Genomic DNA, 53,629 nt, shown 5'->3' with positions numbered 1-53,629 from the left:
GAGGGCTGGCTCGAGCCCGGCGAGATGCTCCCCGAGGGCCCCTTCGGCGACCACACCGGCTTCTACACCCCGCAGGAGCCCTTCCCCGCACTGAAGATCGACTGCGTGACGATGCGTCGCCGCCCGATCCTCCAGTCCATCGTCGTCGGCCGCCCGCCCACGGAGGACGGCCCGCTGGGCAAGTTCACCGAGCGCTTCTTCCTGCCGCTGCTCAAGATCATCATCCCGGACATCGTCGACTACGACCTGCCCGAGGCCGGCGGCTTCCACAACTGCGTGATCGTCTCGATCGACAAGAAGTACCCCAAGCACGCCCAGAAGACGATGCACGCCATCTGGGGCGCGCACATGATGTCGCTGACCAAGCTGATCATCGTGGTCGACTCCGACTGCGACGTGCACGACTACCAGGAAGTCGCCTGGCGGGCCTTCGGCAACGTCGACTACAGCCGCGACCTGACGGTCGTCGAAGGGCCGGTCGACCACCTCGACCACGCCTCGTACCAGCAGTTCTGGGGCGGCAAGGCGGGCATCGACGCCACGCGCAAGCTCCCGGAGGAGGGGTACACCCGGGACGGGGGCTGGCCGGAGATGGTGTCCTCGGACCCGGCCACGGCTGAGCTGGTGTCGCGTCGTTGGAAGGAATACGGGCTCTGATGAGTACGGCTGCTGTTGAGACCCCCGGGCGTACGAAAGCCTTCCTGCGCCTGGTGATGATCGAGCACTCGGTCTTCGCCCTGCCCTTCGCCTACATCGCGGCGCTGACGGCGATGTTCATGGCCGACAAGCGGGTGCACTGGGGCGAGTTGTTCATCGTCACCGTGTGCATGGTCGGGCTGCGCACCTTCGCCATGGCCGCCAACCGGATCATCGACCGTGAGCTCGACGCCCGGAACCCGAGGACGGCGGGGCGCGAACTCGTCACGGGCGCGGTCTCGTTGAAGACCGCGTACGTCGGCTCGGCGGTCGCGCTGGTGGTGTTCCTCGGCGCGGCGGCGATGCTCAACCCGCTGTGCCTGGTGCTCGCGCCGGTCGCGGTCGTGCCGATGGTCGTCTACCCGTACGGGAAGCGGTTCACCAACTTCCCGCAGGCGATCCTCGGGCTCGCGCAGTCGATAGGGCCGGTGGGCGCCTGGCTCGCGGTGACGGGCAGTTGGTCCTGGGACGCGGTCGTGCTGGGCGCGGCGGTCGGCATCTGGATCGGCGGCTTCGACCTGATCTACGCCTGCCAGGACGTCGAGTCCGACCGGGAACACGGCGTGCTGTCGGTGCCCGCGCGGTTCGGGGTGCCGGCGGCGATCTGGGGCGCGCGGGTCTGCCACGTCCTTACCACGCTGCTGTTGGGCTGGTTCGCGGTGCTGACCCACGCCGGGGTGGCATTCTGGCTCGGGCTGGCGGTCGTGGCGGGCGCATTCTGCTACGAGCACACCATCGTCAGGCCGAACGACCTTTCGAAGCTCAACCGGGCGTTCTTCCAGACGAACAGTTTTGTCGGGGTCTCGCTGTTCTTCTTCGCTTTGGTGGACCTGGTCGTTCGCGGCCTCGGAATCTGAGGTTTACAGCGTCACAGTTTGTAGCGACTTGCTGGCCGACAGTGCTTATCGTCGATCCCAACAACGGTTTCGTTGAAGGGAACTGGGCTCATGGCGAAGGTCTTCGACCCGACGGAAGCGGCGCGCAAGTACTACGGCGAGGAGTTGAGGCGGCTCCGCGAAGCGGCGGGGCTGACCCAGGAGGGGCTGGGCAAGCTGGTGTTCTGCACCGGCGCCTACATCTGCCAGATGGAGGCGGCGGTGCGGAAGCCGCAGAAGGACATGTCGGGGTACCTGGACAAGGCGCTCGACACGGATGGGCACTTCCAGCGGCTGTACGAGATGGTGCGTAAGTCGTCGCTGTACGAGGACTACTTCATCGATGTCGTCGAACTCCAGTCGATGGCGACGACGATCAGTGAGTTCTCGCCGCTCCTGGTGCCGGGGCTCCTGCAAACGGCGGACTACGCCCGTGCCTTGTTCGAGTCGTCCAAGCCGCTTCACAGTTCGGCGGAGATCGAGCAGTCGGTGGCCCTTCGAGTGGGTCGGTCCGAACTGCTCGACAGGACGAAGGCCCCGCAGTACTGGGCGGTCCTGGACGAGGCGGTCGTTCGTCGGCCGGTCGGAGGGGCGAAGGTGATGTGCCGCCAGCTGCGGCATCTGGCCAAGCTGATCCGTGACCGAAAGGTGATCATCCAGATTGTGCCGTTCATGGAGGGGGCGCATGCCTTGATGAACGGGTCGATCTGCCTCATGACGTTCGACGGCGCGCCGCCGACCGCCTACATCGAAGGCCCGAACACGGGTGCCCTGGTGGATGAACCGGCGCTGGTTGCGAAGTGCTCGCTGGACTACGATCTCGTCAGGGCCGCCGCGCTGTCGCCGGAGGCGACCCTGGCCCTGGTCGAATCGGCGGCGGAGGATTACGCGAATGCACCGAGAGCAGTGGCGTAAGAGCAGCTACAGCAGTGGCAACAACGACAACTGCATTGAGGTCGACGACCTTTGCCTCGGCTCGGTGCGTGACTCGAAGGACCCTGAGGGGCCGCGTCTTCGCTTCACTCCCGACGCCTGGCAGTCGTTCGTCACGGCCGTTGCCGGGGGAGAGTTCCCGGGTGTCTGAGCAGTGGCGTAAGAGTACCTACAGCGGCGGCAGCGACAACAACAACTGTGTTGAGGTCGACGACGCTCGGCCCGGCTCGGTCCGCGACTCCAAGGACCCCGAGGGGCCGCGTCTTCGCTTCTCTCCCGACGCCTGGCAGTCCTTCGTCACCGCCGTCCGCGACGGCGAGTTCGGTACCGCCTGACGATGCCTTACCCCGACTGGCGAAACGACCGGATCGGCACCGCGCTGCGCGGTGAGAACCCGACCGTCCTGCGGCGGCTGTCCGCCGGCTTCGCCGTCATCGGCGACGTTCAGTTCCTGCCCGGCTATTCGGTCCTCCTGACCGAACAGCCGGGCGCCGAACGTCTCACCGACCTTCCGCGCCCGCGCCGCCTCGCGTACCTCGCCGACCTCGACCGGCTCGCCGAGGCCGTCGAACTCGCCTGCCGGGCCGCCGACCCCGCGTTCCGCCGGGTCAACATCGAGATCCTGGGCAACAAGGACCCGTTCCTCCACGCCCACATCTGGCCCCGCTACGCCTGGGAGCCCACCCACCTCGTCCAGCGCCCCGTCTGGGACCACCCCCGCGAGAACTGGTCCGACCCCCACCACGCCCTCGGCCCCGCCCACGACCCACTCCGCGCCGCCATCACCGCCGAACTCGACGCCCTGGCCGCAGCCACATGAACTAGATGTACATCTGCTACATTTATGTCATGAGTGAACCTGTCGTTGAATCCATGGCCGAGGTGCGAAGCCACCTTGCGGACGTCATTGACCGGGCTCGTAGGGACGAGACTCCGACGATCATCACGCGGCGAGGCCGGCAGGAGGCCGTCGTGATCGACATCGAGGAGTACCGGCGCCTCAGTCGACTCGCCGATGAGGCCGAGGATGCCTGGCTCAGCAGTCTTGCCAAGGAAGCCGAGGCCGAAGGCCGTGAGGGCTCCGTCTCGCTCGAAGAGATGGCCGCGATTCTGCGCGCTCACCAGGGGTGACGAGTGGGCCACGTCACTCGCTTCACGCCTCATGGTCAGCGGGATCTGCTGAAGGTGCCCCGCACGGAAGCGCTGCGGATCATGTACCGCCTCACAGAGTTCCAGCGTGCGCTGGACAACGATGACACGACGCCGTTCGACATCAAGCCACTCCAGGGTCATCCGGGCCACTGGCGACTCAGGGTTGGTGACTATCGCGTGGTGTACACGATTGAGGACGGGCAGCTGGTCGTCTGGGTGGTCGCCGTGGGCAACCGCCGCGAGATCTACCGCAGGTACTGATGGGCGTGAAGCCATCACCGCCGAACTCGACGCCCTGGCATAGCCTTTACCACCTCTCCCACCTCAAGGAGTTGTGATGCAGGTAGCCGTGGTCACCTTCGACGGGTTCAACGAGCTCGACAGCTTCGTCGCCTCCGCCATCATCAACCGCTGCCGCAAGGACGGCCTGGAAGCCTTCATCACGACGCCCACCCCGGTCGTCACCTCGATGAACGGCGTCGAGGTGACCGGGCAGCGCACCCTCGACTTCCTCCCCGAAGCCGACGTCGTGCTGATCGGCAGCGGGGTGAAGACCCGCGACGTGGTCGCCGACGACCACCTGATCTCCCGACTGCCGCTCGACCCCTCGCGTCAGCTGGTCGGAGCGCAGTGCTCGGGCGCCCTGGTACTCGCCCGCCTCGGACTGCTGGACGACATGCCCGCCTGCACGGACATGACGAGCCGCCCTTTTGTCGAAGCACGCGGCGTCACCGTCCTGGACGCGCCGTTCCACGCCGAGGGCAACATCGCCACGGCGGGCGGCTGCCTCGCCTCCCAGTACCTCGCCGCCTGGGTCATCACCCGAACCGTCGGCGAGGAGGCCGCCCGCAGCGCCCTCGACTACGTCGCCCCGGTCGGCGAGAAGGAAGCCACCGTCGCACGCGCCCTGCACGCCATCCGCGCAGCCGCCGCCATCAGCTGACATCGAAGGCGACGTTCACGGAGCCGTCCCAGTCCGGCGCCTCCGTGAACGTGAGGCTCCCGTCCCCCGCCTCGACGACCCGCACCACGATCCCGCCGCGCTCCTCACCGGGAAACGCCAGCGCGAAGTGCGGATCCATCGCCATCAGAAACTCCCACCCCTCGCGCTGGCCCGCATCAAGCGCATCGACATGCCGCCCCACAGCCCCCCACTGCCCACCCGCGTCGACAGTGACATCGATCTCGATGTCGTACGCCCCGAGGCACGTCAAACGATTGGCCCACCACTCGAGCCGAGCCCGCCCCACGAACCGATCCATGATCCCAACTCTGCCCGAGAGCGGTGCGGCCCCCGACACCAACCCAACCTCACGGGCCAACACGGCACCTGCGGGCCGGTTCGAGCCGCCACCACCGGCCCGGACATTCGCCCACCCCACCCGCGCAGGAAGTCGGCCCGGCCGACTTCCTGTGCAGGTTAGGGCAGTGGAGTTTCGGGGTCCTCGGGGCGGGCCTTGCGCCACGGTGTTCCGTCGAGGTCGATGACCGGGCCGGGTTCGCCGTCGGCGGGCACCAGCCGCAGGCCGACCCACTCGCCTGCGGCGGGTTCGGGGGCGCCCAGCGCGGTGAGCACCGACCGGTCCCCGAGGTGGCCGGCGGCCACCAGGATGCCTTCGCGGCGGAGCACGGGCAGAGCCTCGCGCAGGCGCCGCAGGGGATCCGGTGTGCGGCACACGGTGGCCAGGTCGCCCCGGGTCAGCCGCTTGCCCTGCGCGCGCCGGAACAGTTCGGTCAGGCGCTGAGCCCCGGTGCGCTGCCCGAGGACGGCCTCCCGGTCGTCTTCGGAGAGTTGCCGCAGGACCCCGGTGCGGAGGTTCCCGTCCAGCCGGATCCAGCGGATCGCCTCGCGGCCCTGGCGGGTGAGCGCGGACCTGCCGCCCCGGTTGACTGATTGCCTCAGGTACTCGGGCCGGACCCGGACGACGCCGTAGCTGTACTTTCCAGTGCGCTCGTTCGCTTGGGCGACGACACAGAGCTCCCCCACGAGCTCGGGCCAGAAGGCCCAGGTGCCGCCGAGTGTCCACCTCAGGTCGAACTCGATCCCGTTCAGGGCGAGGTCGAGGTGTGCGGTGCCCTCCGTCAGCCCGAACTCCCCTTGCATCAGCCGCTCGACGGTCGAGCTGAAGACCAGCTTCTCGGCCGCACTCAACTGGGCCAGCTCGTAGCGGCCGGTCCGGCCGCCGTCCAGCAGGTACTCGCCGGCGCTCTCGATCACTCCGGCCATTCGTGCGCCCGTCGGGTCCCGTCGGGTCAGTTCCCGGACCAGTTCTTCGAGTTCCGGGTCTTCGGCGTTCGGAGTCTCGAAGGCGGGCTCGGCGCCGTCCGCCTCGTCGGGTGCCGAGGTCTCCGGTTCCTGGTCCCAGGCGGATGCGGTCACCCAGTCGCGCAGCCACGCGGTTTCGGCCCGGGCGGCCTGTGCCTCGGCCAGGGCCTCGTCACTGCTCGCGGAGATGTACTGGATCCGTTCGAGGATCTCGCCGAGCACGTCGTCCCCGGTCACCGCTCCGCCGTCGCCTCCCGGGGCCAGCGCGGCGAGCAACCGCCTGGTCGCAGCCACCTCGGCCGCCAGGTGCAGGTTCTCCTGCTGCTTCTTCTGCAGTTCCGTCCGCAGGCGCTTGATCTCGGCGTTCGCCTGGTCGCCCTTCGGTTCCGGGTCCGTCCCGCCTCGGCTGCCGGCCATCTCCTCGCGGGCGAGGGCGTAGAACTCCCGCACCCGCTCCCGGGCGGCCTGCCGGTCGCCCCGGGTCGCGTGAACGCAGACATCGGCCACCGCCTCCGCCAGGCGCGGCTTCGCGTGCAGGTTCGTCCCGCGCAGCAGCCGGTGCAGCGTCTGTTCCGCGGGCGGGTCCGCCGGCTCGTCGCGCATGGCCTCGACGAGCCGGACGCGGAGTTCCGCCACGTTCAGGCCGGCGCTGTCGCGCAGGTCGCGCAGGTGGTGGACGAGCAGGTCCATCGAGGGGCAGGCCCCGAGCGGGGGGGCCTGGCGGCGCCCGCTGCGAATCCGCTCCGATGCCACCAACCCTCCAAGATCTCTCAGCAGTACAAGCATTTTATCTGAGAGAACGTGGGAGAACGGCGAACCGCCCACCCCCTCGTGCAACGGTTGGGGCCGAGTCCTACGAAAGGTGCAGCATGACCCAACGCCGCACGCTGATCGACCTGGTGGCCTTCCTCGCCGTGCTGGCGACCGGGATCATCCTGGTCGCACTGGAGGCCCCGGGGACGACGGTCGTCATGGTGGCCGGCGCGCTCTCCACCCTCTACGCCGCGTGGACGGTGGGCAGCCGACGGCAGCACGATGCCGACAAGCCGGAACTACGCAAGTAGTGCCACTACTTGCGTAGTTTCCGCCTCAGCCCTGGGAAACGACGCGATCCCGGACGTACACCAGGCCCGGGCCGCCGAAGAAGGTGTCCTCGCGCAGCGGCCGGAAGCCGAGGCGGCGGGCGACGGCGACGGAGCCGGTGTTGGCGGCGCGGATGAGGGCGATGAGGCGCGGCAGGTCGAGTGACTCGTCGGCCCAGGCGAGGAGGGCCTGCGCCGCCTCGGTGGCGTAGCCGTGGCCCCAGTGCTCGGCGGCCAGGGTCCAGCCGGCCTCGGGCTCCCCGAACGGCTCGTACCAGGTGATCCCGCAGCGGCCCACCGCCTCGCCGGTCGCTCGCGACTCGACCGCGAACAGCCCGTACCCGCGCTGCGCCCAGGACTCCTCGATCGCGCGCAGCCGGGCGGTGGCGGTCTCGGCCGTGTAGTCGCCGACGAACTCGTTGACCCGCGCGTCGGCGTGCAGCCGTACCCACCAGTCCGTGTCGGCGACGGTCAGCGGCCGCAATCGCAGTCGCTCGGTGAGAAGTTGCACAGTGTCGTCCTGTCCTCGGTTCGATCTCGACAGCGGTAATACGATCACCGACATGATCACTCGTAGGGAAGACGGTTTCGAGATCGACACCGACCTCGACCGGATCGACATCGACCTCGTCCACCACTGGCTCTCCACCGACGCGTACTGGGCCCTCGGCCGCAGCCGGGAGACGGTCGACCGGGCCGCCCGGGCCTCGCTGAACTTCGGGGTGTACGCGCCGGACGGGCAGCAGGTCGGGTACGCGCGGGTGGTCACCGACTTCGCGACCTTCGCCTGGCTCTGCGACGTCTACGTCCACCCCGGGCAGCGCGGCAAGGGCCTCGGCACCTGGGTGGCCACGGCCGTGCGCGACCACCTCGCCCCGTACGAGCTGCGGCGCATCCTCCTCGTCACCCAGGACGCGCACGGCGTGTACGAGAAGGCGGGCTTCGCGCCGTACCCGACGCCGGAGCGGGTCATGGTCCTCTGAGCGGGAGGCGCGCGCCGACACGGGCGAGCGTTCGATTGCTGTGCGTGAACGATGCACAGATGATGTGACGCACCGTCAGAACGAACCGTGTACGGAAAGGGCTCTGCCCATGCCACCCTCCCTCACCCCCGCTGTCCTCGCCGAGCTCCGCCGGCCCCGGCCCTACCCGGCGGTGTCGATCCTGATGCCCACCCACCGCCGGGAGCCGGACAACGCGCAGGACCCGATCCGGCTGCGCAACCTGGTCGCCGAGGCGAAGGAGAGGCTCCAGGCGGACCCCGAGGTCTCCCGCGCCGACCGGATCGACGTGGTGGCGCAGCTCGACCGGGCGCTCACCGAGGTCGACCTCGTGCACTGCGAGGACGGCCTGGCGATCTTCGCCGCCCCCGGGGAGCACCAGGTGTGGACCTTCGACCGTCCGGCCCCCGCCCGGGTGGTGCTGTCCGACACCTTCCTCACCCGGAACCTGGTGGCCGCCCACACCGCCCAGCCCCCGTCCTGGGTGCTCGCGGTCGCCGCCGACCGGGTGGTGCTGTGGGGCGCCGACCGCGAGCGGGCCGTCGAGGACGACGACCACGGCTTCCCGCTGGAGCGCGTCTTCGACAACCCCGACCCCGAGCGGATGGAACGCACCGGCGGCACCCCCAGCACCTTCCGCGAGGAGGGCACCCGGACCTTCCTGCGCCAGGCCGACACCGAGATGGGCAAGGTCCTCGCCGCCGACCCCCGCCCGCTGTACGTCGTCGGCGAGGCCCCCGCGCTCGCCCTCCTGGACGCCGTCGGCACCATCGCCGAGAAGGCCACCGCCCAGATCCCGCACGGCGGCCTCGCCGGCGCCGACGTCGAAACCGTCCACCGGGTCGTCGCCCCCGCCGTCCGCGCCCGCGCGGAACAGCAGATCGCCGACACCCTCGCCCGCCTCGACAAGGCCCGGGGCCGCCACGAGTTCGCCGCCGGCCTGGACGAGGTCTGGCAGGCCGCGGGCGGCGGCCGGGTCGGCCTGCTCGCGGTCGAGGAGAACTACCGCCGCACCGTCCGCGACGACGGCGAACACCTCGTCGACGCGGAGGCCGACGAGCCGGGCGCGCGCGAGGACATCGTCGACGAGGTCATCGAGCGGGGCCTCGACACGCACGCGGAGATCGTCTTCGTCCCGGACGACACCCTCGCCGACTCCGGGCGGATCGCCGCCGTCCTGCGGTACTGACCTCCTCCGGTTCCGCCTGCCGGAGCACTGGCTCCGGCAGGCGGAACTCGGCGGCTGGGCTGGGGGTTTGGCGGCCTTTGGTGGTTTCGGGAGAATCGAGGCCACGAAGGGGAGGGCACATGTCCGGTAGCGACGAGGACGACCGGTGGATGGACCTGGCGGACGCGGTCGACCAGCTGAGACTGCAGATCGCCACAGCCCAGCGCCGCATGGAGGAGAACCCGGACCGGGGCGTCCGGTTCGAGATGGGGGAGATCACCCTCGAACTCGGCCTCGAACTCACCCGCACCAAAGGGGTGGACGGCGGGCTCAAGTGGAGCGTCGTCAGCCTCGGGGGCAAGAAGGAGAACGGGGCGAAGAGCACCCACAAGCTGACGGTGAAGCTCAACCCGCACAAGCCCGGCGGCGGCGCCATCGACATCAGCGACGAGGAGTAGGGGCCGGGGGCGTTGGAGTTCGATCGCCGGGTGCAGATCCGGACGGACGGGGGGAAGCGCTTCGGATCGGGGTACCTGGTCGCGCCGACGAGGGAAGCCGTCGACCCTAAGTCATTCCTGCTCGGATGGCCACGGCGTCGGCACCGAGCCCTCGCGAAGCGGCCGAAGCTCTAAAACCTCGCGCGGCAAAGGGAATTATCCGGTGGGCCGTGCCGTTCACCCGGAGCCCCCCAAGCCGCCGACCCTGGGAGCATCGTGCCCGAAACCATGCACGCCACCACCTCCACCCTCCTCCCCAACCTTCCGGCTCTGAGCGCGCAGGCCGAGCGACTCATCGAGCTGGGAGTGCACGAAGTGGCCGGGCTCTCCGCCGCCGAACTCCGGGCCTTCGCCGAGGCCAACGCCAGCGCCGAGGGTGCGCTGCTCGCCGTGCACCCTGACCGAGCCCCGGCCTCCGCCCTCGCTCCTCTCCTCAGCTCCGGTGGCAAGCCGGGCTTCGTCGTCGTCGACATGCCCGATGTCGACCTCTTCGCCCCCATCGACACGATCACCCTCCCTTCCACCCCCCTCTACCTCCTCACCGACGTCGACCGTGGCGACCACATGGCCAACTGGAGCCCCGACGAAGCGCTTCCCGCCCTCACCGCCGATTCCCGTACCCCGCTGCTGCTCACCGAGGGCATCCACTGGGCCCTGCAACAGCCTGCCGCCCTGGAGCGCAACCACTGCTACATGACCATCGGCTCCCGCCTCCGCAAGGCCAACGGCGCCCTGGACGCCCGAACCCCCGCGCTCTGGTTCAGCAACGGCACCGGCCGCGACGGTCGTGAGCGCCGTAACGCGCCGAAGGTCGGCTGGTGCTGGGCGGGCAACCGGCACACCTGGCTGAGCTTCGCCTCCGCGACCGACCGCCGGGGCCAGGCCGCCGCCGCCCTGTAGCGAGCCGTAGCCGAACGGGGCGTCAACTGCCCAAGCGCAGTTGACGCCCCGCCCCACCCGGTCAGACAAGGGCCGCGACGAGCAGCGCGAAGGCCGCGACGAGGACGGCGACGCGGCCGTAGTGGTACCGGTCCCAGCGGTCGCTCTGCTCCCGCCAGTCCGCAGGGCGGTTCTCGGGGGTCCAGGTCTTGCTGCGGTTGTTGATCGGGACGAGCAGCGCGACCGACATGACCACGCTGAGGACCAGCAGCCCGCCGGAGGCGACGGCCAGGCCCGTACCGACGTGGTCCCGTCCGGCGACGGCGCAGATCGCGACGAGGACGAGCGAGCCGATGTACCAGAACGGCATCACCGCGCCGAGCATCCGGCCGCCGTGGGCGCGGCCGAGCTGGTAGCTGTCGTCGGGCAGGGCGCGGAGGATCGGGTTGATGACGAAGGCGACGGCGAACTCCACCCCCACCAGCATGCCGACGACCACCGTGGTGAAGACCTCGAGTGCGTTGAGCATGGTGACCCCCTGGGTCGTATCTAGCGCTGCTAGCTGACGATGCAACGCTAGTACTACTGCCGCTCCCTTGTCTAGCGATGCTAGAATCGAATCATGTCGGTACAGGAACGCAAGGAGCGCGACCGGGCGGTTCGCGAGCGGCTCATCGTGGCCACGGCCCGCGAACTCGCCGAGCGGCAGGGCTGGGACGCGGTCACCACCCGCCGGCTCGCCGAGCGCATCGAGTACAGCCAGCCCGTCCTCTACAGCCACTTCCGGGGCAAGCGCGAGATCATCGGCGCCGTCGCCCTCGAAGGCGCGGCCGAGATGGCCCTGGCGCTGCGGGGCGCGTCGGCCGCGGCGGACGGCCCCCGCGGGCGGGTCGCCGCACTCGCCCGCGCCTACCTCGACTTCGCCGAGCGCAACCCGGCGGTCTACGACGCCATGTTCCAGCTCGACGGCGGACTGGCCTTCGCGCAGGAGGACACCCCGGAGCCGCTGAAGGACGCCTTCGCCGCGCTGCTGGAGAGCCTCGGCGAGGTCGCCGGGGAGGGTGTCCATCCGGGGCTGTTCACCGAGACGTTCTGGGCGGCCCTGCACGGACTGGCCACCCTGACCAGGGCGGGACGGCTTCCCCGGGAGGACGCCGAGCAGCGGGTGGAGCTGCTGGTGGACCGGCTCGCCGTGGTCAGTGCGCCTGGCCGCTGAGCGTGGGCGGCTGCCAGTCGTACGTCGGCGCCGAGCGGTTGAGCAGGAAGCGGGCCGGGAGGAGGCCCGCCAGGGCGAGGGCGGTGTCGCGGGCGAGGACGGCGGCGGGGGAGCGGAGGGCGACGAGGGCGCCGATGCGGTGGGACCCGGCGACGATGCCGGTGGTGCGGGGGAGGCGTGCGGCGGTGTAGGCGGCGAGGTCGCCGCCCTGGGTGAGGGTGGCGGCCAGGACGAGGGCGTCCTCGACGGCCTGGCAGGCGCCCTGGCCCTGGAAGGGGGCCATCGCGTGGGCGGCGTCGCCGAGGAGGGCGACGCGGCCCCGGTGGTGGGCGGGCAGCGGGTCGGTGAGGGCCCAGACGTCGTGGCGCAGGATCCGCGCCGGGTCGCCGGCGTGCAGCAGTTCGGGCAGCGGGGCGCACCAGTCGCCGTACAGGCGCAGCAGTTCGGCGTGCTCGTCGGCCGCTCGGGTTCCGGCGGGGGCGAGGGCGGCGCCGTAGACGTACACCCGGTCGCCGGCGAGCGGGACGATTCCGGCGAGGCGGCCGCGGCCCCAGATCTCGCCCGCCGCCGAGGGGCGCCTGCCGGGGGTGTCGATGACGGTGCGCCAGGTCGTGAAGCCGGAGTAGCGCGGTCCGGGGTGCTGGGGGAAGAGCGCGGCGCGGGTCGCGGAGCGGATGCCGTCGGCGGCGACGACCAGGTCGGCGGTGACCTCGCCCTCCTCGGTGCGGACGACGGCCGGGTGGCCCTCGTCACCCGGTGTGACGAGCGTGGCGGGGGAGCCCGTACGGACGGTTCCGGTGGGCAGCGCGTTGACGAGGGCGTCGATGACGTCGGCCCGAGCGACGGCGGCGATCGGGTCGCCGAAGTGCTTCTCGACGGCGGAGGTGTCGGTCCGGGCGAGCCAGCGGCCGGAGGGTCGGCGGACGCCGAGGGCGGGGTGGGGCGTGGCGAGGGCGCGCAGGCGGGCGCCCACGCCGAGGCGGTCGAGCGCGCGCAGGGCGTTGGGGGCGAGGGCGAGGCCGGCGCCGACGGGCTCGAGGGAGGCGGCGCGTTCGTGGACGGTCACCGGGATGCCCTGCCGGTGGAGGGCCAGGGCGGCGGTGAGGCCGCCGATTCCGCCGCCGATGACGATTGCGCGATCGATCTTCCCGTGACTCATGGGACGAGCTCCTCACTACACCTGTAGTTCCTGCTGTCGTCACGGTACTACACCTGTAGTTCCCTCTCGCCCCGACCCGTGGCACTACCGCAGTAGTGGCACTACTGCGGTAGTGCCACTACTTCCGTCGTGCTCCTGCCCGAGAAGCGAGTTGGGTTCGGCCCGGCGGACCGGCCATGATCGGACGCATGACACCGTCGCTCAAGGCCCCGCGCCAGACCCCGCGTCCGACCCTGATCGCCGACGCCGCCATCGCCCTGATCGCGGAACGCGGCCTGCGCGGGCTCACCCACCGCGCGGTGGACGAGTCGGTCGGCCTGCCCGCCGGTTCGACGTCCAACCGCGCCCGGACCAGGGTCGCGCTGCTCGAACTCGCCCTGACCCGGATCGCCGAGCTGGAGTCGGTCGGCTTCGGCGTGCCGACCATGGTCGAGGGTTCGCCTCGCGACCTGCTCACCCAGGGCGTGGCCGACGGCCTGCACCAGGCCATGAACGACGGACGCGCCCTCGCCGTCGCGCGCATCGAACTCGCCCTGGAGGCCGCCCGCCGGCCCGAACTGCGGGAGGTCTACGACCGGCTGGGCGCGCGCTTCCTCGACCTCGCGACCTTCCTCCTCACCCGCTGCGGCTCGCCCGAGCCCGAGGAGGACGCCCGCCGCCTGGTCCGCTGGTGCGACGGCATGGTCTTCAACGCGGTGGTCGGCAGCGGCCACAGCCACCCGCAGACCGCCGTCGAACTCCACGAGGAGGTGACCCGCTACCTGGACGCCCTGCTCGGCCCGGCTTCCTGAGGTCCGAATGTCCTACCGCCGGCGATGTCGAGATCCCGTCGGCGGCTCCGTCCTCCCGGGGAAGGGCGCTCCCGGGGGGTACCGGCGGGCGCCGCAGCGGAGTGCGGAGAGGACATGATCGCCATGCAGGAGCTCGTCCAGCGGACCATCGACCACCTGGTGGAGTCCGGCGCCGAGCTGGGCGTCCAGGTCGCGGTGTACCGGCACGGTGAGCTGGTGGCGGACGCGGTCGCGGGCGCCGCGGACCCGGAGGGCGGCCGTCCCGTCACCCCGGACGTCCCGTTCTTCAGTGCCTCCACGGGCAAGGGCGTGACGGCGACGGTGGTGCACGTCCTCGCGGAGCGCGGCGCCCTCGACTACGACACGCCGATCGCCGAGCTCTGGCCCGAGTTCGGCGCCCACGGCAAGGGCGGGGCGACGATCCGCCACGCGCTCACCCACTCCCTCGGCGTCCCGGCGGTGCCCTCCGACCTGACGGTGAAGGACCTCTCCGACTGGGACGGGATGTGCGTCCTGATCGCCGGTACCGAGCCCTGGTGGGAGCCCGGCACCAGGACGGGTTACCACGCGGTGACCTGGGGCTTCGTCATGGGCGAGATCGTCCGCCGGGCCACCGGCAAGCCGATCTCGCAGGTGCTGGAGGAGGAGGTCGCAACGCCGCTGGGCATCGCCGACGAGCTGTACTTCGGCGTCCCGGAGGCCGAACTCGGCCGCCTCGCCCGGCTGGAGGACGCGCCCGGTTCCGCCGAGATGCTGGCGGCGATGCCCGACCTGCCGCTGTTCAAGGCCACCCCGCCCGCCGTCACCCCCAGCGCCGGCTACGGCAACGACCCCCTGGTGCTCACCTCGGACATCCCCTCGGGCGGCACGATGTCCGCCCGTGCGGTGGCGCGGATGTACGCCGCGCTGCTGGGCGAGGTGGACGGCGTGCGGCTGATCTCGCCGGAGCGGCTGCGCGAGGTCACGGCCCTGGCCACGGCCGACGTCGACCAGATGATCGGCTTCCCCGCCCCGCGCGCCCTCGGCTACAACCTCGGCCGCCCGGGCGCCGACCCGCAGCAGACGCTGAGCGTCTTCGGCGTGCCCGGCATGGGCGGCAGCGCGGCCTACGCCGACACCGCGACCGGCTTCTCCTTCGCCGTGACGAAGAACCGTTTCTTCCCCGGCCCGTCCGCCGCCGTCGACCGGATCAGCGAACTGGTCGCGGAGGCCGCCGCGAACTGAGGCCCCGAACGGAGGCCCCGAACTCCGCCGGAACCCCTGCCGGAACCCCCGCTGGAACCCCCGCCGGAAAGCTCCCGAAAAACTCCGCCGAAAAATTCTCCGCCAGAGTGTCGATCCAGCACCCGCCCGTTCGACGCAGGGGTGAGAGGCGGGGAGAGGCCCCGCCCGTCCGACCGAGGAGTCACCATGCCCCGCTACCTCACGCTGATCCGCATCGACGAGCAGGCCCGCGAGAACTGGGAGCCGGACCCGGGCTTCGAGCAGCGGATGGGCGCGCTGTTCCAGGAGATCACCCAGGCCGGCGTGATGCTGGAGACCGCCGGGCTCACCCCGAGCTCCCAGGGCACCCGGGTGAGCTGGGCCGACGGGAAGGTCGGCTACACCGACGGGCCGTTCACCGAGACCAAGGAGGTCGTCGGCGGCTACGCGATCCTGCAGTGCAAGGACACCGCCGAGGCGCTGGAGTGGACCCGCCGCTTCCTGCAGACCCACCCGGCGGGCTGGCAGGTGGAGGCGGAGGTCCGGCAGATCGAGGAGATGCCCGAGCCGCCGAAGTAGGACAGCGGAAGCAGGACCCGTGTCGGCGTTTGCCGCCCGCCGTCGTGGCTGCTCTGATGAGTGGTCGTGACGCACAGGAGCACCAGGGCGGCCGTGGACGCCGTGTTCCGGATCGAGTCCGCGCGGATCATCGCCGCGGTCACCCGGATCGTCCGCGACGTCGGCATCGCCGAGGAGCTGGTCCAGGACGCCCTGGTCTCGGCCCTGGAGCAGTGGCCGTCAGCCGGAGTGCCCGACAACCCGGGCGCCTGGCTGACGGCCGCCGCCAAGCACCGGGCGATCGACCTGGTCCGCCGCCGGGAGGTCTACGCCCGCAAACTCGCCGAGGTGGGGCGGTCCCTGGAGGACGCCGCACCGCCGGAGGAGCCCGACGGACCGGAGGACATCGGCGACGACCTGCTCCGGCTGATCTTCACCGCCTGCCACCCGGTGCTCTCCGCCCCCGCCCGGATCGCGCTCACCCTGCGGCTGCTCGGCGGGCTCACCACCCCCGAGATCGCCCGCGCCTTCCTGGTGCCGGAGGCCACCGTGGCGCAGCGGATCGTCCGCGCGAAGCGCACGCTCGCCGAAGCGGGCGTCCCGTTCGAGGTGCCGTACGGGCAGGACCGGGCGCAGCGGCTGTCCTCCGTGCTGGAGGTCGTCTACCTGGTCTTCAACGAGGGCTACTCGGCCACCGCCGGGGACGACCTGCTGCGCCCGCAGCTGTGCGAGGACGCGCTGCGCCTGGCCCGGCAGCTGGCCGCGCTGATGCCCCAGGAGCCGGAGGTGCACGGGCTGGCCGCGCTGCTGGAGTTCCAGGCGTCGCGCACCGGCACCCGGACGGGCCGGGACGGTCGGCCGGTGCTGCTGGCGGAGCAGAACCGCTTCCGGTGGGACGGGCGGCTGATCCGGCGCGGCTTCGACGCGCTCCAGCGGGCGGGCACCGGGCCGTACTCGGTGCAGGCCGCGATCGCCGCCTGCCACGCCAAGGCGCGCCGGTACGAGGACACCGACTGGGCGACCATCGCCGCGCTGTACGAGCGGCTGCTGGCGCTGACCCCGTCCCCGGTGGTGGCGCTGAACCGGGCGGTGGCCGTCTCGATGGCCCGGGGCCCGGAGGCGGCGCTGGAGCTGGTGGACGAGCTGGCGGCGGGCCCGGCGCTGCGCGGCTACCACCTGCTGCCGAGCGTGCGGGGTGATCTGCTGCTGCGCCTCGGCCGCCCCGCCGAGGCCCGGGCGGAGTTCGAGCGCGCGGCGGAGCTGACGCTGAACGAACGCGAGCGCGAGCTGCTGCGCGAGCGGGCCGAGGGGCTCTGACACCTGGCAGGCTGGCCGGCATGATGATCAGTGAATCCTGGCGGGACGACGAGGTGCTGGCGATCGGTCCCGAGCTGACGGACGCCGAGCTCGACGAACTGTTCGCCGCGTCCTGGCCCGGCCACCGGCCGACCTCCTTCGCCCCGGTGCTGGCCCGCAGCCTGGCCTGGGTCGCGGCTCGGCGGGGAGGCAGCCTGGTCGGCTTCGTCAACGTCGCCGGGGACGGCGGCCGGCACGCCTTCATCCTCGACACCACCGTCCACCCGGACGAGCGCCGCCGGGGCCTGGGCGTTCGGCTGGTGCGCGCGGCGGCCGAGGAGGCGAAGGCCCGGGGCGCCGAGTGGCTGCACGTGGACTACGAGCCGCACCTGGAGTCCTTCTACGCACGCTGCGGCTTCCGTCCGACCGCCGCGGGCCTCATGCGCCTCTGACCGGAGCCGGCCGCGTGCGCAGGAAGTCGGCGTCGTCGACTTCCTGTGCACGACACGGCACGACACGGCACGCCACAGCGCCCCACAGCACGCCACAGCGTTCAGCAGGCGACCGGCGAGGCGATGGCCGGGCGGACCCTGGTGAGCATCAGGTCGAGGAACTGCTCCGGGTGCCGGAAGCCGGCGAAGTGGCTGGCGTCGCGGATCAGGGCGAAGTCCTTGACCGGCGCGGTCACGTCGTCGAAGAGGCGGCGCGCGGACTCGGGCGGGGTGAGCACGTCGCCGTCGCCCTGGAAGACGAAGAACGGGATCTGGAACTCCGTCCCCTCGGCCCACTCGTCGACGCTCCGGGCCTGGAGCTGGAGCCCGAGCGAGAAGTGCATGGCCTTCATGGACGACCGCAGTCCGCGCAGCGTGTGCAGGGGCGAGAACCAGAGCGAGCGCACGACGACCGTCTTCATGGTGTCGTACGAGAGCGGGTCCGTGGTCAGGAACAGCTTGTTGAGCTCGTCGATCTGTTCGACGGTCGGGCCCTCCGGGCGGGCGCCCGCCTCCAGGACGGTGGCCAGCTGCTTCTTCTTCCCCGCCGCCCGCAGCCGCCGCACCAGCGCGTCGTACGCCGTGCGTTCCCGGCCGCCGGCGATGACGTTCTGGTCGGTGCCGACGTAGGCGCTGTACAGCTCGGGGTGGCTGCGGGCGAGCCGCAGGCCGAGGATGCTGCCGAAGGAGTTGGCGACGATCAGGAGCCGGTCGACGCCGAGGCGCTCGCGGACGTGGCGGGTGACCTCCAGGGCGTCGCGCTGGAGCTGGTCGAGGGTCAACTCGCCTTGGCCTTCGGGGGCGTTGGCGAAGGTGAACCCGGCGCCGCGCATGTCCCAGCGGACGATCGTGAAGTGCCGCTCCCAGCTGCGCGTGCGGGGGAGGTGGATCAGGTTGGAGGCGCCGGGCCCGCCGTGGATCTCCAGGATCACCGGGTTGCGGAGGTCCTCGCCGCGGATGGAGACCCAGGTGTCGAGGCCGTTGATCCGGACGAAGCCCGACTCGTCGATCCCGTTCGGCGTGCTGATGCGCAGCTGCGCGGCGAGGCGGGTGCGCTTGAGCTGCCGGTAGCCGAGCAGGCCGGCGACGGGCGCGGCGAGGGTGGCGGCGGTGAGGGCGGAGATGGTGGCGAGCATGGTGTATCCCCCAAACTGTTTAGTGCATCAGCAGTTCCGATGTGTTTAAGGTATACACAGTTCCGGGTCGCGTCAACGGGCGCCGCCGGAAGCAGAGGGAAGCAGAAGAGGGAAGGGGAGCCGGAGATGGCCAAGGAGAAGCCGCGTGACCTGCGCGCGGGCATCGCGCTGCTGTGGGGCGAGCAGGGCCGGCCGACCCGGGGCCCCAAGCCGAGCCTCACCCCGCAGCGGATCGCCGCGAGCGCGGTGGCGATCGCCGACGCCGAGGGGCTGGAGGCGGTCTCGATGGGCAAGGTGGGCGCGGAACTCGGGGTGTCCGCGATGGCGCTCTACCGCTACGTGCCGGGCAAGGCCGAACTCGTCGAGCTGATGGTCGAGGACGTGCTCGCCGAGGTGCCCGACCTGGCGGCGGCCGGCGAGGGCTGGCGGGAGCGGATCACCGCCTGGGCCCGCGCCTCCGAGGGCGTCAACCGCGCCCACCCCTGGCTGCTGGCGGCGACCGCCATGCGCCGTCAGCTCATGGGCCCCCGGCAGATCGGCTGGCTGGAGGCCGCGCTCGCCGCCCTGGAGCCCACGGGCCTGAGCGCGGTCGAGCGGCACCGGGTCTTCCTGCTGGTCGCCGGGCTCGTCCGGACGATCGCGCAGCAGCGGATGGACTTCGACGAGGAGCACAGCCGCGAGTGGGACCGCCTTGCCGGTGAGGTGCTCGAGCGCAACGCCGACCGCTTCCCGAGCTTCACCCGGGCCGTCGCGGGCGGCGCCTTCGGGCCGGACCCGGTGGATCCGCTGGAGTTCGGCCTCGGGTGCATCCTGGACGGGGTCCAGCGGCTCATCGACGAGGGCTGAGCCCGACCCCGCCGAGGTCGAGGCCCGCTGCCCGCTGCTCTACTGCCTCACCATCGGCCACCACTTCCTCCCCGCCGACCACCACGGCTTCACCCGCGCCGAAGTCCTCGCCCGCGCCGCCGAGTTGATCCTCGAACCGCTCCCCGGGGGCAGGCCCTAGAAACGGTCGGCGTTCTCCCGCGCCCAGTCACGGAAGGTGCGCGCCGGGCGGCCGGTGACGGCCGGGACGGCCTCGCTGACGGCCTCCGGATCGCCGATGCGCGCCCCGAGGAAGTCGAGGGCGCCGTCGACGATCCCGGCCGGCCAGCCGCTCGCCAGCATCCGCTCCCGGGCCGCCCCGCGCGGGATCTCCTCCCACCGGGCGGGCAACCCCGTGGCCTCGGCGATGATCCGGACCTGCTCGGCCTGGGTGATCGCCTCCGGCCCGGTGAGGTAGTGGCGGGCGCCGTCGTGCCCGTCCTCGGTCAGCGCGCGGACGGCCACCGCCGCGATGTCCCGCTCGTCCACCGGGCACAGCGCGGCCTCCCCGCCGAAGCCCCGGACGACGCCGCCCGAGCGGATCTCCTCCGCCCAGCGCAGCGCGTTCGCCGCGAAGCCGTGCGGCCGCAGCGCGGTGTGCGCGACCCCGCTGCGCGCGAGCAGCGCCTCCACCTCCCCGTCCGGACGCCCGGGGGACTGCGGCCCCGCCCCGGGAACGTCCCGGACGGCCGCCGAGGAGAGGAAGACCACCCGCCCGACCTCCGCGGCCAGCGCCTCCACCGCCTCCCGCGCACCGGCGATCGGCAGCGGCCACACCAGGAAGGCCGCGTCGGCCCCGCGCGCCGCCTCCCGCAGGGTCTCCGGGCGGCGCAGGTCGCCCTGGACGAACCCCGCCCGCCGCGCCCGCTCGCCGTCCCTGGTCAGGGCCCGCACCCGGACCCCGGCGGCCGCCAGCTGCGCCACCACCTGGCTCCCGACCACCCCGGAGGCACCCGTCACCAGGACGGTCGACACATCGTCACTTCGCTTCGTCGTCATGCCCCGACCGTAGGCGGGCGCCGCCGGGCGGCCCATGCGTACGGATCTCGCCTTCCTGCGCGATCGTCTACGGTCGTCCACGTGAACGGGGACATGAGCGGGGACACGGGCAGGGACACGGCTGTGGACGTGCTGAGCGACGTGATCGCGACCCTGCGGACGGGCGAGCCGCGCTCGGCGCGGGTCGCCTGGCGGGCACCGTGGGGGCAGCGCTTCCCGGGGGCGCCGGGCGCGGGCTTCCAGGTGATCCTGCGCGGCCGGTGCTGGCTGCTGCCGCAGACCGGTGAGCCGCTCCAACTGTCCACCGGGGACGTGCTGTTCCTCGCCCGCGGCACCGGGCACTCCCTCGCCGACGCCCCCGGTACGCCGGTCGCCGAGCCGCGCTGCGAGGAGCCGGGCGAGCCGATGCGGCCGGAGCTCCCCTCGGACACCGTCACCCTCTGCGGCGCCTACCAGCTCGACCCGCTGCACGCCCACCCGCTGCTGGCCGACGTCCCGGACGTGCTGCACCTGCCGGCCGCCGACGGGCGGCACCCGGAACTGCGGGCGGCCGTCGGGATCCTCGCCGGCGAGCTGGAGAACCCCCGCCCGGGCGCGGCGGCCGTCGTCCCGGCGCTGCTCGACATGCTGCTGCTGTTCATCCTGCGCGCCTGGTCGCAGCAGGGCCTCGCCGACGGGACGGGCGAGGGCTGGGCCTCCGCGCTCGCCGATCCCGCGCTCGCCCGCGCCCTCCAGGCCGTCCACGCCGAACCGGGCCGCGCCTGGACGGTCGAGGCGCTCGCCGCCGAGGCCCGCCTCTCCCGCGCCGCCTTCGCCCGCCGGTTCACCGCGACCGTCGGACGGACGCCGCTCGCGTACGTCACCTGGTGGCGCATGGCCCTGGCCGCCCGACTGCTGCGCGAATCCGAACTCCCGCTGGGCGCCCTGGCCTCCCGGGTGGGCTACGCCTCGGAGTTCGCCTTCTCGCACGCCTTCAAGCGCCAGCACGGCGTGGCCCCCGGCAGGTACCGCAGCGCGCTGCGGTGACGGGCGGCGCTCAGTGCGGCAGCCGGGGTGCGTCCGGATGGTAGGCGCGCTGGCGTTCGAGCGGGGCGGCGTGGAAGTCCCCGGCGCCGTTGAGGACTTCGCCCCGGCCGACGCGCAGCCCGTGCGCGCGGCCGTAGCCCTTCAGCACACCGCCGCGCCGGTCGGGGTCGGGGTGGGTGTGGGCGTCGCCGGCGGCCAGTTCGACGTCGCGCACGGAGATCGGCCCCAGCACCTGCGCGCCGTCGCCGATGCGGCAACTGCCGGTCAGCTCCGCGCCGTTGGAGACCCTGGTGCGGTCGCCGACGTGGATCCGGTCGGCACCCTGGGCCGTGATCCGGGCGCCGCCCTCGCCGATCAGCGCGCCGCGGCCGACGGCGATCCGCCCGCCGCCGCTCGCGACGAGCCGGGCGCCGCCGTACAGGACGCTCCCGGGCCCGAGTTCGCACCGGCTGCGCTCGTCGCACTCGATCGTCGCGCCCGGGTACAGCACGGTGTCCGGGCCCAGGCGGGCCCAGCGCGACACCAGCACCGAGAACGGGTCGAGCACGGAGACCTCGTGCCGCACGAGCGCCATCGTCTCGGCGGGCGTGAGGAATCCGCGCTCACGCCGTACGTCGTCCAGCCGCTGCCAGAACCTGTCATCCACCATGATCGTCGGATCATATCCACGCCGTCCGGCCCGGCCCGAGCGTCTGACGAGCCGGATAACCCGGTGCGCGAGCGTGCCGGCGGTGCCAGAATTCCCAGCCGCTACGCCCGAACCCCCGCGAGGAGACCCGTGATCGGCAAGCTGCAGTGCCTGGTGATCGACTGTTCCGAGCCGGCCGCGCTCGCCCGCTTCTACGCCGCCCTGCTCGGCGGAGAGGTGGACCGCCCAGACGCCCGCTGGACGCTCCACCCGTCCTGGTCCACCCTTCACCTGGACGGCGGCACGGTGCTCTGCTTCCAGCAGGTCGCCGACCACCGGCCCCCGCGGTGGCCCTCCGCCGAGCATCCCCAGCAGGCCCACCTCGACGTCGACGTGGCCGACCTCGACGAGGCCGAGCGCCAGGTGCTCGCCCTCGGCGCCGTCCGCCTGCACGACGCGGGCGGCTGGCGGGTCTACGCGGACCCCGCCGGGCACCCGTTCTGCCTGGTCCGGGGCTAGGGTCTGTCCGTGCCGAGGGGCCGCCCGAAGGCGGCCCCTCCCGCTGCCACGGGCGCTCAGCCCCGCAGCACCTCCATCTCGACCTCCTGCCGCGTCGCGTCCCCGGGCACCGGCAGCCGCAGGCCGGTCACGGCGAAGCCCGCCTTGACGTACGAAGCCTCGGCGCGGGCGTTGTCCTCGTGGACGAACAGCCGCACCCGCCGGATCTCCGGATCGCTCAGCGACCAGGCCCACTCCGAGGCCGCCCGCACGAGCTCCTGGAGCAGCCCGGCGCCCCGCGCCTCGGGCCGGACGAAGACCCCGACGAGGTGGATCTGCGGGATCTCGATCACGTCGCCCCCGAGGGCGCCGTCCCCGCCGGGCAGCTCGACGAGCGCCGTGATGGTGCCGAGCCAGCGCCCGTCCTCGGCCTCGGCGACGAACTGCCGGGCGGAGGTGGCGCCTGCGGAGGCGTTGGCGGCGCGGGTCTGCCAGAACTCGTCGGGCCTGGCGGCCGCCTGCTCGTGGGTCTCGAGGAAGGCGACGGCCGCGGCCGGGTCGAGCAGCGCGTCCAGCCGCATCTGCTTGACCTGTTCCCAGTCCCCGGCCCGGATCTCTCTGATGATGGTGCTCATCGCATGATGATTCCATCGGCCCAGGTGAGGGCCGCAAGTGGGTTTCCGCAGGCCCGAGCCGGGCGGCCTACGAGATCCGCCGGATCTGCCGCACCGCGAGCAGTACCAGCAGCGCCGTCAGGGCCAGGAAGATCCCCGACTCGATCGCCTGGAAGGTCCAGAACCGGTCCGAGGGCTGGTACTCCAGCACGTTGGTGTAGGGCCCGTTGCCCATGCCGTGCTCGGCCATGTTCCTGCCGCAGTCGGCGGCCGCCTGGCTCCCGGGCGGCGGGCAGCCGATGACGCCGTCGTTGAGCACGGTCGCCCCGGTGCCGTCGCGCACAGTCTGGCTGAACACCCAGTCCCCGGACAGCCGGTTGGGGAGCAGCCCGCTGTCCGCCGCGTACGTCACCGTCTTCGCCGGCAGGAGGCTCGGCCGCACCACGGTCTCGACCAGGACGCGCACCACGGCGAACGCGGCCAGTGAGATGCCCATGGCCGGCAGCACCCTGCGGGTGGCCGTGCCCACGTACACGCCCAGGGCCACCGCGAACAGCGTGTAGGCGACCGGCGTGGCACCCTGCACGTCGAAGAGCATGTAGCTGAGCCGCCCCGGCCCGGCGGTCGCCAGAGGCTCGATCCACCAGGCCACGCCGAGTGCGTAGACCACCGCCAGCAGGACCGAAACGCCGCCCACCAGGGCGAACTTGGAGAGTGCCCACTGCCGCCGGCTGATCCCCTGGGTCCACACCATCCGGTGCGTGCCGTTCTCCACCTCGCGGGCGACCATCGGCGCGCCGAGGAAGAGGCCGACCAGCGCGGGCAGCAGCAGGAGCAGGATGGCCGCGTAGAGCAGCCCGCCGTACTTGTTGTCGAAGCGCTGGGCGAGCCGTTCGCAGCTGCCGCTGTCCTGCGTCATGGTGGCGTGGCCGAGCTTGCCGAGGCAGTCGGCGAGCCCGAGGTCGTGGAAGGTGCCGCGCATCGCGAGGCCCGTGGGCACCATCACCGCGGCCAGCGCGGCCAGGGTGACGAGCATCCACAGGAGCTGCTTGCGGTGCTGGCGCCAGATCAGCCAGGTCATGCGGTCACCTCCGCGGAGAGCGGGTTGCGGGTGTCGCCCGCGCCCAGGTAGGCGAGGACGAGGTCTTCGAGGGTGATCGGGTGGACGGACCAGACGCTCTCGTCCACCGGGCCGTCGGTGCGCACCAGCAGCGTGGACTGCCGGTCGGTGTGCCCGGCCTGGATCACCGAGGCCACGCCCGGCACCGGCCCGGGGCCCACCCGGGGGCCGACCAGCGTGCAGTGCTCGGCCAGCAACTCATCGGCTGCGCCCACGAGTTGGACGTGCGAGCGGTTCAGCAGCATCAGGTGGTCGCAGACCCGCTCCAGGTCGGCGAGCAGGTGCGAGGAGAGCAGCACGGTCGTGCCGAACTCGGCGACGGCGCCCATCAGTTCCTGCATGAAGGCGTGCCGCGCCAGCGGGTCGAGCGCCGCCACCGGCTCGTCCAGGAGTAGCAGCCGGGGCTGCTTGGCGAGGGCCAGCGCCAGCGCCACCTGGGCGCGCTGGCCTCCGGAGAGCTTGCCCACCGGCCGGTCGAGCGGGATGTCGAGCCGGCTGAGCCGGTCCCGCGCGGTGGCGGGCTCCCAGCGCCGGTTGAGCTTGCCGCCCATGGTGATCAGGTCCTCGCCGCTGAACTCCCGGTAGAGCGGGGTGTCCTGGGCGACGAAGCCGATGTCGGCCATCACCTCGGCGCCGCCCCGGGGGTCCTGTCCGAACACCCGCACCTGCCCGGCGTCCGGCTGCAGCAGCCCGACCGCCAGGTGCAGCAGGGTGGACTTGCCGGCGCCGTTCGGGCCGACCAGCGCGGCGATGCAGCCGGCCGGGAGGTCGAATGAACAGCCCTCCAGTGCCCAGGACTTGCCGTACCGCTTTCCCAATCCTTGCGCCTGCAAGGCGATTTCCGTCATGTCTTCCCCCAATTGAGCGTGGCTCGCATCGTGGTGTCGATCAGCGCGGCGATGTCCTCGTGCGCGAGCCCGGCCGCCTCGGCCTTGTGCAGCCAGACGACCAGGTCCTCGCGCAGCTCGGCCTGGTTGGCCAGTGCGGGCCCGGCCAGGGTGCCGACCAGGAAGGTCCCCACCCCCGGCCGGCCCTCGGCCAGCCCCTCCAACTCCAGCTCCCGGTAAGCCTTCAGGACGGTGTTGGGGTTGATCGCCAAGGTCCGCGCCACGTCGCGCACCTTCGGCAGCTGGTCGCCGGGCTCGGCCAGCCCGACCCGCAGCGCCTGCTTCACCTGCAGCACGAGCTGCATGTAGGTGGCCACCCGTGAGCGGCCGTCGAGGACGAACTCGATCACAACCTGTTCTCCTGTCTTACGACAGTAAGACAGCATGGGCGCAGATAGGTCAAGTAGTCAACCGGAATGCGTTGTTGACGAACCGTGTACCGGAGTGGCGATCAGCCGAGGACGAGCCGGTCGCCCAGCCGCAGCCGCCCCGGCGCCGCCACCTCGGCGAGCACGTCCAGCCGCCCGTCGTGGGCGTGCACGATCGCCTTGAGGATCTCCGGGGCGTGCGGCAGCCCCGGCTGCGGCGCGGCGGTCATCGAACAGCGCTCGCTGGAGCGGACGAACGCCAGCCGGGCGCTGTCCGGCGCCTCGCCGTGCGCCTCGCGGCCGAACCATTCGTCCTCGACGAACGGCGGCGTGCCCGGCGGGGTGCGCAGCACGATGTTCGGCCGGAACCGCCGCTCGTCCACGGCCGTGAACGGGACGGCCTCGCGCAGCCAGTCCAGGGTGGCGGTGGTGAGCAGGCTGACCGGCAGGTCGTCGAAGTGCGAAACGCCGTCCTCGCGGGCGAGTTCGACGTCCGGGCGCTGGAGGTAGGCGCGCAGGAAGGCGGCCGGGTCGCCGACCCGGCGGCCGAGCGGGTCGAACAGTTCGGGCCCGTCGATCCGGTGGCCGAGTCGGGCGGACAGTCGCAGCAGGCCGTCCATCCGGCGGAACCGCCGGGGAGTGCTCTTGCCCGAGCCGAGCCGGCCGGCCGCGTCGCGGACGGCGTAGAGACGGTCGCCGGCCAGGCCGCGCACGTCCACCTCGACGGAGTCGAGCCGCTCGCCGCCGGTGGATTTCACGGGGTAGCGCCAGAGTCGCTCGATCACTCCGATGATCTCAGCCATGGCCGGAAAGCCTAGCGGCGGCTCCCGGGGATGGTCTAGACCAAGTGCGGGGCCTGCAACGGCTCGCGCGATCCGGACGAACAGCCCCCGCGCGATCCGATCGAACGGCCAGCGCGATCCGTGAGAACGGGCTCAGCCCAGGCGCGCCACCGCCCGTACGGGAGCGCCGTCCGCCGCCACCAGCCGCAGCGGGAACAGCGAGACCTCCACGGGCCGCCCGGCCTCCTGCGCCTCCAGCAGCGGCCGCAGGTCCGTCAGGTTCTCGGCGATCACCCCGCCGCCGCTCGCCCCCAGCAGCACCCGGTGCGCGGCCAGCGTCGGCTCCTCGCCGGCGGGGCGGTCGCGCTCGTCGTGCTCGTCCGTCAGGTCGGCGAGCAGCGCGGCCACCGCCGGGTCCTCCGGGCCCGGGTCCGGTGTGGGGTCGACGCTCAGCGCGTCCACCCCGACCGTCCGCACCCCGGCGGCCACGATCGCCTCGGCGGCGGCCGCGCTCAGGCTCGGGTGGGCGAGGTACGCGTCGGTGCCCCAGTGCCGGGCCCAGCCGGTGGCCAGCAGCAGCACGCTGCCCTCCCCGCAGCGCTCCAGCGCGGGCGCCAGCGACTCGGGGGTGACGACCGCCCGGGGCTCCAGCCCCCGCAGGTCCGCCACCACGGCCGGCCCGGTGAACCGCTCCAGCGGAAGCCCGTCCAGCGTGGGCCAGGTGACGTCCACGTGGTACGGCGCGTCCACGTGCGTCCCGGACTGCGAGCCCAGGTGCAGGGCCAGCACGTTCACCCCGGCCGTGGCGGTGGTGAGCGCGGGTGCCAGCACCACGGCCGGATCGCCGGGGTAGACCGGCATCGCGGTGGTCACCTGATGGGTGAGGTCGACGAGAGTCGCTGCCATGCCCCCCATGCTCCCAGGAGCGGCGCCCGCGCGGGCCCGGTCGGCGATGCCGGGCACGAACCCTCAGGTCAGGCCGGGATAGAAAGGGCGCATGGGAACAGCGAAACGTCAGCCGTGGGTGGTCGGGGTCTCGGGAGCGTCGGGGACGCCGTACGCGGCGTCGGTGATCCGGGCGCTGCTCTCCGCCGGGGAGGCGGTGGACCTGATCGTCAGCCGCGCCGCCCGGCTCACCATCCTCGACGAGACGGGCATCTCCTTCCGCGACGCCCACTGGCGCACCGACCTCGCCGCCTGGCTGGGCACCGAGGAGGCCGCCCTCGACGACGTCCGCTACTGGCCCGCCGGGGACTTCGCCGCCGGCCCCTCCAGCGGCTCGTACCCCGCCAAGGGCATGCTCGTCGTCCCCGCGACCACCGGCGCCGTCGCCGGCATCGCCCTCGGCCTCAGCAAGGACCTGCTCCAGCGCGTGGCCAGCGTCACCCTCAAGGAACGCCGCCCACTGGTCGTGTGCGTGCGCGAGACACCACTCAACGGGGTGACGTTGAAGCACCTGGTGGAGCTGGACGCACAGGGCGCCGTCGTGCTCCCCGCCTCGCCCGGTTTCTACGCCGGTGGCTCCACCGTCCGGGAGCTGGTCGACTTCGTCGCCGGACGGGTCCTGGACGCCGCCCGAGTGCCGCATTCCCTGTACCTGCGCTGGGAAGGCGAGTTGGGGGCGGCGGCCCGAAAAGCGGGCGGCGGCGAGGGCGCACGGGCTGAGGGGGAGTAAGGAGACCGAGGGCGGGAGAGTATCTTCTCTGCGATATCCGGGTCGGTCAGCGCACAGCGCCTTTGAATCCGGATAATGATCTGTGGGTCTGGTGAGGTTCGGAAGGACGCGGACGGTATATGGACACGGTGGACAGACAGCTCATCCAGGCGCTCCGGGAGAACGGCCGCGCGTCCTACGCCGAGCTGGGCCGACTGGTCGGCCTCTCCGGGCCGAGCGTCACGGACCGCATCAACCGCCTGGAGCAGGCCGGTGTGATCACCGGCTACCGGGCGACGGTCAACCCGGCCTCGCTCGGCTTCGGCGTGACGGCCCTGATCGGCCTTCAACTCACGGACGCCGCCGACCACGAGGACGTGGCGTTCCGGCTGAAGGACCTCAACGAGGTCGAGGACTGCTGGTTCATCGCCGGCGACGACTCCTACATGCTCAAGGTCCGGGTGGCCGACGTGGCTGGCCTGGAGTCGGTGGTCAAGCGGATCTCGGGCACGAAGGGCGTGGCCCGCACCCGCACCACCGTCGTACTCTCCACGAAGTGGGAGAACCGCGTGAGTGAGCTGCCCCCGGTAGGAGAGTGACGACGATGGCCCTGGTCGGTCTGGAAGAACTGCGCGCCGCCCGGCAGCGGATCGCGGGCGTGGTGGTCCGCACCCCGCTGGTCCCCGCCCCCTGGGCGGCGGACGGCGAGCGGCGGCTCTGGCTCAAGCCGGAGAACCTCCAGCCGACCGGGGCCTTCAAGACCCGGGGCGCGTACAACCGGCTGGCGGCGCTGACCGCCGAGGAGCGTGTCCGGGGCGTGGTCGCCCAGTCGAGCGGCAACCACGCCCAGGCGGTGGCCTACGCGGCGCAGCTGCTCGGGATCAAGGCCGTGATCGTGATGCCGGACACCTCTCCGGCCGTCAAGGTCGAGGCGACCCGCTCCTTCGGCGCCGAGGTGATCCTGGTCTCCCCGAGCGAGCGGGACGCCCTGCCCGGCGAACTGGCCGAGCGCCACGGGTTCGTCTGGGTGCCCCCGTACGACGATCCGTTCATCATCGCCGGCCAGGGCACGGTCGGCCTGGAGATCGCCGAGGACGCCCCCGCCGAGCTGGACACCGTCCTGGTGCCGGTCAGCGGCGGCGGCCTGATCAGCGGCACGGCGGCCGCCCTCAAGCTCACCCGCCCCGGCATCCGGGTGATCGGCGTGGAGCCCGAGCTGGCCGCCGACGCCCAGGCCAGCCTGCGCTCCGGCCGCCGGGTCCAGTGGCCGGTCGCCGACACCTACCGCACCATCGCGGACGGGCTGCGCACCCCCTCGGTCGGCGAGCTGCCCTTCGAGCACCTCACCGCCTACGTGGACGACGTGGTCACCGTCACCGAGGACGAGATCCGCGCCACCGTCGCCCTGTTGGCCCGCCGCGGCCGCCTGGTCGCCGAGCCCTCCGGCGCGGTCGCCCCGGCGGCGTACTTCCACCGGGCCGCCGAGACCGGCGGGCAGGCGGTGGCGGCCGTGGTCAGCGGCGGCAACATCGACCCCGCACTGCTCGCGGAGCTGCTGTCGGCAAAGGCGTGAGCGCATAGGCGTAACCTCGTCTCCGGCAAGGAATCGAAAGTCGGAGGAGGCGGGGCACCGCATGGACGCAGGGCTCAAGCGCGAGCTGGAGGCGAAGGTCTACGCGGGTGAGCGGCTGACCCGCGAGGACGGGATCGCGCTCTACGAGAGCGACGACCTGGCCTGGCTGGGCGGCCTGGCCCACCACGTGCGGACGCGGAAGAACGGCGACGTCGTCCACTTCAACGTCAACCGCCACCTCAACATGACCAACGTGTGCAACGCGTCCTGCGCGTACTGCTCGTTCCAGCGCAAGCCGGGCGAGAAGGACGCCTACACGATGCGCATCGAGGAGGCCGTGCGCCTGGCCAAGGCCATGGAGAGCGAGTCCCTCACCGAGCTGCACATCGTCAACGGCCTGCACCCGACCCTGCCCTGGCGGTACTACCCGCGCTCCCTGCGCGAGCTCAAGGCCGCCCTGCCGAACGTCTCCCTCAAGGCGTTCACGGCCACGGAGATCCACTGGTTCGAGAAGATCAGCGGCCTGCCCGCCGACGAGATCCTCGACGAGCTGATCGACGCCGGCCTGGAGTCGCTGACCGGCGGCGGCGCGGAGATCTTCGACTGGGAGGTCCGCCAGCACATCGTCGACCACGACACCCACTGGGAGGACTGGTCGCGCATCCACCGCCTGGCGCACTCCAAGGGCCTCAAGACGCCGTCCACCATGCTGTACGGCCACATCGAGGAGCCCCGCCACCGGGTGGACCACGTGCTGCGGCTGCGTGAGCTGCAGGACGAGACCGGCGGCTTCCAGGTCTTCATCCCGCTGCGCTACCAGCACGACTTCCACGACTCCAAGGACGGCGTCGTGCGCAACAGGCTGATGGCCCGCACGGAGATGGCCACCGGTGCCGAGGCGCTGAAGACCTTCGCCGTCTCCCGCCTGCTGTTCGACAACGTCCCGCACGTCAAGGTCTTCTGGGTGATGCACGGCGTCACCACCGCGCAGCTGGCGCTCAGCCACGGCGCGGACGACATGGACGGCTCGGTGGTCGAGTACAAGATCACCCACGACGCGGACAACTTCGGCACCCCGAACAAGCTCGGCCGCGACGACCTGCTCGGCCTGATCCGCGACGCCGGCTTCCGCCCGGTCGAGCGCAACACCCGCTACGAGATCATCCGCGAGTACGAGGGCCCGGACCTGGCGCGCCGCGAAACCCCGCAGGCCATGCGCCTCTGACCCCTCCTCGGCGCACCCCGTCACCCGGCTCGGCCCAGGTGACGGGGTGACGGTCTTCACTGCCTTCGCACGCCGTCCGGGTTTACCAACGGGTACGCCGTTTGGCAGGATCGAGACATGTCCGGTTCCCATCGCGCCACCACGTACCCGCTGTACGACCCGGCGCACGAGCCGGTGTACGAGGTGCCGCAGCAGGAGCACTACTCCTACGGCGAGCACCGGACGTACGGCCAGGATTACGGGCAGGGCTACGAGCAGGGCTACGACCAGACCTACCGGCAGCCGTACCAGCAGTCGTTCCAGCAGGCCCCTGACGGGTACTTCGAGGCGTACGACCAGCCCTTCCAGGAGTACCCGGCGCAGGAGCAGTACGCGCCCTACGAGACGTACGAACAGCCGTACGAGCCCGAGCCGGTGTACGCCTACGAGCCGGAACCCGAGCCCGAGGCCGCCCCCCTCGCCCCCGGACCTTCGACCGAACCGGCCGCCCCCGCGCCCACCGGCTCCCGCGCCGCCGCCCGGGGCCACCGCCGCAAGGCGAAGAAGAAGCGCGGCGGCAAGGCCGTGATGGCGGGCACCGCCCTGCTGGTCGCGGCCGCCGCCGGCTGGTACACCGTCGGCCAGGACGAGGCCCGCCCCGGCCTCGCCGCCGCCGACGGCCCCGCCCCGGACTCCGAGAGCCGCGCCGACCAGCCCACCCCCGCGCCCGCCGCCGTCCAGGCCGCCGACGCCCGGCAGACCCAGCCCGCGGCCGCCGGCCGCAGCCAGACCCGGGCGGACGCCTCGGTGGCCGCGATACCCGGCCTCGGCCCGACCTTCACCGCGAAGATCCCGGCCGGGACGAACCAGGTGCTGGTCGCCACCGGCCAGGACAAGAACACCGACAAGAACTCCGTCACCCTCTGGACCCGCACCCCCGAGGGCCGCTGGCTGGCCGGGGAGACCTGGCAGGGCCACAACGGCAAGAACGGCTGGACGGCCGACCACAACCAGGGCGACCTGCGCAGCCCGATCGGCGTCTTCTCCCTCACCGACGCGGGCGGCCGCCTGGACAACCCGGGCGGCAAGGTCCCGTACGACAAGGACCCGAGCTTCGTGGTCTCCGGCACGGGCTTCTTCGGCGACCAGCTGGCCGGCTCCTTCGACTACGTCGTCGCGATCAACTACAACCGGGTGGCCGGCAGCTCCCCGCTCGACATGCGCCGCCCGATGGGGGCCGGCAAGGGCGGCGGCATCTGGCTGCACGTCGACCACGACGGCCCGACCCACGGCTGCGTCTCGATACCCGAGGACAAGATGGTCCAGCTGATCCGCACCCTGGACCCCGCCGCGCACCCCGTCATAGTGATGGGCGACACAGCCTCACTGGCCGCCTGACCTCGGCGGACACCCCCGCCGAAGGGCCGCCGACCCGTCTGGGACAAGGCCCCTTGTGGGTCTCCTACAGTTCGCAGCCGATGATCCTGTGCCGGTCACGCCCAGCTGACCAGCGGGTAACCCGGTTCCATGGCAGCATGAGCGGTTCTCGCATTGTGGCACTCGGGCACTACCAGCCCCCCAAGGTCCTCACCAACGACGACCTGGCGGTGCTCGTCGACACCGATGACGAGTGGATCCGCACCCGGGTCGGCATCCGGACCCGGCACGTCGCCGAGGCCGAGACCCTGGTGGACCTCGCCACCGAGGCCGCGCAGAAGGCGCTCGCCCGCAGCGGCCGCACGGCGGACGAGATCGACCTCGTCGTCGTCGCCACCTGCACCGCGGTCGAGCGCAGCCCCAACACCGCCGCCGCCGTCGCCGCCCGCCTGGGCGTGCGAGCGCCCGCCGCGTACGACATCAACACCGTCTGCTCGGGCTTCTCCTACGCGCTGGCCACCGCCGACCACGCGATCCGCGCGGGCGCGGCCCGCCGCGCGCTGGTGATCGGTGCCGAGCGGATGACCGACACCCTCGACTGGACGGACCGCTCCACCTGCGTGATCTTCGGCGACGGCGCCGGGGCCGCGGTGGTCGAGGCCCAGGAGGAGGGCGCCGAGCCCGGCATCGGGCCGGTCGTCTGGGGCTCCGAGCCGGAGAAGGGCGACGCCGTGGTGATCACGGGCTGGAACCCGGTGATCAGCCAGCAGGGCCAGAGCGTCTTCCGCTGGGCCACCACCCAGCTCGCCCCGCTCGCCCGTCAGGCGTGCGAACGGGCCGGGATCGACCCCTCCGAGCTGAAGGGCTTCGTCCCGCACCAGGCGAACCTGCGCATCATCGACGCGATCGCCGCCAAGCTGGGCCTGGCCGACGCCGTGGTCGCCCGCGACGTCGTCGACTCCGGCAACACCTCGGCCGCCTCCATCCCGCTCGCCTTCTCCAAGCTGGTCGAACGCGGCGAACTCTCCCCGGGCGACCCGGTGCTCCTCTTCGGTTTCGGCGGCGGCCTCGCCTACGCGGGCCAGGTCGTGCGCTGCCCGTGACTCGCCCGCTCGCCTCCGGGCGCTCCTGACCCGACCCCGACGGTCGTCGCTCCCTCGCTCCTCCCTTTCGGGGTCGGCGCGCCCTTCGGCTCGGGGCGGGGGCGGCAGTAACCGCACATACCGGTGGGCGGCACCCCGTGTGAAGGGTGCCGCCCACCGGCATGTCTGGCGCGCCTGCGGCACGTCGGCGGACCTCCCCCGAGGACACGGCCGCCGTCCGTCGTCCCCGGACAGGAGGCCGGGGCTGCGCGCGGAGCGGATGGGGTGGTGGAGGGGTGGGTCTACTTGGGCGCCTTCTTGCCGGTGACGCCCAGGTACACCAGGGGAGCGAGGTTGGGCTTGAGGTCCTTGACCTTGACGCCCCAGGAGGTGAAAGCCTTCTGGTGCTCGGCCGCCGAGGCGAGCAGCGAGACCAGGGCCCCGGCGACGGCGTTCGGGTCGAGCGACTTGTCGGCCTGACCCTTCGCCTGGAGTTCCTTGACGGCTTCCGCGAGCGGCTTGGCGACCGCGTTGAGGACGGTCATGCGGATCTTGAAGAACCGCTTGTCCCCTTCCGCGGCACCGAGCGTGACCACTCGGAGAATGGCGTCGTTCTTGCGCCAGAAGGCGAGGAATCCGTCGACCAGTTCTTCCGAAGTGGTCGGGCCGGACTTCCCTGCCCAGGACTTTCCGGCCACCAGCTCTTTGAGGGTGTCGGCGTCCTTGGCCATTTCCTCGGCGATTTCGAGGACTGCGCCCTCGACATCCGGGAAGTACTGGTAGAAGGTCGCGGGGGAGGTACCCGCCATACGGGCGACGTCGATGACCTTGACGTCCCGATAGGGCGACGTGCTGAGCATCTCGCGGAGGCAGTCGAGCAGCTTCTGCCGCGTCTCCTGTCCGCGTCGCCCGGCGACGCGACCGTCGACGGTGCGAACTTGTCCTGTCATGCCGTCAGCTTACCGTGGCACGATCTTGGCGCGATTCGGTGATGCGACTATTACTCCGCACGGGGGTTGCCATAACGATCCGGGCCTCTCGGACGGTTATTCACCGCACTCGGAGGGCCGGTTGTAGCCCCCCCGTGTGCCTTTGACCCCACAGCGTGACGGCGAGTCCGCTGAGGGGTGGTCGAGTGACAGAGCGTGACGACTTTTGCCGTGAACTGCCACGGTTTCGTGCGGACTGTCCGGGCGCCGGGGTGCAAGCGACTTACGGAGCGGGCGTCAGAATCCGGCCTTTCCGTCATCGCTGACCAGGGAACCGTTCCCCGGGGCTCCTGGGCGGGGGAGGTTGGAGTTGCGCGCGGCGGCAATGGAGAATCGGGTCCGGCACCACGCGGTAGGTGCGGGACGACGGGGAGGTGGCAGCGGAGTGGACCAGCTGACGGCGCACGATCCGAGGCGGATCGGGCCCTTCGAGGTGCTGGGGCGGCTGGGCGCGGGCGGGATGGGGCTGGTCTACCTGGCGCGCTCCGCCTCGGGGCGCAGGGTGGCCATCAAGACCGTCCGGGGGGAGCTGGCGGAGGACGAGCTCTTCCGGGTCCGCTTCGCCCGGGAGATCGCGGCGGCCAAGACGGTCGGCGGTTTCTACACCGCGGCCGTGGTGGACGCCGACGCGGACGCCCGCGTGCCCTGGCTGGCCACCGCCTACATCCCCGCGCCCTCCCTGGAGGACCTGGTCGAGGAGTGCGGCCCGCTGCCGGTGGACGCCACCCGCTGGCTGATCGCCGGCATCGCCGAGGCCCTCCAGTCGATCCACGCGGCCGGGCTGGTCCACCGCGACCTCAAGCCCTCCAACGTCCTGGTGGTCGAGGACGGCCCGAAGGTGATCGACTTCGGCATCGCCGCCGGCGTCTCCAGCACCCGGCTGACCATGACCAACGTCGCGGTCGGCACGCCCGCCTACATGTCGCCCGAGCAGGCCAGGGACAGCCGCAACGTCCGGGGCGCCAGCGACGTCTTCTCGCTCGGCTCGCTGATGGTCTTCTGCGCCACCGGCCACCCGCCGTACCGGGGCTCCAACCCGGTGGAGACGGTGTTCCAGCTGCTGCGCGAGGAGCCCGACTTCTCCGGCATGCCGCACGAGCTGATGGACCTCGTGCGCGCCTGCATGCGGCAGTCGCCCGAGCACCGGCCCACCCCGGCGCAGATCCAGGCCGAGCTGGCCCCGCACCTGTTCTCCCGGGACGACGCCGCCGGCGAGGCCGGGGACTGGCTGCCCGCCAACGCGCTGGCCCTGATCGAGACCAAGCGCCGCCCGCAGCGCCCGGTGCCCGAGCCGCAGCCGCCGCACCCGGCGCCGCACGCCCCTCCGTACGTCCCGCCGCAGCCCGAGCCGGACCACCGGCCGCGCCCGCACGGCGGCGGTCGGCACGCGGGCCAGGGGGAGGGGCACGGGCCGGTGCACACGCCCGGCCCGATGACCGAGGACGGCATCCCGACCTCGAAGATCCCCTCCCCGGGCCGCCGGCCGGCGCCCGCGGGAGCCGGCGAGGTGCAGCTGTCCGGCGTCAACGTACGGATAGGCCCCGGTCCGCGCGCCGAGCACGAGCAGACCGGCCCGGACAGCGCCCCGGCCGAGACGGACTGGGTCCGCCACCCGACCCAGGCCCCCGCGCCCGCCCCCGTGCCCACGCCGCCGCCCGCCCCGGCGGCCCGCTGGCGCCCCTGGCGGTTCCGGATGTCCAACGACGTCTGGGGCACCCCGGTGGTCGCGGGCGGCACGCTCTTCGTCTCCAGCTTCGAGGTGCACGCGCTGGACATCGCCTCCGGCGAGCGCCGCTACAAGACCAGGGACGTCGCCTGGGCGCTCGCGGTGGACTCCGGCCGGGTGCACGCCGCCGACGGCCCGCACCTGTTCACGGTGGACGTCGCGGACGGCGCCGAGCGCTGGCGCAGCTCGCTGGACGGCTGGGTGTACTCCCTCTCCGCCGCCGACGGCGTGCTCTGCTGCGGCGTGCGCGGCGGCGGCGTCCAGCTGCGCTCGGCCGTGACCGGCGCCGAGCTGTGGCGGGCCGACGACGCCCAGCAGGACTACGAGAACCCGCAGGCCGGCCCCGTCCTGGTGGCGGGCGCCGCGTACTACCACGGCGCGGGGCGGCTGCGCTGTGTGGACCCGCGCGGCGCGGGCCTGCGCTGGTCCGTCGCGGTCGGCGAGGACGTGCCCTCGCACCCCGTCGAGCGCGGCGGCGTGCTGTACGTGACGGCCGGCACCCGGGTGTACGCCCTGGACGCGGCCACCGGCGCCGAGCGCTGGCGCTTCGAGGCCCCGGTGGTGATGTTCACCCCGCCCGCGCTGGACGCGGACACCGTCTACGTCGCCGACTACCTGGGCACCGTGTACGCGCTGGACGCGGTCACCGGCCGGGAACGCTGGCGGGCGCTCACCGGCAGCCGCCAGGGCGCCGAGCCGGTGGTGGTCGGCGACGGCATGGTGCTGGTGGGCAGCGGCGAGGTGCTGTACGCCTTCGAGGCGGCCGGCGGCCGCGAGCGCTGGCGCTACACCGCCCGGGGCGAGATCGTCGGCGTCCCGGCGGTCGCGGACGGCCTGGTGCACCTGGGCAGCCGGGACCACTCGCTGCACACCCTGGACCTGGCGAGCGGTCAGCTGCGCTGGGAGCTGGGCACCAAGGGCGAGCTGACGGGCTCCCCGGTGGCGGTCGGCGGGCGGGTCTTCGTCGGCTCCAAGGACCGCTGCGTGTACGCGCTGGACGCCTACTACGGCACGGCGGTGCCCGTCCGGTAGGGCGTGTCCTTCGGATCACGCCCGGCGGCGGCCGCCCGGCGTGATCCGAGAGGCACGCCCCGGGCGCTCACGCGCCGAGCGCCTCCGGGTGGTGGTGGCACCAGCCCTCCCAGGCGGAGGCGACCATGTCGGTCACGTCGTACCGGGCCCGCCAGCCCAGCTCGCGGCGGATCGCCTCGGCCGAGGCCACCACCCGGGCCGGGTCGCCGGGACGGCGCGGGGCGATCACGGGGGTGGTGTCGCGCCCGGTGACCTCGCCGATCAGGGCGAGCATCTCGCGGACGCTGACGCCCTCGCCCCGGCCGATGTTGAGCGTCAGCGCGGTCTCCCCGGGCCGGCCCTCGGCGAGCCTGCGGGCGGCCGCGACATGGGCGGAGGCCACGTCGGAGACGTGGATGTAGTCGCGCACGCAGGTGCCGTCCGGGGTCGGGTAGTCGGCGCCGAAGACCTGCGGGGCGCGGCCGGTGGTGAGGCACTCGAAGACCATCGGGACGAGGTTGAACACCCCGGTGTCCGCCAGCTCGGGCGCCCCGGCCCCGGCGACGTTGAAGTAGCGCAGCGAGGCGGTGTTGATGCCGTGTGCCCGCCCGGCGGACCGGACCAGCCACTCCCCGGCGAGCTTGGTCTCGCCGTACGGGTTCATCGGCGCGCACGGGGTCCGCTCGGTGACGAGGTCGACGTCCGGCATGCCGTAGACGGAGGCGGAGGAGGAGAAGAGGAAGCGCCGCACGCCCTCGGCCGCGCACGCCTCCAGCACGGTCTGCAGGCCGAGCATGTTCTCGCGGTAGTAGAGGAACGGCCGCTCGACGGACTCGCCGACCTGCTTCTTGGCGGCGAAGTGCAGGACGCCGTCCACCCCGTGCTCGCGGATCGCGGCGCGCACGGCGGCGCCGTCCAGCGTGGAGCCCTTGACCAGCGCGACCTCGGCGGGCAGCCGGCTCGGGTCGCCGGTGCTGAGGTCGTCCAGGACGGCGACCTTCTCGCCCGCGTCGAGCAGCTGGCGGACCACGTGCCCGCCGATGTATCCGGCACCGCCAGTGATCAGCCAAGTCATGGCCCGATCCTAGGCCCTCTCTTTCCGAAACCACCCGCCCGGGCGAGTCGGGCCGCAAATACGGACAAAGGGGTGGAATGCTGGCAAGGATTTCCGTGTCCGCAGGTTCGGCGACGATTCGGAGGCCGTCAGGTGAGCCGCAAGAAGGAACACGCCCGCCCTCTTCCCGGCGGCCCCCGGCCGACCGGTCCCAAGGCTTCGCACGGGGTCGTCCGAGGCCGGGCGACCGCCTCGGGCGCGGTGGCGCTGGCGGCCGTGCTGGCGCTGGCCGGGTGCAGCAGTTCCTCCTCGGGCTCCTCCGGCTCCTCGGGCTCGCCGTCCTCGCCTTCCGCGGGGGCCTCCAGCAAGCAGCCCTCCTCGGCCCCCGGGGCCCAGCCCGGCGGCGCCAACCAGCTGCAGGACGCGTACCAGCGGGTGATCGCGGACGTGCTGCCCTCCGTGGTGCAGATCACCACCGGCGACAGCCTCGGCTCCGGGATCGTCTACGACGACAAGGGCGACATCGTCACCAACGCCCACGTGGTCGGCACCGCGACCGCCTTCACCGTCACCCTGGCCAACAGCAGCAAGACCCTCGACGCCACCCTCGTCGCCAGCTACCCCGACTCCGACCTCGCGGTGATCAGGCTCAGCAGCCCGCCCGGCGGCCTCAAGCCCGCCGCCTTCGCCGACTCCGGCAAGGTCCAGCTCGGCCAGATCACCCTCGCCATGGGCAGCCCGCTGGGGCTCTCCAGCTCCGTCACCCAGGGCATCGTCTCGGCCACCGGCCGGACGGTCTCCGAGCCCCGGGGCGGCGGCTCGCCGGGTGCGACCATCGGCAACATGGTGCAGACCTCCGCCGCGATCAACCCGGGCAACAGCGGCGGCGCGCTCGTCAACCTGGACAGCCAGGTCATCGGCATCAACACCCTCGCCGCCACCGAGCCGCAGACCAACGGCGGGGCGGCCCCCGGCATCGGCTTCGCGATCCCGGCGTCCACCATCACGAGCATCGCCGACCAGCTGATCAAGCAGGGCAAGGTCACCAACACCGGCCGGGCCGCGCTCGGGATCGTCGCCCGCAGCAGCTTCAACCAGCAGTTCCAGCCGGCCGGCGCGGTCATCGTCTCCGTCACCCAGGGCGGGGCCGCCGCCGGGGCCGGGCTCCAGGCCGGGGACGTGATCACCAAGATCGGGGACACCCCGGTCGACTCGCTGAACGCGCTCACCACCGCGCTCGCCTCGCTCACCCCGGGCAGCAAGGTCACCGTGACCTACACCCGGGACGGCAAGGACCAGACCGCCGACGTCACCCTCGGCACGCTGGAAACCCCCTGACGCCGGTACGGCGGCCGCCCCGCATCACCGTGCAAGGGTCGCGCGGGGCCGCCGCCGTACCGGTTCCCTCTCTGCGAGCGCCTCAGCGCTTCGCGGTGCGGGTGCGCCAGGGCAGCTCGACGGTGACGGTGGTCGGGCCTCCCTCGGGGCTGTCCACCACGAACACCCCGTCCACGGCGCGGACCCGCTCGGCCAGGCCCGCCAGGCCGCTGCCCGGGTAGGGGGCCGCCCCGCCCCGGCCGTCGTCCTGGACCAGCACCATCAGCTGGTCGTCCGAGCGCCACAGCTCCACCGTGGCGGTGCGGGCGCCGGAGTGCTTGGAGACGTTGGTGAGCAGCTCACTGACGGTGAAGTAGGCGATGCCCTCGACGGCGGAGTCCGGCCGCTCGGGCTCGCCGTCCCGGGCGGGCAGGTCGACGCTCACCCTGACCCCGCCGGGCACGGTGCAGCGGGCCGCGACCGCAGACAGGGCCGCGTCCAGGCCCCGGTCGGTGAGCACCGCCGGGTGGATGCCGCGGGCGAGGTCGCGCAGCTCCTGGAGGGCGAGCTTCACCTCGCCGTGCGCGTTGTCGACCATGCGGGTCGCGGCGGCCACGTCCTCGGGGCCGTCCACCTCGCGCAGCCGCTCCTTGGCCATGCCGAGGTCCATGGCCAGCGCGACCAGCCGGGCCTGGGCGCCGTCGTGCAGGTCCCGCTCGATGCGGCGCAGGTCGGCGGCGGCGCTGTCGACCACGATGCCCCGGTCGTCCTCCAGCTCGCGCACCCGCTCGGCCAGCGCGCCCGGGAACAGCAGCGACTCGATCAGGATGCGGTCCACCGCCGCCAGGGCGCGCACCACCCAGGGCAGCAGCGGCCAGAGCGCGATCGTGGAGACCAGGGTCAGGACGAAGCTGATGATGCCCCAGGGCAGCATCAGCACGTTGTAGAGCACCGAGCGCCAGCTCAGCAGGTCGGTGAGGTGGGCGGTGGTGTAGCCGACCACCCCCGGGCGGCGCGGCTTCACCGGCTCCGGCTCCTCGATCGCCGAGCCGTACGCGTTCCGCGCCCGCAGGCGGCCCAGCCGGCCCATCGACCGCGAGCTGGACAGGCCCGCGCCCAGCAGCGGCAGGCCCACGACCGTGACGGCCGTGCCCAGGCCGACGGAGAGCAGGGTGACGGTCACGACGAAGCCGGCGACGCCCAGGGGCAGGTTGGAGAGCAGGTAGCCGGCCTGGCGCCACATCCGCGATCCGTACAGGGGTGGGCGCTCCATGCGGGCGTCCTGCTCCTTGATGGCGTTCACGGCGCGGCGGTGCACGGACTCCATAGCGGGTCCACCGTCCCTCACTGTCGGGCCGGCGTACGGGCCGGGGCTTGTCAGCTTTCCGACCAAGCTTCCCGAACCGGGGGTGGGGAGTGCCATGGGGGTGATACATCTTCCCGGGCGGGGGTTATCCCCACCCCGCGTTTCGGGCAGCCGGGGTGTCCACCGGGCGTCTTGCGGAGCGGGCAGGGTTCGGGTGGATCCGAGCCGTCCCCTTAGACTCACGCATTGGCCGTGGTCACAACGGTGCGAGCAAGCGCCGCAGGAGCCGCCCGAGGGCGGGTCTGCGGCCGAGGTGGAGGGCGAGGGCATGGAGGGGCAGCACGCGGCTGCCGCCGCGGCGGACCCCGCGGTCGGCAGCGGCTACTTCGACGCGTACGCCGCGACGGGCCTGCTGGCCGTCGTCGGGGTGCTGTTCGTCGCCGTGGCGTTCACCGCCAACCGCCTGCTGCGGCCGGTCGTGTACTCGCCCGAGAAGCTGCTCGCCTACGAGTGCGGCGTGGACCCGGTGGGGGAGGACTGGGCACACACCCAGATCCGCTACTACGTGTACGCGTTCCTGTACGTGATCTTCGCGGTCGACGCGATCTACCTGTTCCCGTGGGCCACGGTCTTCGCCGCGGCCGGGTACGGCGCCGGGACGCTGGTCGAGATGTTCCTCTTCATCGGCTTCCTCGCGGTCGGCCTGCTCTACGCCTGGAAGAAGGGCGTTCTGGAATGGACGTGACCCGCTCCGATCAGCACGGGCACCAGCACGACCACGGGCACGGCACCCAGGGCGGTTCTGTGCCGCTGGGCCTGCCCGACCCGTCGCAGCCCGGCCCCGGGGCCGTCGAGCGGCGCTCGCTCGGCCCGCTGGCCCGGCTCGCGCCGGACCCGGTCAAGGTGGTGCTCAACTGGGGCCGCCGCTACAGCCTCTGGTGCTTCAACTTCGGCCTGGCCTGCTGCGCGATCGAGTTCATCGCGGCGTCCATGGCCAAGCACGACTTCATCCGGATGGGTGTCATCCCGTTCGCGCCCGGCCCGCGGCAGGCGGACCTGATGATCGTCTCCGGCACCGTCACCGACAAGATGGCGCCCGCCGTCAAGCGCCTCTACGAGCAGATGCCCGAGCCGAAGTACGTCATCTCCTTCGGCGCCTGCTCCAACTCCGGCGGCCCGTACTGGGACTCCTACTCGGTGACCAAGGGCGTCGACCAGATCATCCCGGTCGACGTGTACGTGCCCGGCTGCCCGCCCCGGCCGGAGGCGCTGCTCCAGGGCATCCTCAAGCTGCAGGAGAAGATCGCCGCCGAGTCCCTGCCCGGCCGCTACACCGCTCCCGCGTCGGCGCTGCGCCGACCGCTGGTCGCGGGGCCCACGGCCGAGGGACCCACTGCCGATGGAGGAGTGTCGTGAGCACGGCGGAGCAGTACGCGGCGTCGGTCGGCGAATGGGCGACCGGCGCCGAGGCGTACGGGCTGGTCACCGTCGACGTGCCGGCCGAGCACTGGATCGAGGCGCTCACCAGCGCCAGGGACGCGCTGGGCCTGGCCTTCTTCGACTGGCTGAGCGCCGTCGACGAACTGGCCGAGGGATTCTCCGTCGTCGCCCACCTGGCCGCCGTCGAGGCGCCGGGCGTCCGGCACCTCGCGCTGCGCACCCGGGTGCCCCGGGAGGCTTCCGCGCTGCCGACCGCCGTCGGCGTGTACGCGGGCGCGGCCTGGCACGAGCGCGAGACGCACGAGATGTTCGGCATCGACTTCCCCGGGCATCCGTACCTGGCCACCCTGCTGCTGCCGGACGGCTTCGAGGGGCACCCGCTGCGCAAGGAGTTCGTGCTCGCGGCCCGCGTCGCCAAGGACTGGCCGGGGGCCAAGGAGCCGGGCGAGTCCGACCACGGCGGCGGGCCGGCGCGGCGCAAGATGCAGCCGCCCGGTGTGCCGGACCCGAACGAGTGGGGGCCGCTCAAGGGCACCCTGCCGCCCGTCGCCGAGCGGCCCGCGCGCGGCGCGCGGGCAGCGGGCGCGGCGGCGCGCACGCCCCGGGCGGCGGCTGCGGCCGCCGGTGCCGAGGGCGCTCCCGAGGTGCGGGCGGACCGGCCCCGGCGGACGCGGTCGGTGTCGGAGGGGTCGGCGAGCCAGGCCGCGGAGACGACGGACGCGACGGACGCGACGGAGAGCGCACCGCCCGTACGGGCCGACCGGCCCCGGCGGACGCGGTCCGTCTCGGACGGGTCGGTCAGCCGGCCGGCGGCTCCCGAGGGCGAGCAGCCCGAGCGGCAGGCCCCGCCGCGGACCCGGTCCTCCGACGCGCCCTGGCACCACGCGGTGCCCGCGCACGAGGAGAAGCCCGCGGGTGAGGGACCGGGCGAGGAACCGGGCGAGAGGACGCCGGGCGAGGAGAAGCCGGGCGAGAAGACCGACCAGGACGGAGACGGCGCGTGAACCTGCTCGACACCCTGCTGCGCTGCGTCGCCACCCTCGTCGTCTTCCTGGTGTTCCCGCTGGTCATCGGCCAGACCGAGCACAAGGTCATGGCGCACATGCAGGGCCGGCTCGGCCCGATGTACGCCGGTGGCTTCCACGGCTGGGCGCAGCTCGTCGCCGACGGCGTGAAGTTCGCGCAGAAGGAGGACATCGTCCCCTCCGGGGCGGACCGCCGGATCTTCCAGCTGGCGCCCGCCGTCTCGCTGCTGCCGTACCTGTTCGTGCTGCTGGCGATCCCGGTCGGCCCGAACGGCTTCGTCGGGCAGGCGATCGACGCCGGGCTGTTCTTCGTCCTGGCCGTGATGGGCGTCGGCGTGATCGGCAAGCTGATGGCCGGCTGGGCCTCGGCGAACAAGTTCTCGCTGCTCGGGGGCCTGCGCACGGCCGCGCAGCTGATGTCGTACGAGCTGCCGATGGTGCTCGCGGCGGCCTCGGTGGCGATGGCGGCCGGCACGCTCTCGCTGCCCGGGATCGTGGACTCCTGGCAGTGGTACTGGCTGCCCTGGCAGGTCATCGGCGCGTTCGTGTTCTTCACGGCCGGCCTGGCCGAGCTGCAGCGCCCGCCGTTCGACATGCCGATCGCCGACTCGGAGATCATCTTCGGCGCGTACACCGAGTACACCGGGCTGCGCTTCGCACTGTTCCTGCTGTCCGAGTACGTCGGCATCCTGGTCGTCTCGGCCCTGACGGCGGTGCTGTTCCTGGGCGGCTGGCACGGGCCGATGGCCGACCAGCTCGGCTGGCTCTGGATGCTCCTCAAGACCTTCGCGCTGGCCTTCGTGGTCATCTGGCTGCGGGTCACCTACCCGCGTCTGCGCGAGGACCAGCTGATGCGCTTCGCGTGGGCCGTGCTCGTCCCGCTCGCCCTCGTCCAGCTGGCCCTCACCGGCATCATCAAGGTGGCGATCGCATGAGTTTCCCCGGTGTCGGCCTCGCCAAGGGCCTGGCCGTGACGCTGCGGACGATGACGAAGAAGAGCGTCACCGCGCAGTACCCCGACGTGCAGCCGGTGCTGCCGCCGCGTTCGCGCGGCGTCATCGCGCTGCTGGAGGAGAACTGCACGGTCTGCATGCTCTGCGCGCGCGAGTGCCCGGACTGGTGCATCTACATCGACTCCCACAAGGAGACGCTGCCGGCCGCCGAGCCGAACGCCCGGGCCCGTACCCGCAACGTGCTCGACCGGTTCGCCATCGACTTCTCGCTCTGCATGTACTGCGGGATCTGCATCGAGGTGTGCCCCTTCGACGCGCTGTTCTGGTCGCCGGAGTTCGAGTACGCGGAGACGGACATCCTGGAGCTGACCCACGAACGGGACAGGCTCCGCGAGTGGATGTGGACCGTCCCGGCGCCGCCGGCGCTGGACCCGGCGGCCGAGGAGCCCAAGGAGATCGCCACCGCCCGCAAGGCGGCGGACAAGCTGGCGGCCGCGGCCGCCGCCACGGACGAGGCGGGTGACGAGGCATGAGTACCGCCGCCACGCTTCTCGCGGCGACCGGCTCGCTGGAGCCGGCCGCCCGTTCGTTCCTGTCCCCGACCGGGCAGGAGATCGTCTTCCTGCTGGTCGGCATCGCCGTGGTCGGCTCGGCCGTGGTCTCCGTGACCACCAAGCAGCTGGTGCACGCCGCGCTGTGGCTGGTCGCCGCGCTCGGCGGGTTGGCGGTGGAGTTCCTGCTGCTGACGGCCGAGTTCATCGCCTGGGTGCAGGTGCTGATCTACCTCGGCTCGGTGGTCGTGCTGGTGCTGTTCGGGCTGATGCTCACCAAGGCGCCGATCGGGCGCTCGCCGGACGCCGACTCCGGGAACCGCTGGGTGGCCCTGGTCGTGGCGCTGGCCTCGGCCGGGACGCTGGTGACGCTGGTCGTCGACGCCTTCCGCACGTCCTGGATCGACCTCGGCGCGGGCGGCGGCTCGGCCTCCGTCACCGGGGCCAGCCTGTTCCGGCACTGGGTGCTGCCCTTCGAGGCGCTGTCCGTGCTGCTGCTGGCCGCGCTGGTCGGCGCGATCGTGCTGTCGCGCGGGGCCGGTGCGCGGGTGCCGCCGCCCCGGGCGGCCAGGTTGCGCGCCGGGCGTCCGGTGGGCTCCAACGGGACGGTCGCCGCGACCGCTCCGAAGCCGGCCGAGCCCTCGGCGCCGGTGACGCCCTCGGCAGCCGTGACGCCCGTGACGCCCGCGACGGAGGAGAGCTGATGCACCTCGCCTACCCCGCCGTCCTCTCCGCGCTGCTGTTCAGCGTCGGCGTGTACGGCGTGCTCGCCCGGCGCAACGCCGTCCTGGTGCTGATGTCCGTCGAGCTGATGCTCAACGCCGTCAACCTCAACCTGGTCGCCTTCGACGCCTGGTTGCGCGACTCGCTGCACGCCGGGCAGGCGCTCACCCTGTTCACCATCACCGTCGCCGCCGCCGAGATCGGGCTGGGGCTCGCCATCGTCCTGCTGCTCTTCCGGGCCCGGGGCACCGCGGACATCGACCGGGCCACCGCGCTCGGCGACCCGGCCGAGGCGCTGCCCGTCGAGGAGCCGACGCCCGTCGGCCCCGCGCCGGCCGGAGCCGAGGCGCTGAAGGGCCAGGCCACCGCATGAACCTCGCCCTGCCCGCCCTCGTCCCCGCGCTGCCCGCGCTGGGCGCCGCCGCCACGCTGGCCGTCGGCCGCAAGGCGCCCGGACTGGCCCGGCCGCTGGCCGTCGTGCCCGTCGCCGTCTCGGCCGTGCTCGCGCTGGTCGTCGCCCTGCAGCTCGGCTCCGGCCAGACACTGGACGCCGCCACCCGGCTCACCCCGACCGGCGGACCGGACATCTCGCTCGCCCTCCACCTGGACGGCTTCACCTCGCTGATCTCGGTGCTGGTCGGCCTGGTCGCCACCTGTGTGCAGGTCTACTCGACCGCCTACCTGAAGAAGGACCCGCGCTACCCCTCGTACGCGGCGCTGGTCTCGCTCTTCACCGCCGCCATGTTCCTGGTGGTCTACTCGGGCGACCTGATCGTGCTGCTGGTCGGCTGGGAGGTCATGGGCGTCTGCTCGTACTTCCTGATCGGCCACCACTGGGAGGGCGCCGACGCCCGCTCGGCCTCGCTCAAGGCGTTCCTGGTCACCAAGCTCGGCGACGTGCCGTTCCTGTTCGGGATCTTCCTGCTCGCATCCGACGCCGGGAGCTTCCGGATCTCCGAGGTGCTGGCCGCCGCGGGCGAGGGGCGGCTCGGCCACCCGACGCTCACCGCGCTGCTGCTGCTCGCCGGGGTCGCCGGAAAGAGCGCGCAGTTCCCGCTGCACACCTGGCTCCCCGACGCGATGGCCGGCCCGACGCCGGTCTCCGCGCTGATCCACGCCGCCACCATGGTCGCGGCCGGCATCTACCTGGTCGCCCGGCTGATGCCGGTGTTCCTCCAGTCGGGCGCGGCGCTGGTCGTGCTCGCCGTGATGGCTGCCGTGACGATGATCGGCTCGGCGCTGTGCGCGCTCGCCCAGGACGACCTCAAGCGGGTGCTCGCCTACTCCACCGTCGGCCAGCTCGGCTACATGGCCGGGGCGCTGGCCGCCGGGGACCGCGAGGCCGCCGTCTTCCACCTCGTCAGCCACGGCGCCTTCAAGGCGCTGCTGTTCCTGGCCGCCGGTGTGGTGATCCACGCCGCGCACACCAACTCGCTCTCCGCGATGTCCCGCATCCCGGGCCTGCGCAAGCGGGTGCCGGACGCCCACCTGCTGATGGGCGTCGCCCTGGCGGCCCTGGCCGGGCTGCCGCCGCTGTCCGGCTTCTTCAGCAAGGAGGCGGTGCTGACCGCCGCCGAGCACGCCGCCCACGGCGACGCGCTGACCAACGGTGTCGGCCCGGCCTCGGCCGTGCCGCACGCCGCCGGGTGGATCGTGCTGATCTCGGCCGCCCTCACCGCCCTGCTCACCGCCGCGTACGCGGCCCGGCTGTTCCTGCTGGCCTTCCACAGCCCGAGTGCGGCCCTCCCGGCAGCGCCCGTCGTCGCGGCGGACCACGAGGCCGGCGCGCCGTACTCGCCCGAGCCGGACGAGGCCGATCCGGCCACCGCCGAGCCGCACGCCATGCGCTGGCCGCTGTGGGTGCTGGCCGTGCCCACCGTCGCCTTCGGCATGATCGGCGGCGCCTGGGACTGGCTGCCCTCGCTGCTGGACGGCGGCTCGCTTCGGCCCACCGGCGTCACCGGGGTCACCGGCACCGGGCTCGCCCTGGTCGGTGCCCTCGCCGCGTACGGCGCCTGGCGCGCGGCCACCGCCCGGCTGGGCACCGGCCGACCGGCCGCCGTCGGGCGGGTGCCCGAGCAGGGCACGGCCCCGGCCGCCGAGGTGATCGTCGCCGACCCCGGGCGCACCCTGCTGGGCCCGCTGTTCGGCCCCGCCCGGCACGGCTTCGGCGTCGACCGGCTCTACCACGCGCTGTTCGTGCGCCCCGTCCTCGCGGCGGCCGGGCTGGTCCGCTTCCTGGACCGCGAGGTCGTCGAGGGCTACGTGCAGGGCAGCGGGATCGGCGCCAACCTGCTCGGCCGGGCCGTCCGGCTCGCGCAGACCGGCAACGCGCAGACCTACCTCAGCGCCCTGCTCGCCGGCGTCGTCCTGCTGGCCGTCCTGGTGGCGGTGTAACCGGTGCGCTATCTCCCCCTCCCCTTCCCTCCCCTCACTGGGAGCCCCCGATGAACGCGGTCCTCATCGCCCTCCTGGTGCTGCCGCTGCTCGGCGCCGCGCTCACCCTGGCCCCGGTGTTCGGGCCGGACCGGGCCGTGGCCGACCGGCGGGCGCTGCGGCTGAACACCGTCGTCACCGGCGCGGTGTTCCTGCTCGCCCTCGCCCTCGCCGCCGGCTTCGACCACGACGAGCCGGCCCGGATGCAGGCCACCACCGACGTGTCCTGGATCCCGGCCCTGCACGTGCGGTTCCACCTCGGCGTGGACGGCGTCTCGCTGCCGCTGATCGTGCTGACCGCACTGCTGACCCTCCTCTGCGCGCTCTACTCGGAGAAGCGGCTGCCGAACGGCGAGGGAAGGCCCTCCGCCCAGGCGTTCGTCGGGCTGTTCCTCCTCCTCGAGGTCGGCATGCTCGCCACCTTCGCGGTGCTGGACCTCCTGCTCTTCTTCGCGGCCTTCGAGATCGTGCTGATCCCGATGTACTTCCTGATCGCCCGCTGGGGTAGCGGCGCCAAGGTGCCCGCCGCCAACCGCTTCATCCTGTACACGCTGCTCGGCTCGGCCGTGATGCTGCTCGGCTTCCTGCTGATCGGCGGCAAGGCCGGCACCTTCGACATGCAGGCCCTGGCCGCCGCGCACGGCAACGGCCTGAGCCACACCACCCAGGTGATCGCCGCGCTGGCGATCCTGGTCGGGCTCGCCGTCAAGGCCCCCGCCTGGCCGCTGCACAGCTGGCTCCCCGACGCGCACACCGCCGCCCCGACGGTGGGCTCGGTGCTGCTCGCCGGCGTGATGCTCAAGATGGGTACGTACGGCCTCGTGCGCGTCCTCCTCCCGGTCGTGCCGGACGGCGCCACCACGCTCGCCCCCTACCTGGGGGCCTTCGCGGCGGTCGGCATCGTCTACGGTTCGCTGGCCTGCCTGGCACTCGCGCGCCCCGGCGCCAAGGGCGACCTCAAGCGCCTGATCGCCTACTCCTCGGTCGGCCACATGGGCTTCGTCCTGCTGGGCATCGCCTCCCTCACCCCGGTGGGCGTCAACGGCGCGCTGTTCGCCAACATCGCCCACGGTCTGATCACCGGTCTGCTGTTCTTCCTCGTCGGCGCGCTCAAGGACCGCTACGGCACGGCGGACCTCGACACCCTCTCCGGCGCGACCGGGGCCGCGCTGTACGGCCGCGCACCGAGGATCGGCGCCCTGCTCGCCTTCGCCGCCGTGGCCAGCCTGGGCCTGCCCGGCCTGGCCGGCTTCTGGGGCGAGCTGCTCGCCATGCTCGGCGCGTTCGACCCGGCGGCCGGCCTCTCGCGCCCCGCCTTCGTCACGTACATGGTCCTGGCCGGTATCGGCACCCTCCTCACCGCCGCCTATCTGCTGATCATGGTCAAGCGCGTCTGCATGGGGGACCCGAAGCAGCCCGCGCCCGTGGCCGAGGTGGCCGACCTGCGCGCGTACGAGGCCGTCAGCTGGACGCCGCTGGCCGCGCTCACCCTGCTCGCCGGCCTCTGGCCCGCCCTCCTGCTCGGACTCTCCGACCCCGCCGTCAAGCACCTCCTCGGGGGTGGCTGACCGTGCTCGCAGCCCAGACCGCCGCACTCGGACCTCACTCCACGGGGCAGCACACTGTGACCTCCCTCGCCGTAGCCAATCCGGGCAGCCTGATCCAGTCCGTCGACTGGGTGGCGATCGCGCCGCCGCTGATCGCCGCCGTGGCCGCCGTCGCCGTGCTGGTCACGGACCTCTTCCTGCCCGAGCGGCACAAGAAGTGGCTCGGCCGCCTCACCGCCGCCGGACTCGCCCTCGCCCTCATCGCACTCCTCCCCCTCACCGGAAAGTCACCCCGAGCGACCTTCTGCGTGCAGAACGTAGCAGGGGGGTCCGACAACGGTGGTTGCTCCTACGTCGCCGACCACTTCGCCCTGGTGTTCCAGCTGCTCGCCCTCGGCGGCGCGCTGATCGCGGCCCTGCTGTCCATGCACACCGTGGACGAGACTCCATCGACCAGCGGCTCCGCCGCGGGGCTGCCGCGCGGCGAGTACTGGTTCCTGCTGCTCTCCAGCGCCACCGGCGCCGCCCTGCTGCCCGCCTCCCGGGACCTCGCCACCATGGTGGTCGCCCTGGAGGTCGCCTCCCTGCCCGCCTTCGCGCTGGTCGCGCTGCGCCGCGACGGCCGGGGCGCGGAGGCCGCCCTCAAGTTCTTCGTCTCCTCGGTCACCGCGACGGCCGTGATGCTGCTCGGCATCGGCTTCGTCTACGCGGCGAGCGGCAGCCTGCACCTGGGCGCCGTCGCCCAGGGCCTGGAGCACGCCCCCGCCCAGCTCAAGCCGCTGGCCGAGGCGGGCGCCGTGCTGACCCTGGTCGGCTTCGCCTTCAAGGTCGCCGCCGTCCCCTTCCACTTCTGGGTGCCCGACACCTACACCGGCGCCCCGCTGCCGGTGGCCGGGTACCTGTCGGTGGTCGGCAAGGCGGCGGGCCTGTCCGGCCTCGCGCTCGCCACCACCGTCGCCTTCCGCCCGTACGCCCACACCTGGGGCCTGGCGCTGGCCGTGCTCGCGGCGGTCACCATGACCGTCGGCAACGTCGGCGCGCTGCGCCAGCGCTTCGACACCCGCTACAGCGCGGTGCGGCTGCTCGCCTGGTCCTCCGTCGGCCAGGCCGGGTACCTGCTGGTGCCGCTGGCCGCCGCCGGCTACGCGCCCACGGGCACCGACCCGCTCGGCGCCACCGCCGCGTACGCGCTGATCTACGGCGTCGTGAACCTCGGCGCCTTCGGGGTGGTCGCGGCCGTCGGCCGCCGGCCCGGGGTCGGCGTGGACGACTTCCGGGGCCTGTTCGCCCGCAACCGCTGGACGGCGCTGGCGCTCGCGTTCTTCCTGCTCTGCCTGGCCGGGCTGCCGCCGGGCCTGATCGGGCTCTTCGGCAAGGTCGTGGTCTTCCGCGCCGCCGTCGACGCCGGACTGGGCTGGCTGGCGGTCGTGATGGCCGTCAACGTGGTCGTCGCGCTGTACTACTACCTCCTCTGGACGGCCCGGCTGTTCGCCCCGGTGGCGGAGGGCGCGGACAGCGGCGAGGCTGTCGGGGGCGCGGACGGGCAGCGCCGGCTGCCGGTCGGTCTGACCGCCGCGCTGGGGCTCACCGCCTCGGCCGCCGTGGTGCTGTCGGTGGCTCCGCAGCTGGTCCTCCAGGTGACCGGGGGCTCGCTGTTCTGAGCCTCCGTCGGCCCGCCGGGTGAGGCTCCGGTGGAGGTGCCGTGCCGGTGTCGCGTCGGTCACAAGGGAACAAGGCCCCTGATCCCGCCCGTTGTCAGGGCATGAGGGACGAGGCGGAAAGGGCTTCCCCACCGGCACCATTGGAGGGCCTGACGTGCACAGCCGGCACAACGGACTGAGGACCGCCGTACTGATCGGTGGCCTCTCCGCGCTGATCCTGGTGATCGGCGGCTTCTTCGGCCGGACCGGCTTGGTGATCGCCCTGGTGGTCGCCCTCGGCACCAACGCCTACGCGTACTGGAACAGCGACAAGCTCGCGCTGCGGGCCATGCGGGCCCGGCCCGTGAGCGAGTTCGAGGCGCCGCAGCTGTACCGGATCGTGCGCGAGCTCTCCACCTCGGCCCGCCAGCCCATGCCCCGGCTCTACATCTCCCCGACCCCGGCCCCCAACGCCTTCGCCACCGGCCGCAACCCGCGCAACGCGGCGGTCTGCTGCACCGAGGGCATCCTGCGGATCCTGGACGAGCGCGAGCTGCGCGGCGTGCTCGGGCACGAGCTGAGCCACGTCTACAACCGGGACATCCTGATCTCCTCCGTCGCCGGGGCGCTCGCCTCCGTGGTGATGTTCCTGGTGAACTTCGCCTGGCTGATCCCGTTCGGCCGCGACGAGGACGACGACGGCCCCGGCCTGTTCGGGATGCTCGCGATCATGATCCTCGGGCCGATCGCCGCCGGGCTCATCCAGATGGCCGTCAGCCGCTCCCGCGAGTACCAGGCCGACGCGGACGGCGCCCGCATCACCGGCGACCCGCTCGCCCTCGCCGCCGCCCTGCGCAAGCTCGACGCCGGCACCCGCCAACTCCCGCTGCCGCCCGAGCCCCAGCTGCAGACGGCGAGCCACATGATGATCGCCAGCCCCTTCCGCCCCGGCGAGGCCGGCGCCCGGCTCTTCTCCACCCACCCGCCGATGGACGAGCGCATCGCCCGCCTGGAGCGCATGGCGGGGTACGGGCGCTAAATGTGCCCTGTGACGGCGTCGAGGGCGAGCCGGAGGCGGTGGACGCCCTCCGCCACCTGGGCGGGGCTCTCGGCGGCCGCGTAGCTGAGGCGCAGGTGCGGCGCCGGGGGCTCGGCCGGGTGGTACGGGCGGCCGGGGGACACCTGGACGCCCGCGCGCAGGGCCGCCGCCGCGAGGGCGCCGTCGTCGACGCCGTCCGGGAGGCGCAGCCACAGGTGGTACCCGCCCGGGCTGTGGGCGGCGGTGACCCCGGGCAGCTCGCGCCGCAGCGCCGCGAGGGCGGCGGTGCGCCGGTCGCGCAGTTCCGCGCCGAGGGTGCGCAGGTGGCGGGCCCAGCCCGGGTCGGCGACGAGTTCCAGCGTCGCCTCCTGGAGGGGCCTGGGCACGAAGAAGCTGTCCACCACCTGCGTCGCCCGCAGCCGGGCGAGGGCCGGGCCGCGCGCGGTGAGGGCGCCCACCCGCAGGTTGGGGGAGGCGGCCTTGGTGAGCGAGCGCAGGTGCACCACGACCCCGTCCGGGTCCTCCGCCGCGAGCGGGCGCGGCAGCGCGGGGGCGTCCGCGTGGATGAGCAGCCGGGCGAAGTCGTCCTCGATCACGAACGCCCCGGCCGCCCGGGCGATCCCGAGCACCTCCGCCCGCCGGGCGGGGGAGAGCACCGCGCCGGTGGGGTTCTGGAAGAGCGGCTGGCAGACGAAGACCCGCGCCCGGGTGGCGTCGAAGGCGTCGGCGAGCAGGTCGGTGCGGACCCCGTCCGCGTCGACGGGCACGGGTACGGGCCGCAGCCCGGCCGCCCGGATCACGGCGAGGATGCCCGCGTACGTCGGCGACTCCACGAGGACGGCGGCGCCGGGCGCGGCGAGGGAGCGCAGGGCGACGGTGAGGCCGCTCTGCCCACCGGAGGTGATCAGGACGTCCCCGGTGCCGATCGGCCCGCCGTGCCCGCCGATGTCGCGGGCGAACCAGCCGCGCAGGTCGGTGAGGCCGTCGGTGGGCGGCCGGTCCCAGGCGCCGGGGCGGCGGCCGGCGCGGGCGAGGGCGGCGGCGAGGAGGCGTTCGGGCAGCAGGGAGGCGTGCGGGTAGCCGCTGTTGAGGTCGACGACGTCCGGCGGCGGCACCTGGAGGGTGGCGAACACCGGGGCGGCGAACAGGTCGCGCGGGCCGGAGTCGGCGCTGAGCGCGATCTCCTGCCAGGAGAGGTCCCCGCTGCGGGCCGGGGGAGCGGGCGTACGGGCGGAGCCGCCCGCGAAGGGCGCCGCCCGGAACACCCCGGCGCCGGGGCGGGAGACGACGAGTCCCTCGGCGACCAGCACGGCCATCGCCCGGGAGACGGTCACCGGGCTGACCTGGTGGCGCTCGACCAGCGCCCGGCTCGAGGGCAGCTTGCGTCCCTCGGGATAGCGCTCCACCTCCCGGCGCAGCCTGTCGGCGAGTTCGGCCACACTGCTACGCTCGTTCATGACGGCACAAGATAGCGCTACCCGGCCCGCGGCGATAGCACCGCGGCCCCGCAAGGTCTCCCGCACCCTCTCGCACAGCGCCGCCGGCACCGCCCTCGCGGCCCTCGGCGTGGCCTGCTTCTCGCTCAGCTTCCCCGCCACCGCCTGGTCCCTGACCGGCTTCGGCCCCTGGACGTCCACCGGGCTGCGCGGCGCCCTGGCGGGCCTGCTCGGCGCGCTCTACCTGGCGGCCGTCCGCGCCCCGCTGCCGCAGCGGCGCCACCGCGCGGGCCTGCTGGTGGTCTCGGCCGGCTGCGTGCTGGGCTTCCCGCTGCTGACCACCCTCGCCCTGCGCACCTCC

The 53,629-nt window shown here is 72.8% G+C and carries 61 protein-coding genes (2 of these 61 only partly in view); 43 read left to right on the top strand and 18 right to left on the bottom strand.

The genetic code is table 11. The features are described 5' to 3' along the window. The 9 genes from IH61_RS0101120 to IH61_RS0101085 all read left to right on the top strand — a co-directional run. On the top strand, positions 1-657 hold the final stretch of the coding sequence (locus IH61_RS0101120; protein WP_031063424.1) for a menaquinone biosynthesis decarboxylase. The gene continues 795 nt to the left of window position 1, outside the view; the window shows 657 of its 1,452 coding nt (coding positions 796-1,452); the start codon falls outside the window, past its left edge; it ends in the stop codon at positions 655-657. Beyond that, positions 657-1,553: a menaquinone biosynthesis prenyltransferase MqnP gene (gene mqnP / locus IH61_RS0101115; protein WP_031063421.1), complete on the top strand. Its 897-nt coding sequence runs from the start codon at positions 657-659 to the stop codon at positions 1,551-1,553. Before IH61_RS0101120 ends, mqnP begins: the two co-directional genes overlap by 1 nt. 90 nt (positions 1,554-1,643) lie before the next feature. Next, positions 1,644-2,486 (top strand): helix-turn-helix domain-containing protein, encoded by an 843-nt coding sequence (locus IH61_RS0101110; RefSeq protein ID WP_031063418.1) that lies wholly within the window; start codon positions 1,644-1,646, stop codon positions 2,484-2,486. Next, on the top strand, positions 2,464-2,655 hold the full coding sequence (locus tag IH61_RS44080) for a DUF397 domain-containing protein (RefSeq protein WP_078910734.1): 192 nt from the start codon (positions 2,464-2,466) through the stop codon (positions 2,653-2,655). The genes IH61_RS0101110 and IH61_RS44080 overlap by 23 nt, the downstream gene beginning before the upstream one ends. Next, on the top strand, positions 2,648-2,839 hold the full coding sequence (locus IH61_RS0101105) for a DUF397 domain-containing protein (protein ID WP_031063415.1): 192 nt from the start codon (positions 2,648-2,650) through the stop codon (positions 2,837-2,839). The genes IH61_RS44080 and IH61_RS0101105 overlap by 8 nt, the downstream gene beginning before the upstream one ends. Positions 2,840-2,841: 2 nt before the next feature. Next, positions 2,842-3,324 carry a diadenosine tetraphosphate hydrolase gene (locus IH61_RS0101100; RefSeq protein WP_031063412.1) on the top strand — a complete coding sequence of 161 codons (483 nt, stop codon included), beginning with the start codon at positions 2,842-2,844 and terminating at the stop codon, positions 3,322-3,324. Positions 3,325-3,353: 29 nt separating this feature from the next. After that, positions 3,354-3,635: a type II toxin-antitoxin system Phd/YefM family antitoxin gene (locus IH61_RS0101095; protein WP_037971283.1), complete on the top strand. Its 282-nt coding sequence runs from the start codon at positions 3,354-3,356 to the stop codon at positions 3,633-3,635. 3 nt (positions 3,636-3,638) lie between these two features. After that, the gene (locus tag IH61_RS0101090; protein ID WP_031063407.1) at positions 3,639-3,917 is read left to right on the top strand and encodes a type II toxin-antitoxin system RelE family toxin; all 279 of its coding nucleotides are present in this window, start codon (positions 3,639-3,641) and stop codon (positions 3,915-3,917) included. Between the two features lie 76 nt (positions 3,918-3,993). Continuing rightward, positions 3,994-4,599, top strand: a complete 606-nt coding sequence (locus IH61_RS0101085) for a DJ-1/PfpI family protein (RefSeq protein WP_031063404.1) — start codon at positions 3,994-3,996, stop codon at positions 4,597-4,599. Here IH61_RS0101085 and IH61_RS0101080 read toward each other — a convergent pair. Beyond that, positions 4,592-4,918, bottom strand: coding sequence for a hypothetical protein (locus tag IH61_RS0101080; protein ID WP_037971280.1), 327 nt, complete (start codon positions 4,916-4,918; stop codon positions 4,592-4,594). The genes IH61_RS0101085 and IH61_RS0101080 overlap by 8 nt on opposite strands. Before the next feature lie 158 nt (positions 4,919-5,076). Next, positions 5,077-6,675 (bottom strand): NaeI family type II restriction endonuclease, encoded by a 1,599-nt coding sequence (locus IH61_RS0101075; RefSeq protein ID WP_031063398.1) that lies wholly within the window; start codon positions 6,673-6,675, stop codon positions 5,077-5,079. Between the two features lie 116 nt (positions 6,676-6,791). Here IH61_RS0101075 and IH61_RS0101070 point away from each other — a divergent pair, with 116 nt between their 5' ends. Further along, entirely contained in the window at positions 6,792-6,986 is a 195-nt protein-coding gene (locus IH61_RS0101070) for a hypothetical protein (RefSeq protein WP_031063395.1), read from the top strand. 25 nt (positions 6,987-7,011) lie between these two features. On the opposite strand, the gene IH61_RS0101065 is transcribed toward IH61_RS0101070, so the two are convergent. After that, positions 7,012-7,515: a GNAT family N-acetyltransferase gene (locus IH61_RS0101065; RefSeq protein WP_037971210.1), complete on the bottom strand. Its 504-nt coding sequence runs from the start codon at positions 7,513-7,515 to the stop codon at positions 7,012-7,014. 52 nt (positions 7,516-7,567) lie between these two features. Here IH61_RS0101065 and IH61_RS0101060 point away from each other — a divergent pair, with 52 nt between their 5' ends. From IH61_RS0101060 to IH61_RS0101045, 4 genes are all read left to right on the top strand, one after another. Continuing rightward, entirely contained in the window at positions 7,568-7,987 is a 420-nt protein-coding gene (locus IH61_RS0101060) for a GNAT family N-acetyltransferase (RefSeq protein ID WP_031063390.1), read from the top strand. A 109-nt stretch (positions 7,988-8,096) separates the two neighbouring features. Next, entirely contained in the window at positions 8,097-9,194 is a 1,098-nt protein-coding gene (locus tag IH61_RS0101055) for a hypothetical protein (protein ID WP_031063389.1), read from the top strand. A gap of 119 nt (positions 9,195-9,313) precedes the next feature. Next, on the top strand, positions 9,314-9,631 hold the full coding sequence (locus IH61_RS0101050) for a trypco2 family protein (RefSeq protein WP_031063386.1): 318 nt from the start codon (positions 9,314-9,316) through the stop codon (positions 9,629-9,631). A gap of 267 nt (positions 9,632-9,898) precedes the next feature. After that, complete coding sequence (locus tag IH61_RS0101045; RefSeq protein ID WP_107057001.1) at positions 9,899-10,570, top strand: DUF5701 family protein; 672 nt, start codon at positions 9,899-9,901, stop codon at positions 10,568-10,570. Between the two features lie 61 nt (positions 10,571-10,631). Here IH61_RS0101045 and IH61_RS0101040 read toward each other — a convergent pair whose 3' ends face one another. After that, entirely contained in the window at positions 10,632-11,078 is a 447-nt protein-coding gene (locus IH61_RS0101040) for a DUF1772 domain-containing protein (RefSeq protein ID WP_031063378.1), read from the bottom strand. Between the two features lie 93 nt (positions 11,079-11,171). Between IH61_RS0101040 and IH61_RS0101035 the strand changes: the two genes are divergently transcribed. Further along, positions 11,172-11,765 (top strand): TetR/AcrR family transcriptional regulator, encoded by a 594-nt coding sequence (locus tag IH61_RS0101035; protein WP_031063376.1) that lies wholly within the window; start codon positions 11,172-11,174, stop codon positions 11,763-11,765. On the opposite strand, the gene IH61_RS0101030 is transcribed toward IH61_RS0101035, so the two are convergent. Further along, on the bottom strand, positions 11,746-12,924 hold the full coding sequence (locus tag IH61_RS0101030; protein ID WP_051836057.1) for an FAD-dependent monooxygenase: 1,179 nt from the start codon (positions 12,922-12,924) through the stop codon (positions 11,746-11,748). The two genes, IH61_RS0101035 and IH61_RS0101030, sit on opposite strands and share 20 nt — an antisense overlap. 188 nt (positions 12,925-13,112) lie before the next feature. Here IH61_RS0101030 and IH61_RS0101025 point away from each other — a divergent pair, with 188 nt between their 5' ends. From IH61_RS0101025 to IH61_RS0101005, 5 genes are all read left to right on the top strand, one after another. Then, a complete protein-coding gene (locus IH61_RS0101025) occupies positions 13,113-13,715 on the top strand; it encodes a TetR/AcrR family transcriptional regulator (RefSeq protein WP_037971207.1) in 603 nt (200 codons plus the stop codon). 114 nt (positions 13,716-13,829) lie between these two features. Further along, positions 13,830-14,939, top strand: coding sequence for an EstA family serine hydrolase (locus IH61_RS0101020; RefSeq protein WP_031063367.1), 1,110 nt, complete (start codon positions 13,830-13,832; stop codon positions 14,937-14,939). A gap of 186 nt (positions 14,940-15,125) precedes the next feature. Further along, positions 15,126-15,497: a YciI family protein gene (locus tag IH61_RS0101015; protein WP_031063365.1), complete on the top strand. Its 372-nt coding sequence runs from the start codon at positions 15,126-15,128 to the stop codon at positions 15,495-15,497. A 66-nt stretch (positions 15,498-15,563) separates the two neighbouring features. Then, positions 15,564-16,793 (top strand): RNA polymerase sigma factor, encoded by a 1,230-nt coding sequence (locus IH61_RS0101010; RefSeq protein WP_031063363.1) that lies wholly within the window; start codon positions 15,564-15,566, stop codon positions 16,791-16,793. 20 nt (positions 16,794-16,813) lie between these two features. Further along, positions 16,814-17,224, top strand: coding sequence for a GNAT family N-acetyltransferase (locus IH61_RS0101005; protein ID WP_078910733.1), 411 nt, complete (start codon positions 16,814-16,816; stop codon positions 17,222-17,224). A 101-nt stretch (positions 17,225-17,325) separates the two neighbouring features. Here IH61_RS0101005 and IH61_RS0101000 read toward each other — a convergent pair whose 3' ends face one another. Continuing rightward, positions 17,326-18,399 carry an alpha/beta fold hydrolase gene (locus tag IH61_RS0101000; protein ID WP_031063357.1) on the bottom strand — a complete coding sequence of 358 codons (1,074 nt, stop codon included), beginning with the start codon at positions 18,397-18,399 and terminating at the stop codon, positions 17,326-17,328. Positions 18,400-18,525: 126 nt separating this feature from the next. Here IH61_RS0101000 and IH61_RS0100995 point away from each other — a divergent pair, with 126 nt between their 5' ends. Further along, positions 18,526-19,245 (top strand): TetR/AcrR family transcriptional regulator, encoded by a 720-nt coding sequence (locus IH61_RS0100995; RefSeq protein ID WP_051836056.1) that lies wholly within the window; start codon positions 18,526-18,528, stop codon positions 19,243-19,245. A 156-nt stretch (positions 19,246-19,401) separates the two neighbouring features. Here the strand turns inward: IH61_RS0100995 and IH61_RS0100990 are convergent, their stop codons facing one another. Beyond that, on the bottom strand, positions 19,402-20,262 hold the full coding sequence (locus IH61_RS0100990) for an NAD(P)H-binding protein (protein ID WP_031063351.1): 861 nt from the start codon (positions 20,260-20,262) through the stop codon (positions 19,402-19,404). A gap of 123 nt (positions 20,263-20,385) precedes the next feature. Between IH61_RS0100990 and IH61_RS0100985 the strand changes: the two genes are divergently transcribed. Further along, the gene (locus IH61_RS0100985) at positions 20,386-21,288 is read left to right on the top strand and encodes an AraC family transcriptional regulator (RefSeq protein ID WP_031063347.1); all 903 of its coding nucleotides are present in this window, start codon (positions 20,386-20,388) and stop codon (positions 21,286-21,288) included. Between the two features lie 10 nt (positions 21,289-21,298). Here IH61_RS0100985 and IH61_RS0100980 read toward each other — a convergent pair whose 3' ends face one another. Next, positions 21,299-21,937: a hypothetical protein gene (locus IH61_RS0100980; RefSeq protein WP_031063344.1), complete on the bottom strand. Its 639-nt coding sequence runs from the start codon at positions 21,935-21,937 to the stop codon at positions 21,299-21,301. Positions 21,938-22,066: 129 nt separating this feature from the next. Between IH61_RS0100980 and IH61_RS0100975 the strand changes: the two genes are divergently transcribed. Further along, complete coding sequence (locus IH61_RS0100975) at positions 22,067-22,435, top strand: VOC family protein (RefSeq protein WP_031063340.1); 369 nt, start codon at positions 22,067-22,069, stop codon at positions 22,433-22,435. A 56-nt stretch (positions 22,436-22,491) separates the two neighbouring features. Here the strand turns inward: IH61_RS0100975 and IH61_RS0100970 are convergent, their stop codons facing one another. The 6 genes from IH61_RS0100970 to IH61_RS0100945 form a co-directional block, all read right to left on the bottom strand. After that, positions 22,492-23,049 carry a GNAT family N-acetyltransferase gene (locus IH61_RS0100970; RefSeq protein ID WP_031063335.1) on the bottom strand — a complete coding sequence of 186 codons (558 nt, stop codon included), beginning with the start codon at positions 23,047-23,049 and terminating at the stop codon, positions 22,492-22,494. 67 nt (positions 23,050-23,116) lie between these two features. Then, positions 23,117-24,109, bottom strand: coding sequence for an ABC transporter permease (locus IH61_RS0100965; protein ID WP_031063332.1), 993 nt, complete (start codon positions 24,107-24,109; stop codon positions 23,117-23,119). Continuing rightward, positions 24,106-24,966 carry an ABC transporter ATP-binding protein gene (locus IH61_RS0100960; protein WP_234326970.1) on the bottom strand — a complete coding sequence of 287 codons (861 nt, stop codon included), beginning with the start codon at positions 24,964-24,966 and terminating at the stop codon, positions 24,106-24,108. Before IH61_RS0100960 ends, IH61_RS0100965 begins: the two co-directional genes overlap by 4 nt. 26 nt (positions 24,967-24,992) lie before the next feature. Further along, positions 24,993-25,421, bottom strand: a complete 429-nt coding sequence (locus IH61_RS0100955; RefSeq protein WP_199823249.1) for a GntR family transcriptional regulator — start codon at positions 25,419-25,421, stop codon at positions 24,993-24,995. Positions 25,422-25,486: 65 nt separating this feature from the next. Continuing rightward, on the bottom strand, positions 25,487-26,206 hold the full coding sequence (locus tag IH61_RS0100950) for an MOSC domain-containing protein (RefSeq protein WP_031063325.1): 720 nt from the start codon (positions 26,204-26,206) through the stop codon (positions 25,487-25,489). 132 nt (positions 26,207-26,338) lie between these two features. Further along, a complete protein-coding gene (locus IH61_RS0100945; protein ID WP_031063322.1) occupies positions 26,339-27,091 on the bottom strand; it encodes a cyclase family protein in 753 nt (250 codons plus the stop codon). 91 nt (positions 27,092-27,182) lie between these two features. On the opposite strand from IH61_RS0100945, the gene IH61_RS0100940 reads away from it, so the two are divergent. From IH61_RS0100940 to IH61_RS0100915, 6 genes are all read left to right on the top strand, one after another. Continuing rightward, positions 27,183-27,860, top strand: coding sequence for a UbiX family flavin prenyltransferase (locus IH61_RS0100940; protein ID WP_031063320.1), 678 nt, complete (start codon positions 27,183-27,185; stop codon positions 27,858-27,860). Positions 27,861-27,979: 119 nt separating this feature from the next. After that, on the top strand, positions 27,980-28,438 hold the full coding sequence (locus IH61_RS0100935) for an Lrp/AsnC family transcriptional regulator (RefSeq protein ID WP_030055719.1): 459 nt from the start codon (positions 27,980-27,982) through the stop codon (positions 28,436-28,438). Positions 28,439-28,443: 5 nt separating this feature from the next. Further along, a complete protein-coding gene (locus IH61_RS0100930) occupies positions 28,444-29,412 on the top strand; it encodes a threonine ammonia-lyase (protein ID WP_031063318.1) in 969 nt (322 codons plus the stop codon). A gap of 61 nt (positions 29,413-29,473) precedes the next feature. Beyond that, positions 29,474-30,637, top strand: a complete 1,164-nt coding sequence (mqnE, locus tag IH61_RS0100925) for an aminofutalosine synthase MqnE (protein WP_031063315.1) — start codon at positions 29,474-29,476, stop codon at positions 30,635-30,637. 117 nt (positions 30,638-30,754) lie between these two features. Then, complete coding sequence (locus IH61_RS48045; RefSeq protein ID WP_234326969.1) at positions 30,755-32,014, top strand: L,D-transpeptidase family protein; 1,260 nt, start codon at positions 30,755-30,757, stop codon at positions 32,012-32,014. A 137-nt stretch (positions 32,015-32,151) separates the two neighbouring features. Further along, positions 32,152-33,096: a beta-ketoacyl-ACP synthase III gene (locus IH61_RS0100915; protein WP_031063310.1), complete on the top strand. Its 945-nt coding sequence runs from the start codon at positions 32,152-32,154 to the stop codon at positions 33,094-33,096. Between the two features lie 281 nt (positions 33,097-33,377). Here IH61_RS0100915 and IH61_RS0100910 read toward each other — a convergent pair whose 3' ends face one another. After that, positions 33,378-34,025: a TetR family transcriptional regulator gene (locus IH61_RS0100910; RefSeq protein ID WP_031063307.1), complete on the bottom strand. Its 648-nt coding sequence runs from the start codon at positions 34,023-34,025 to the stop codon at positions 33,378-33,380. Positions 34,026-34,449: 424 nt separating this feature from the next. On the opposite strand from IH61_RS0100910, the gene IH61_RS0100905 reads away from it, so the two are divergent. Next, positions 34,450-36,822 carry a PQQ-binding-like beta-propeller repeat protein gene (locus IH61_RS0100905; protein ID WP_031063304.1) on the top strand — a complete coding sequence of 791 codons (2,373 nt, stop codon included), beginning with the start codon at positions 34,450-34,452 and terminating at the stop codon, positions 36,820-36,822. A gap of 67 nt (positions 36,823-36,889) precedes the next feature. On the opposite strand, the gene galE is transcribed toward IH61_RS0100905, so the two are convergent. Further along, positions 36,890-37,876 (bottom strand): UDP-glucose 4-epimerase GalE, encoded by a 987-nt coding sequence (galE, locus tag IH61_RS0100900; RefSeq protein ID WP_031063301.1) that lies wholly within the window; start codon positions 37,874-37,876, stop codon positions 36,890-36,892. A 240-nt stretch (positions 37,877-38,116) separates the two neighbouring features. On the opposite strand from galE, the gene IH61_RS0100895 reads away from it, so the two are divergent. After that, positions 38,117-39,193 (top strand): S1C family serine protease, encoded by a 1,077-nt coding sequence (locus tag IH61_RS0100895; RefSeq protein WP_031063299.1) that lies wholly within the window; start codon positions 38,117-38,119, stop codon positions 39,191-39,193. Positions 39,194-39,275: 82 nt separating this feature from the next. Here the strand turns inward: IH61_RS0100895 and IH61_RS0100890 are convergent, their stop codons facing one another. Next, positions 39,276-40,445, bottom strand: coding sequence for a sensor histidine kinase (locus tag IH61_RS0100890; protein ID WP_031063296.1), 1,170 nt, complete (start codon positions 40,443-40,445; stop codon positions 39,276-39,278). 361 nt (positions 40,446-40,806) lie between these two features. Here IH61_RS0100890 and IH61_RS46665 point away from each other — a divergent pair, with 361 nt between their 5' ends. From IH61_RS46665 to htpX, 11 genes are all read left to right on the top strand, one after another. Beyond that, positions 40,807-41,223, top strand: coding sequence for an NADH-quinone oxidoreductase subunit A (locus IH61_RS46665; RefSeq protein WP_031063293.1), 417 nt, complete (start codon positions 40,807-40,809; stop codon positions 41,221-41,223). Then, on the top strand, positions 41,214-41,894 hold the full coding sequence (locus IH61_RS0100880) for an NADH-quinone oxidoreductase subunit B (protein WP_234326968.1): 681 nt from the start codon (positions 41,214-41,216) through the stop codon (positions 41,892-41,894). Before IH61_RS46665 ends, IH61_RS0100880 begins: the two co-directional genes overlap by 10 nt. After that, positions 41,891-42,922, top strand: coding sequence for an NADH-quinone oxidoreductase subunit C (locus tag IH61_RS0100875; RefSeq protein ID WP_051836054.1), 1,032 nt, complete (start codon positions 41,891-41,893; stop codon positions 42,920-42,922). Before IH61_RS0100880 ends, IH61_RS0100875 begins: the two co-directional genes overlap by 4 nt. A gap of 2 nt (positions 42,923-42,924) precedes the next feature. Continuing rightward, on the top strand, positions 42,925-43,878 hold the full coding sequence (gene nuoH, locus IH61_RS0100870; RefSeq protein WP_037971263.1) for an NADH-quinone oxidoreductase subunit NuoH: 954 nt from the start codon (positions 42,925-42,927) through the stop codon (positions 43,876-43,878). Continuing rightward, a complete protein-coding gene (locus IH61_RS0100865; RefSeq protein WP_031063279.1) occupies positions 43,875-44,429 on the top strand; it encodes a NuoI/complex I 23 kDa subunit family protein in 555 nt (184 codons plus the stop codon). Before nuoH ends, IH61_RS0100865 begins: the two co-directional genes overlap by 4 nt. After that, positions 44,426-45,151 carry an NADH-quinone oxidoreductase subunit J gene (locus IH61_RS0100860; RefSeq protein WP_031063277.1) on the top strand — a complete coding sequence of 242 codons (726 nt, stop codon included), beginning with the start codon at positions 44,426-44,428 and terminating at the stop codon, positions 45,149-45,151. Before IH61_RS0100865 ends, IH61_RS0100860 begins: the two co-directional genes overlap by 4 nt. Beyond that, complete coding sequence (nuoK, locus tag IH61_RS0100855) at positions 45,151-45,543, top strand: NADH-quinone oxidoreductase subunit NuoK (RefSeq protein WP_031063275.1); 393 nt, start codon at positions 45,151-45,153, stop codon at positions 45,541-45,543. Before IH61_RS0100860 ends, nuoK begins: the two co-directional genes overlap by 1 nt. Continuing rightward, positions 45,540-47,567 carry an NADH-quinone oxidoreductase subunit L gene (locus IH61_RS0100850; protein ID WP_031063266.1) on the top strand — a complete coding sequence of 676 codons (2,028 nt, stop codon included), beginning with the start codon at positions 45,540-45,542 and terminating at the stop codon, positions 47,565-47,567. Before nuoK ends, IH61_RS0100850 begins: the two co-directional genes overlap by 4 nt. Before the next feature lie 50 nt (positions 47,568-47,617). Continuing rightward, positions 47,618-49,174, top strand: a complete 1,557-nt coding sequence (locus IH61_RS0100845) for a complex I subunit 4 family protein (protein ID WP_031063264.1) — start codon at positions 47,618-47,620, stop codon at positions 49,172-49,174. Positions 49,175-49,230: 56 nt separating this feature from the next. Next, positions 49,231-50,814, top strand: a complete 1,584-nt coding sequence (locus tag IH61_RS0100840) for an NADH-quinone oxidoreductase subunit N (protein WP_031063263.1) — start codon at positions 49,231-49,233, stop codon at positions 50,812-50,814. A gap of 154 nt (positions 50,815-50,968) precedes the next feature. Further along, complete coding sequence (gene htpX, locus IH61_RS0100835; RefSeq protein WP_031063253.1) at positions 50,969-51,832, top strand: zinc metalloprotease HtpX; 864 nt, start codon at positions 50,969-50,971, stop codon at positions 51,830-51,832. On the opposite strand, the gene IH61_RS0100830 is transcribed toward htpX, so the two are convergent. Then, positions 51,829-53,289, bottom strand: a complete 1,461-nt coding sequence (locus IH61_RS0100830; RefSeq protein WP_031063250.1) for a PLP-dependent aminotransferase family protein — start codon at positions 53,287-53,289, stop codon at positions 51,829-51,831. The two genes, htpX and IH61_RS0100830, sit on opposite strands and share 4 nt — an antisense overlap. Between IH61_RS0100830 and IH61_RS0100825 the strand changes: the two genes are divergently transcribed. Then, positions 53,288-53,629: the beginning of a DMT family transporter gene (locus IH61_RS0100825; RefSeq protein WP_031063247.1), read on the top strand. Its footprint extends 591 nt past the window's final position; 342 of the gene's 933 nt are visible here — the first part of the coding sequence; the start codon lies at positions 53,288-53,290; its stop codon lies beyond the right edge, outside the window. The two genes, IH61_RS0100830 and IH61_RS0100825, sit on opposite strands and share 2 nt — an antisense overlap.

This window comes from Streptomyces sp. NRRL WC-3742, from assembly GCF_000720635.1.
GTDB lineage: Bacteria > Actinomycetota > Actinomycetes > Streptomycetales > Streptomycetaceae > Kitasatospora.
The sequence above is the reverse complement of the archived record's forward strand: the minus strand, read 5'-3'. Positions and strand labels throughout refer to the sequence as shown.

What these genes read in the sequence shown, in the direction of transcription:
- IH61_RS0100935 (WP_030055719.1), top strand. Translation starts at nt 27,980, where the DNA reads ATGGACACGGTGGACAGACAGCTCATCCAGGCGCTCCGGGAGAACGGC.
- IH61_RS0100860 (WP_031063277.1), top strand. Translation starts at nt 44,426, where the DNA reads ATGAGTACCGCCGCCACGCTTCTCGCGGCGACCGGCTCGCTGGAGCCG.
- mqnP (WP_031063421.1), top strand. Translation starts at nt 657, where the DNA reads ATGAGTACGGCTGCTGTTGAGACCCCCGGGCGTACGAAAGCCTTCCTG.
- IH61_RS0101055 (WP_031063389.1), top strand. Translation starts at nt 8,097, where the DNA reads ATGCCACCCTCCCTCACCCCCGCTGTCCTCGCCGAGCTCCGCCGGCCC.
- IH61_RS0100850 (WP_031063266.1), top strand. Translation starts at nt 45,540, where the DNA reads ATGAACCTCGCCCTGCCCGCCCTCGTCCCCGCGCTGCCCGCGCTGGGC.
- IH61_RS0101035 (WP_031063376.1), top strand. Translation starts at nt 11,172, where the DNA reads ATGTCGGTACAGGAACGCAAGGAGCGCGACCGGGCGGTTCGCGAGCGG.
- IH61_RS44080 (WP_078910734.1), top strand. Translation starts at nt 2,464, where the DNA reads ATGCACCGAGAGCAGTGGCGTAAGAGCAGCTACAGCAGTGGCAACAAC.
- IH61_RS0100830 (WP_031063250.1), bottom strand. Translation starts at nt 53,289, where the DNA reads ATGAACGAGCGTAGCAGTGTGGCCGAACTCGCCGACAGGCTGCGCCGG.
- IH61_RS0101015 (WP_031063365.1), top strand. Translation starts at nt 15,126, where the DNA reads ATGCCCCGCTACCTCACGCTGATCCGCATCGACGAGCAGGCCCGCGAG.
- IH61_RS48045 (WP_234326969.1), top strand. Translation starts at nt 30,755, where the DNA reads ATGTCCGGTTCCCATCGCGCCACCACGTACCCGCTGTACGACCCGGCG.
- IH61_RS0101025 (WP_037971207.1), top strand. Translation starts at nt 13,113, where the DNA reads ATGACACCGTCGCTCAAGGCCCCGCGCCAGACCCCGCGTCCGACCCTG.
- IH61_RS0100865 (WP_031063279.1), top strand. Translation starts at nt 43,875, where the DNA reads ATGAGTTTCCCCGGTGTCGGCCTCGCCAAGGGCCTGGCCGTGACGCTG.
- IH61_RS0101080 (WP_037971280.1), bottom strand. Translation starts at nt 4,918, where the DNA reads ATGGATCGGTTCGTGGGGCGGGCTCGGCTCGAGTGGTGGGCCAATCGT.
- IH61_RS0101050 (WP_031063386.1), top strand. Translation starts at nt 9,314, where the DNA reads ATGTCCGGTAGCGACGAGGACGACCGGTGGATGGACCTGGCGGACGCG.
- IH61_RS0100990 (WP_031063351.1), bottom strand. Translation starts at nt 20,262, where the DNA reads ATGACGACGAAGCGAAGTGACGATGTGTCGACCGTCCTGGTGACGGGT.
- IH61_RS0101100 (WP_031063412.1), top strand. Translation starts at nt 2,842, where the DNA reads ATGCCTTACCCCGACTGGCGAAACGACCGGATCGGCACCGCGCTGCGC.
- IH61_RS0101110 (WP_031063418.1), top strand. Translation starts at nt 1,644, where the DNA reads ATGGCGAAGGTCTTCGACCCGACGGAAGCGGCGCGCAAGTACTACGGC.
- IH61_RS0101085 (WP_031063404.1), top strand. Translation starts at nt 3,994, where the DNA reads ATGCAGGTAGCCGTGGTCACCTTCGACGGGTTCAACGAGCTCGACAGC.
- IH61_RS0100980 (WP_031063344.1), bottom strand. Translation starts at nt 21,937, where the DNA reads ATGGTGGATGACAGGTTCTGGCAGCGGCTGGACGACGTACGGCGTGAG.
- IH61_RS0101000 (WP_031063357.1), bottom strand. Translation starts at nt 18,399, where the DNA reads ATGCTCGCCACCATCTCCGCCCTCACCGCCGCCACCCTCGCCGCGCCC.
- IH61_RS0101060 (WP_031063390.1), top strand. Translation starts at nt 7,568, where the DNA reads ATGATCACTCGTAGGGAAGACGGTTTCGAGATCGACACCGACCTCGAC.
- IH61_RS0100995 (WP_051836056.1), top strand. Translation starts at nt 18,526, where the DNA reads ATGGCCAAGGAGAAGCCGCGTGACCTGCGCGCGGGCATCGCGCTGCTG.
- IH61_RS0101030 (WP_051836057.1), bottom strand. Translation starts at nt 12,924, where the DNA reads ATGAGTCACGGGAAGATCGATCGCGCAATCGTCATCGGCGGCGGAATC.
- IH61_RS0100930 (WP_031063318.1), top strand. Translation starts at nt 28,444, where the DNA reads ATGGCCCTGGTCGGTCTGGAAGAACTGCGCGCCGCCCGGCAGCGGATC.
- IH61_RS0100845 (WP_031063264.1), top strand. Translation starts at nt 47,618, where the DNA reads ATGAACGCGGTCCTCATCGCCCTCCTGGTGCTGCCGCTGCTCGGCGCC.
- IH61_RS0100970 (WP_031063335.1), bottom strand. Translation starts at nt 23,049, where the DNA reads ATGAGCACCATCATCAGAGAGATCCGGGCCGGGGACTGGGAACAGGTC.
- IH61_RS0101045 (WP_107057001.1), top strand. Translation starts at nt 9,899, where the DNA reads ATGCACGCCACCACCTCCACCCTCCTCCCCAACCTTCCGGCTCTGAGC.
- mqnE (WP_031063315.1), top strand. Translation starts at nt 29,474, where the DNA reads ATGGACGCAGGGCTCAAGCGCGAGCTGGAGGCGAAGGTCTACGCGGGT.
- IH61_RS0100965 (WP_031063332.1), bottom strand. Translation starts at nt 24,109, where the DNA reads ATGACCTGGCTGATCTGGCGCCAGCACCGCAAGCAGCTCCTGTGGATG.
- IH61_RS0101095 (WP_037971283.1), top strand. Translation starts at nt 3,354, where the DNA reads ATGAGTGAACCTGTCGTTGAATCCATGGCCGAGGTGCGAAGCCACCTT.
- IH61_RS0100950 (WP_031063325.1), bottom strand. Translation starts at nt 26,206, where the DNA reads ATGGCTGAGATCATCGGAGTGATCGAGCGACTCTGGCGCTACCCCGTG.
- IH61_RS0100910 (WP_031063307.1), bottom strand. Translation starts at nt 34,025, where the DNA reads ATGACAGGACAAGTTCGCACCGTCGACGGTCGCGTCGCCGGGCGACGC.
- IH61_RS0101070 (WP_031063395.1), top strand. Translation starts at nt 6,792, where the DNA reads ATGACCCAACGCCGCACGCTGATCGACCTGGTGGCCTTCCTCGCCGTG.
- IH61_RS0101005 (WP_078910733.1), top strand. Translation starts at nt 16,814, where the DNA reads ATGATGATCAGTGAATCCTGGCGGGACGACGAGGTGCTGGCGATCGGT.
- IH61_RS0100880 (WP_234326968.1), top strand. Translation starts at nt 41,214, where the DNA reads ATGGACGTGACCCGCTCCGATCAGCACGGGCACCAGCACGACCACGGG.
- IH61_RS0101020 (WP_031063367.1), top strand. Translation starts at nt 13,830, where the DNA reads ATGATCGCCATGCAGGAGCTCGTCCAGCGGACCATCGACCACCTGGTG.
- IH61_RS46665 (WP_031063293.1), top strand. Translation starts at nt 40,807, where the DNA reads ATGGAGGGGCAGCACGCGGCTGCCGCCGCGGCGGACCCCGCGGTCGGC.
- IH61_RS0100915 (WP_031063310.1), top strand. Translation starts at nt 32,152, where the DNA reads ATGAGCGGTTCTCGCATTGTGGCACTCGGGCACTACCAGCCCCCCAAG.
- galE (WP_031063301.1), bottom strand. Translation starts at nt 37,876, where the DNA reads ATGACTTGGCTGATCACTGGCGGTGCCGGATACATCGGCGGGCACGTG.
- IH61_RS0100890 (WP_031063296.1), bottom strand. Translation starts at nt 40,445, where the DNA reads ATGGAGCGCCCACCCCTGTACGGATCGCGGATGTGGCGCCAGGCCGGC.
- IH61_RS0101040 (WP_031063378.1), bottom strand. Translation starts at nt 11,078, where the DNA reads ATGCTCAACGCACTCGAGGTCTTCACCACGGTGGTCGTCGGCATGCTG.
- IH61_RS0100945 (WP_031063322.1), bottom strand. Translation starts at nt 27,091, where the DNA reads ATGGCAGCGACTCTCGTCGACCTCACCCATCAGGTGACCACCGCGATG.
- IH61_RS0100955 (WP_199823249.1), bottom strand. Translation starts at nt 25,421, where the DNA reads ATGCTGTCTTACTGTCGTAAGACAGGAGAACAGGTTGTGATCGAGTTC.
- nuoK (WP_031063275.1), top strand. Translation starts at nt 45,151, where the DNA reads ATGCACCTCGCCTACCCCGCCGTCCTCTCCGCGCTGCTGTTCAGCGTC.
- IH61_RS0100940 (WP_031063320.1), top strand. Translation starts at nt 27,183, where the DNA reads ATGGGAACAGCGAAACGTCAGCCGTGGGTGGTCGGGGTCTCGGGAGCG.